Raw genomic sequence first — 40,772 nt, 5'->3', positions numbered from 1 at the left:
AACAGCGCCATCACGCCACCGATGACGAAGAACGCGAACGACGTCGCCAGGTACAGCGTGCCGATCGTCTTGTGGTCCGTGGTCGTCAGCCACTTCAGGTGCCTCATGCCCCGCCTGTGTCCGGGCCCCGCCCGCACGTCACACTCCAGGGACGCGACGAGCGTCACGGGAACCGGGTGTGACGATCGGGAAAGTGCCGGACACGAACGGGACATGAGCAACGACGAGATCTTCGCCGCTGCCTACCGCGAGCACTACTGGGCGGTCAGCCGCTATGTCGCACGGCGACTGGACGGGCGGGCCGGTGAGGTGGAGGAAGTGGTGGCGGAGGTGTTCACGGTCGCCTGGCGGCGCCGGGCCGACCTGCCGGACGCCCCGCTGCCGTGGCTGTACGGAGTGGCGCGCAACTGCCTGGCCAACACGGTACGCGGGCACGGACGCCGCCGGCGGCTCGTCGACCGGCTCGGCAACGACGACACCGCGCACGGCCGGCACATCGCGGCGGGCCCCGAGGCCGACACCCCCGGCGGCTGGGTGCACGAGGCCCTCGCCCGGCTGTCCCCGGCCGACCAGGAGGTGCTGCGCCTCGCGGCCTGGGAGGACCTCGGCGTCGACGAGATCGCCGTCGCCCTCGGCTGCGGCAGCCGGGCCGCGGCCATGCGGCTGCACCGGGCGCGGCGCCGCCTCAGAGCGGAGATCGACCGTCTGCGGCCCGAGCCCGCCTTCACCGAGCACACCCGCGTGACCGCCCCGGAGGAACACGGCCATGGCTGACGAACTCGACCTGCTGCGCAGTGCCGATCCGGTGCCTTCCCACGGCCACCGCTTCGGCGACGGTCCCCTGGACCGCCGCGCCGAGCACCGGCTCGAGCGGTTGCTGAGCGGCGCCGACGAACCGCCCACGGTGCGTACGGGGCAGGAGCGGCCACGGCTCCTCGACGGTCCCCGGCTCGCCGACCGTTTCCGGACCTCGGACCGTCTCCGGCCTTCCGACCGCTTCCGGCTTTCCGACCGCCTCCGCCTCTGGCTTTCCGGCCGTCTCCGGCTTCCCGGCCGTGCGGGAGTCTTGGGCCGTCTCCGGCTCTTCGACCGTCTCCAACTCTCCGGCGGGTCCGGTCGCGCACCGGCGGGACACGGACGGCTCCGTCTCGTCTGGGGCCTGGTCGCCACGGCCCTCGTCACCGCCCTGACCCTCACGCTCGTGCTGAACGGGCCGAGCACCCCGCCCGCCCTCGCCGCGCCACGCCCGCTGGTGATCGACACCGGCTCCGCGCCCGTACCCCTCGACCGGCTGGCCGAGCGCGCGGCCGCCGCGGCCGGAACCCCCGACGCACCCCGTCTGCGCAAGGGCACCCATGTGCGCTCCTGGAGCCTCGGCATGTCGGACGACGGACCGCCCGTCACCCTGCCCGAGGAGCGCCTCGTACGCTGGCGACCCGACGGCAGCCACACCGAACTCGTCGTGGCGACCGACCCGCGGCACCCCGCCCGCCCGGTCCTGTCCGACGCGGACGGCACGCCGCGACTCGTCGGCGACGGACGCGTCCTGCTCGACCGGACCTACCCGCCGAGCTGGAGCGACGCCCCGCCCCAGTCACCCCCGCCGCGCCGGACGGACCGGCTGCGCGCCTATCTGGCGGAGGCGCAGTACACGGCCGCGCCGCTGACCACACCCCAACTGCTGGACGCCGTGGCGACGCTGCTCGACCACTGGACCCTCGGCGCCCGGGAGAGCGCGGCACTCGCCCGGCTCCTCGCCGACGCCGAGGGCCTGCGGCCGGCCGGCCGCGTCACCGACCGGCTGGGCCGGCGCGGCCAGGCCTACGTGACCGACACGCCCGGCGTCCGCCACATGCTGATCATGGACCCGGCCACCGGCGCCGTCCTCGGCCTCGAAAGCACCCTCACCGCTCCCGACCCCGAGTACGGCGTCGACAAGGGCGCGGTCCTGTCCTACAGCGCCTGGACGCGCTGATCACACGTCCAGCAGGCGTGCCCGCGACATGGTGCGCCGCCGGGCGGGTGCGGGCTCCGCCCAGGCGCACGGCGTCGGCTTCCGCGGGGTCGCTCCCCGGTGGTGCTCCACCTCGGCGCCGGTCACGGCCCCCGCGGCCGTCCCGACCGGGCCCGGCCGGCCGGTGCCCACTCGTCCCAGGTCGGCCGGTGCCTACTCGTCCCAGGCCTGCACCAGGGTCTGCTCGGCGATCTTGCCGTCCCGCAGGGAGAGCATGGACTCGGACAGCACGCGCACGCCGTCGGCGTACTCGCAGCTCTCGCTGTAGGCGGCCGCGTCGCCCTCGACCACGCAGCGCTCCAGCCGGTGCGACATGTCGCGGCTGTAGACGTCCTCCAGCATCCGGCCGATCTCGTCCCGGCCGTGCAGGACCTTGGGGTGGCTCGGCTGGGTCGTGCGGTCCACGATCCGCAGCTCGGCGTCGTCGGCGTAGAGGGAGAGCAGGACGTCCGGGTCCCCCTCCAGGCCACGGCGGAGTGTCTCCCGGTCGAAGGCGGGGTCTGCGGCGGTTCCCATGGTGACCTCCTCCGAAGGGTCTTCCCTCCCGAGCCTCCTCCCGCCCGGCGGCCCCGGCAAGTGCGGGGACGCTGGGCCTGACGGGTGAGCGGGGCCGCCCGCCCGTGTCCGGCGGGGCCCGCGCGCGTTGCCCCATACATGATCTCAACACGACGTATCGTCGCCGCCGTTGGTCTCGCCGCCGGCGTCACCGGCCTCGCCGCGCCGATGGCGCAGGCGGCCGACGCCGGGGCGAAGAGCCCGCTCAGCCCGATGGCCACGCTCGACTCGCTGACCGTGAGCGACATCCCCGCCGAGCACAAGGACGAGATCCCGCGGCCCTCCTCGCAGTTGGCCGGGCTCAACCGCCTCAACGACCTCGACCAGCTGAACCAGGTCGTCGGCCTGGTCTCCCCGGTCTTCGGCTTCCTCCCCAACGTGCGCTGACGGCCACCCCCCGGCAGGTGAGGGCCGCCCGGATCCCGGGCGGCCCTCACCCCTGCCCGGGCTCAGTCCCCGGCGGCCAGGAACTGCGTCGCCGCCAGCTCCGCGTAGAGCGGGTCCGCCGTCACCAGCTCGCGGTGCGTGCCCACGGCCCGGACCCGGCCCGCGTCCATCACCACGATCCGGTCGGCCATCGTCACCGTGGACAGCCGGTGCGCCACGACCAGCACCGTCGTCGTCCGGGCCACGTCCGCGACGGTGTCGCGCAGCGCCGCCTCGTTCACCGCGTCCAGCTGCGAGGTCGCCTCGTCGAGCAGCAGCAGCCGCGGCCGGCGCAGCAGGGCCCGGGCGATGGCCACGCGCTGGCGCTCACCGCCCGACAGCTTGGTGCCCCGGTGCCCGACGAGCGTGTCGAGACCGTCCGGCAGCCGGGCGACCAGCCCGTCGAGCCGGGTCGTCTTCAGCACCCGGGCGACGGCCTCCTCGTCCGCGTCCGGCCGGCCCAGCAGCAGGTTGTCCCGCAGGGAGCCCGACAGGACCGGCGCGTCCTGCTCCACGTAGCCGATGGCGGCGCGCAGCCGCGGCAGCTCCCAGTCGGCCAGGTCCCGGCCGTCGAGCCTGATCACCCCGGAGTCGGGTTCGTAGAACCGCTCGATCAGCGAGAACACGGTGGTCTTGCCCGCGCCGGAGGGACCCACGAACGCGGTCATGCCCCGCGCGGGCACGGTGAACGTCACGCCGTGGTGGACGTAGGGCAGATCGTCGGCGTAGCGGAAGCGCACGTCGTCGAAGGCGACGGAGGCGGGCTCGGCGCCGGGGGAGGGCGGCGGCGCCGGAGCGGCGGCCGGCTCGGCGGGCAGGCGCAGCGCCTCCTGGATGCGGGTGAGGGCCGCGGCGCCCGTCTGGTACTGCGTGACGGCGCCGACGACCTGCTGTATCGGCGACATCAGATAGAACACGTACAGCAGGAACGCCACCAGGGTGCCCACGTCGACGGCGCCGGTCGCCACGCGCGCCCCGCCCACCGCGAGCACGGTGATGAAGGCGATCTGCATGGCCAGCCCGGCCGTGTTGCCCGCCGCGGCCGACCACTTGGCGGCGCGCACGCTCTGCCGCCAGGACTCCCGCGCCGCCTCGTGCAGCGTGACCTCCTCGCGGTGCTCGGCACCGGAGGCCTTCACCGTGCGCAGCGCGCCGAGGATCCGCTCCAGCGAGGCGCCCATGACGCCCACCGCGTCCTGCGCCCGCCGGCTCGCCCGGTTGATGCGCGGCACGATCACGCCGAGGACGACCCCCGCGCCGAGGATCACCGCCAGGGTCACGCCCAGCAGCACCGCGTCCACCAGGCCCATCATCACCACCGTCGCGACCAGCGTCAGCCCGCCCGTGCCCAGGCCGACGAGGGAGTCGGTGGTGACCGCGCGCAGCAGGGTGGTGTCGGAGGTGATGCGGGCCATCAGGTCCCCGGGCTCGCTGCGGTCCACCGCCGGGATCCGCAGCCGCAGCAGATACGACGACAGGGCCTGCCGCGCGCCGAGAACCACCGACTCGGCGGTCCGCTGCAGCACGTACGAACCCAGCGCTCCCAGCGCCGCGTTGGCCACCACCAGCGCCGACATGGCCAGCAGCGCGCCCGTGATGGCACGGTCGTGTGCCAGGTCGTCGATCAGGCCGCGCGCCACGAGCGGCAGCAGCAGCCCGGTCGCCCCGGTGACCAGGGAGAGCACGGCGCCGGCCGCCAGCGTCCTGCGGTGCGGCCGTACGTAGCCGAGGAGCAGCCGCCAGGGAGGGGTGGCGGTCCCGGTCTCTGCGATGCTCACGTCGCTCCTTCGGCGTCGGGCGGGGCGTTCAGGCTACGTCGGCGGCGGGCGGCGCGGCCTGCGCTTTCACGGAGACGCGGGTGGCCGATCCGTGCCCGTTACCGATCAGTCGCGCGTAGGGTCGGAAGGGACGCACCTCCGGCCGACGAAGGAGTCAGCGCATGGCGCAGGAAGTACGCGGTGTGATCGCACCCGGCAAGGACGAGCCGGTGCGGATCGAGACCATCGTGGTGCCCGATCCGGGCCCGGGCGAGGCGGTCGTGCGCGTCCAGGCCTGCGGCGTGTGCCACACCGACCTGCACTACAAGCAGGGCGGCATCAACGACGACTTCCCGTTCCTGCTCGGGCACGAGGCCGCGGGCGTGGTGGAGGCGGTGGGCGACGGCGTGAGCGACGTCGCGCCCGGTGACTTCGTGATCCTCAACTGGCGTGCGGTGTGCGGGAAGTGCCGCGCCTGTCTGCGCGGACGGCCCTGGTACTGCTTCGACACGCACAACGCGCGGCAGCGGATGACGTTGACCGACGGCACCGAGCTGTCGCCGGCCCTCGGCATCGGCGCCTTCGCCGAGAAGACCCTGGTCGCGGCCGGGCAGTGCACCAAGGTCGACCCGGCCGTGGCCCCGCAGGTGGCCGGGCTGCTGGGCTGCGGTGTGATGGCCGGCATCGGCGCCGCCATCAACACCGGCAACGTCGGCCGGGGCGACTCGGTGGCCGTCATCGGCTGCGGTGGGGTCGGCGACGCGGCGATCGCCGGCTCGCACCTGGCCGGAGCGGGGACGATCATCGCCGTCGACATCGACGACCGCAAGCTGGAGACCGCCCGCTCCATGGGCGCCACCCACACGGTCAACTCCCGTGAGACCGACCCCGTCGAGGCCATCCGCGAACTCACCGGCGGGTTCGGCGCCGACGTCGTCATCGAGGCGGTCGGCCGCCCCGAGACCTACAAGCAGGCCTTCTACGCCCGCGACCTCGCCGGCACGGTCGTCCTGGTCGGCGTGCCCACCCCCGAGATGAAGCTCGAACTGCCCCTGCTGGACGTGTTCGGCCGCGGCGGCGCCCTGAAGTCCTCCTGGTACGGCGACTGCCTGCCCTCCCGGGACTTCCCCATGCTGATCGACCTGCATCTGCAAGGGCGCCTGGACCTCGGCGCGTTCGTCACCGAGACGATCGGACTGGACGAGGTGGAGAAGGCGTTCGAGCGGATGCACCACGGTGACGTGCTGCGCTCGGTGGTGGTGCTCTGATGGCGACGCGCGTCGAACACCTCGTCACCAGCGGGCAGTTCACCCTCGACGGCGGCACCTGGGACGTCGACAACAACGTCTGGATCGTCGGCGACGACCACGAGGCGATCGTGATCGACGCCGCCCACGACGTCGACGCCATCGCCGAGGCCGTCGGCGACCGCCGCCTGACCGCGATCGTGTGCACGCACGCCCACAACGACCACATCGACGCCGCCCCGGCCCTCGCCGAGCGCACCGGCGCCACGATCTGGCTGCACCACGACGACCTGCCGCTGTGGAAGCAGACCCACCCCGGCCGCGAGCCCGACGCCTGGCTGGTCGACGGCCAGGTCATCGAGGCCGGCGGCGCCGACCTGCGGGTGATCCACACCCCGGGGCACGCGCCCGGCGCGGTGTGCCTGTACGACCCCGCCCTCGGCACCGTCTTCACCGGCGACACCCTGTTCCAGGGCGGCCCGGGCGCCACCGGCCGGTCCTTCTCGCACTTCCCCACGATCATCGACTCGATCCGCGACCGGCTGCTCACCCTGCCGCCCGAGACCGTCGTCCGCACCGGCCACGGCGACTCCACCACCATCGGCGCGGAGGCCCCGCAGCTGGAGGAGTGGATCGCCCGGGGCCACTGATCGCGTGTCGCCGTAAAAGGCGACAGAAGATGTCCGGCTTACCCGGCACCCTGAGACCGGCACACAGTCGAGGGCACGGGAGGCCGGACATGTCAGCTCCGCTCAAGGGCAAGGTCGCACTGGTCGCCGGGGCGACCCGGGGCGCCGGACGGGGGATCGCCGTCGAACTCGGCGCGGCCGGCGCCACGGTCTACGTCACCGGCCGCACCACCCGCGAGCGCCGCTCCGAGTACGACCGGCCGGAGACCATCGAGGACACCGCCGACCTGGTCACCGAGGCCGGCGGACGGGGCATCGCCGTCCCCACCGACCATCTCGACCCGGCGCAGGTCCGCGCCCTGGTCGACCGCGTCGCGGACGAGCAGGGCCGCCTCGACGTCCTCGTCAACGACATCTGGGGCGGCGAGAAGCTCTTCGAGTGGGACGCCACACTGTGGGAGCACGACCTGGACAAGGGCCTGCGCCTGCTCCGCCTCGCCGTCGAGACGCACGCGATCACCAGCCACCACGCCCTGCCCCTGCTGCTGCGCAACCCCGGCGGCCTGGTCGTCGAGATGACCGACGGCACCGCCGACTACAACCGCGAGCACTACCGCGTGAACTTCTTCTACGACCTGGCCAAGAGCGCCGTCCTGCGCATGGCCTTCGCCCTCGGCCACGAACTGGGGCCGCGCGGCGCCACCGCCGTCGCCCTCACCCCCGGCTGGCTGCGCTCGGAGCTGATGCTCGACATCTACGGGGTGCGCGAGGACAACTGGCGCGACGCCCTGGAGCGCGTCCCCCACTTCGCCATCTCGGAGACCCCGCGCTACGTGGGCCGGGCGGTGACCGCGCTGGCCGCCGACCCGGACGTGGCCCGCTTCAACGGCACGTCCCTCTCCAGCGGCGGCCTGGCCCAGGTGTACGGCTTCACCGACCTCGACGGCAGCCGCCCGGACGCCTGGCGCTACGTGGAGGAGGTCCAGGACAAGGGCCGGCCGGCGGACACCACCGGCTACCGGTGACACGCGCCGCCGTGGACGAGCCCGGGTGCTGAATGCCGGAATTGATGCTGTTCGACCGTCATGACCCGGTGGGGAATGTCACTGTTCCGTCCCGGCGCCGTCCGGTGCACAACCGCAGGGGGTGCCCGTCCGTCTAGCTGGCAGACATCGCAGACCACTTTCGCGAAAGGGCTGACCAGCCATGGGGGACGTACGCAGACGGGGTGCCGTGGCACTCGGGCTCACCGCACTGGTGGCGCCGCTCACGCTCGCGCTCGGCGCCACGCCGGCCGCGGCCGCGAGCTGCACCACGCAGACCGGCCCGTTCCAGAAGCAGGTGGAGAAGTTCCTGGGCCGACCGGTCGACGGCAAGCAGTCCGCCGCCGACTGCAAGGCCATCAAGGCCTTCCAGACCACGCACGGCATCACCCCGAACATCGGCTACGCCGGATCCGTCACCTGGGGCGTGATGGACCTGATGCAGAAGCAGAAGGCCGTCGGGAAGAACCCCAACAAGGACGGCAAGTGCCCGGTGAACAAGGGCCGGATCGCCTGTGTGAACCTGACGCTCCAGCTGAGCTGGATCCAGGACGGCAAGAAGCTCGTCTACGGTCCCGTCCCGGTCCGCACCGGCCGCAACGGCGACGAGACCCGCACCGGCCTGAAGAAGATCTACTGGCGCAACATCGACCACGTCTCCTCCATCTACGACGTGCCGATGCCCTACGCCCAGTTCTTCGACGGCGGCCAGGCCTTCCACCAGGCGAACGTCAGCATGTGGAACCCGCCGGGCTCGCGCGGCTGCGTCAACATGACCAAGACCGACGCCAAGAAGTACTGGTCCATGCTGAAGAAGGGCGACGACGTCTTCGTCTACGGCCGCAAGCCGGGCACCTGACACCGGGCGCCACCCTGCCGCGCCGACTCGTGCGCGATGAGGCCCGGCAGGGTGTGACGGGCCGCCACCCGCGCGTTCCCCGGGCGCGCGGCGCGGCCGGGCCGCCCGTCGAGGAGCTGGTGGCGGGATCGGCGGGAGCGTGAACCAGCTCACGTTTACCGGGAGATGGACGTGATCAGCGACACTGTCCGGTATGGCCGCTTACCTCACGATTACTCACATCGTCTTCACCTGAGGCGACGTATGCTTCACAGCATGTCCACCACTGTTGAACCTTCTTCCGAGCGATCGGCTGACGAGGTCAACGAGGAGATCCGGGCCCTGTGGCGCCGATCGGGCGGGACACTGAGCGTCGAGCAGCGCGAGGAGTACCAGCGCCTCGTCCTGGAGTGGGCCTCCGCGGCCCTGCAGTCGGCGCCGGCGGCCTGACCCGTCCGGTCCCGCGGACGCGCCGGACCCTCGTCCCGGGGCACCCCCGACCCGACGGGTGCCCATCTCACCCTCTCCTCGGCCCTCGCCTCACCCCCATGTTGCCGAGTAGTACTGCCGGTACGCCTTGCGGTCCTGCTCCGCGCGGATCCAGCGGGTCGCCACCAGAGCCACCAGGCTGCCCGCGATGACCAGCAGGCCCGGGCCCACGTTGCGCGGGTCGGTCAGCCGGCTCAGCAGGGACGACACGTCCGCGCCCGACACCGGCACCGAGGAGCCGGGAGAGGCCGCGGCGGCGCCCTGCGAGGCCGACGGCGCGGGCGCCGGTCCGCTCCCGGCGCCGTCCTGCGCGGCCACGATCAGCTTCACCCCCAGCTCGCTCAGCGCCTTCGTCACCGGCTGGAAGAACGTCGTCCCGCCCGCCACGCAGTCCCCGCTGCCGCCCGACGTCAGGCCGAGCGCGACACCGTCGGCGAACATCGGGCCGCCGCTGTCCCCGGGTTCGGCGCACACGTCGGTCTCGATGAGGCCGGTGACCGTGCCCTCGGGGTAGTTGACCGTCGCGTCGAGGGCGGTCACCTCCCCCTGCCGCAGCCCGCTCGTGCTGCCGCTGCGGAAGATCCGCTGCCCCACCTGCGGATCGGCCAGGCCCGTGATCCGCACCCCCTTGCCGTTGCCGACCGACACCACGTCCGCGCCCTGCCCCGCGCGCCCGCTGTCGTACTTCACCAGAGAGTAGTCGTCGCCCGGGAAGCTCCCCCGCAGCGAGGTGCCGACCTGCCGGCGACCGCGGTCGTCGGCGAACCAGACGGAACCGTCGGGCCCGCAGTGCCCCGCCGTGAGGATGTAGTCGTTCGTGCCGTCGGTGACGTTGAAGCCCGCCGAGCAGCGCCCCGCGGTCGACAGGATCGGCTGCGCCCCGTTGAGCCGCGTCGTGAACGTGCCCTCGGTGCGCTCCATCCGGACGAAGCCGCCGATGCGCTCCGCGACCCCGGTCAGCCGGGACCAGTCCGCGGCCGAGACGGTGCTGTCGCCGCGCACCACGACCTGGTTGCTCCGGTAGTCCAGCGCCCAGGCGGTCCCGGCGACCCGGGGCGCCGAACGCAGCGTCCGCGTCGCCGCCTTGAGGTCCTGCATGCTGTGACTGACCATCTTGGGCCGGGCCCCGGCCCGTTCGACCTCCGCGGCGGCCTTCTCGTCGGTGACGGCGACGACCGGACGTCCGGCCGCGTCCACCCAACTGCCCGCCGTGCGGGAGGCGCCGAGGCGGGAGACCAGGTCGCTGCCCGTGCCGCCGGCCGGCTTGGCCGCGTAGGGGACGCCGATGGACGGCACCGGAGGCTCGCTCGCCACGGCGCGTGTGACCATCGCTCCTCCGAGGAGGAGTCCGCCGACGGCCGCCAGCCGTGTCACTCGCCGGACGACCCGTCGTCGTGCGTGCCTCATGCATGGCTCCCGAACCCGAACAGCGCGGTGCGAACACCGCGGGGCCCTGCGTCAGTTGAGCGCCCTTCCTCCCATACGGGGCCGAGCCGCGCGGTGTTCACCGCGCGCGTGATCTCTTCGGCCGTCAGCCGGCCGGCGGGGCGGCGAGCAGGGCGCGGCTGCGCGCGTCACCCCACACCGAGTCCGGGTCGACGTAGGGCCGCAGCAGGGCGGTGAGCGCCGGGTCCCCGCGTCCGTTCAGCTCGTCGGAGGCGATCTTGCGGGCGATGCCGGCGAGGAAGTCGGCGACCTGCACCCGCGCGTCGTCCCGGGCGACGACCAGCCGCACCCCGGCGAGGGCCACCCCGGAGCGGTGGGCCGCCTCCTCGATCCAGGCGATGCGGTCCGGGGTGAGCATGTTCTGCCGGTCGTGGACCAGCCGGACCGGCCGCCCGTCCCCGCTCCACAGGGCGGCCGTCCGCACGATCGCCGGGAGCAGCGGGTTGAGCACCGGGATCAGCGGCGGCCCCGCCAGGAACTCCGCCCGGTAGGCCACCGCGCGGGCCCGGGTGGCGGCGAGCCGGCCGAGGAGCCGGGCCGCCTCCGTGCCGGGGTGCGCGCGGCGCAGCGCCTCGACCGTGCCGTAGAAGGCCTCCACGGGGTCGCCGTTGTCGCGGACCCGCAGCAGCCGGTTGGCCGCCTCCAGGAAGGACCGCCGGCCCTCCTCCCCGAAGGTGTCGTGCCCCGCGCGATACAGGGCCGGGGCCTCGGCCGGGCCGTCCAGCAGCAGCCCGGCGGCCCGCTCCACCACGACGTACGACTTCTCCACCAGGTGCACCCGCGCCCGCCCGTGGATCGGCCCCGCCGGCGCGAGCAGCCACTCCAGCACCGCCCGGTGCTTCTCCCGCAGCAGATGGTTGGCCTTGTACTCCTCCGCCGGCGAGCGGATCCGGTCCCGGATCTCCCGTACGGCCGCCGCGGCCGACGCCACGGAGAGCGACACGCTGCCGTGCGCGAACACGTCCGTGTTCCCGCCCGTGAGGTTCTCGCCGTCCGACCCGGACTCGTCGCAGGCGATCTCCAGAACGGGGCCCCACACCCCGTCAGGCTCCTCGCTCTCACGATCGCCGCTCACCCGCAGCCCCCTATCGTGGTCCCATGACCAGGATCCCGCACGAGACGTCCGGTGAACCGAACCCCCTGCGCGTCCTCACCCTCGACCAGCTCCGCCGCCGCACCAGCATGAAGTGGCGCACCCACCCCGAGGACGTGCTGCCGCTGTGGGTGGCCGAGATGGACGTGCCGCTCGCCGAGCCCGTCGTCCGTGCCGTCACCGAGGCACTGCGGCTCGGCGACACCGGATACCCCGCCGGCACCGCCTACGCGCAGGCCCTCGCCGCGTTCGCGGGCAAGCGGTGGAACTGGGAGGGGCTCGCCGTCGAGCGCACCGCGGTCGTGCCCGACGTCATGCTGGGCGTGGTCGAGATGCTGAAGCTGGTCACCGGCCACGGGGACGCGGTGGTCGTCAACCCGCCGGTGTACCCGCCGTTCTACGACTTCGTCACGCACCTGGACCGGCGGATCGTCCAGGCCCCGCTCGGTGCCGACGGGCGGGTGGACCTCGATGTCCTCGAGGAGGCTTTCCGGCAGGCCGTCGCGGCCGGCGGACGGGCCGCCTACCTGCTGTGCAGTCCCCACAACCCGACCGGCACCGTGCACACGGCCGCGGAACTGGCGGCCGTCGCCGCGCTCGCCGAGCGGTACGGCGTGCGGGTCGTCGCCGACGAGATCCACGCCCCGCTCGTGGTGGCCGGCCCGGGCTTCGTGCCGTATCTGAGCGTGCCGGGTGCCGAACGCGGCCTGTCGTTGATGTCGGCCTCGAAGGCGTGGAACCTGGCCGGGCTCAAGGCCGCCCTGGCGATCGCCGGGCCCGGGGCCGCCGCCGATCTGGCCCGGATGCCGGAGGAGGTCGGGCACGGTCCGAGCCACGTCGCCGTCATCGCGCACACCGCCGCCCTGCGCGACGGCGCCGCCTGGCTGGACGCCCTGCTGGCCGGCCTCGACGCCAACCGGCGGCTGCTCGCCGGGCTGCTGGCCGAGCACCTGCCCGGGATCCGCTACCGTCCGGGCGACGCCACCTACCTGGCCTGGCTCGACTGCCGCGGCCTGGACCTCGGCGACGACCCCGCGGACGTCTTCCTGCGCCGCGGCCGCGTCGCCCTCACCGCCGGCCCGCCCTTCGGCACCGGCGGCGCCGGGCACGCCCGCCTCAACCTGGCGACCTCGCCCGAGGTGATCACCGAGGCGGTGCACAGAATGGCCTCCGCGCGGCCCTGAGCCGGGGGCACGCCCGTAGACTGCCCACCATGGACGACAGGGCACTGGACGCACTGAGCGCGGGCAAGTACCTGCTGGTCACCAGTTACCGCAAGAACGGGACGCCGGTCGCCACCCCCGTCTGGGTGGTGCGCGACGGGGACGCGCTCGGCGTCTGGACGGTGGCCGACTCCTGGAAGGTCAAGCGGATCCGCAACCGCCCCGACGTCCTGGTCGGCCCCTGTGACCTGCGCGGCAACCCGACCGGCGGCCAGGTGCCCGCCACGGCGGAGATCTGCGATCCGGCCACCACCGCGCGCTACCGCAAGCTCATCGCCCGCAAGTACGGCCTGACGGGCCGGCTCACCCTGCTCGGCAGCCGGCTGCGCCGGGGCGTGGACGGCACGGTCGGGCTGCGGATCGTGCTCGCCCCCTGAGACTCGACACGGACTCTCGCGCGGCCCGGACGCACCCACCGGCCGTCACCTGACCGCGCGCTGCGACCACCGCAGCTCCATGTGAGGAAAGGTCAGCTCCAGGCTCGGTACGGCTCGTCCAGCAGCTGGAACACCGGCTCGCCCCGGACCGGGTCCTTGGCCGTGGACAGCCGCACCCGGTCCCCGCTGTGGATCCCGATGGGCGGGCCCATCACCCGGCCGCGCACGACGAACCCCTCGGACATCTCGATCAGGGACACGTTGCGCGCGGCGGGCGTGTTGCGGTGCACGACGGTGGAGTGGCGCACCGTGCCCGTGCCGACGCTGCGCTCGGTGCGCAGATCCGAACCCCGGCAGACCGGGCACAGCAGCCGGTGGTACATGGCCGTGCCGCACCAGGTGCAGCGCTGGAAGAGAATGGCGTCGGCGTCCGCGCTCCTGGTGTCGAGCAGACCCGTCGCGGAGCCGGCGGCCTGCTGAGTGACGCTTCCTGAGTGGTGGTACACGCTGGTCAACTCCCTGCACTCGGCCGGAATTGCGTGGGCGCGGTCACCCGCGCACACGCGTGCGCGGTTCGCCGTGCCACCGTGCACGCAGCACAGGGTATGGCACTGAGTGCCACTCGTAAAGGCACTCCGTACCCTCAATGTGGGGCCTCAGGGCCGCCCCATCACCGACTCGATCTCCTGCACCACCCGCCACAGCGGGGCCCCGCGCCGCGACACGACGACCACCACGTCCTCGGGCCGCTCCTCGGCCGGCGGCACCGGCTCCCCGCCGAAGGCGGACTGCACGTAGGCCAGCGCGTGGTCCACCGCGGCGCTCGCCTCGCCCTGCCCGTCCGAACGCAGCCAGGACCGCAGCGCGTTGTTGTGCGCCGCGACCACCGCCGCCGCGATCACGTCGGCCCGCAGGGTGCCGTCCCGGCGGGCCGCGAACCGCCGGCGCAGATACGCGGCGAGGGCCCGCTCGTAGCGCCACACCACCGACAGCTCGTAGGCGCGCAGCCCGGGGACCTGCCTGGTCAGGCGGTAGCGCTGCACGGAGAATTTGGGGTTCTCGGCGTACATCCGCAGCACCAGCCGGGCCGCGTCGCAGACCCGCCGCACGGGTTCGTCGTCGTCCGCGCCCGCGGCCAGGAAGGCCGTCATGTCGGCCAGGCACCGCTCGTGGTCCGGGAAGACCACGTCCTCCTTGGAGGGGAAGTAGCGGAAGAAGGAGCGTCGCCCGACCCCGGCGAGCGCGACGATGTCGTCGACGGTGGTCTGCTCGTACCCCCGCTCCAGGAACAACCGGAACGCCGCCGCCACCAGGGCGTCCCGCATGGGCGGCTTTCCGTTCCCCGGATCGGCCTTCTCGGAGCTCATGCGTCGGAACGTAGCACTCGCGGGGCCCGTAATGGCACTCGGTGCAGCCTCACGGAGGTACTGAGTGCTTTCCGCTCCCGGCCGGCCGGCGGTTGAGCTTCCGGCGCGGCGGCCGCGTATGGAGGGGAGAGGACGATCCCCGGCGACGGGTGCCCTGAGGCCCGGACCGAAGGAGAGCAGCGTGTCGACACCGTCCGAGCCCCGGCCGCCGCACGGCGGACCGCCCCTGGAACCCATCCGCGTCCTGCGCCCGCGCCGCACCGACGCACTGGCGGAACTGATGCGGGAGTACCACGCGGAGACCGGCCGCGCGGCGGACGGCGGCCCCGCGCCGGACGGTGACACGTCGTCCGACTACGAGTCCGTCACCCTGCCGCGTTCGCCGGCCGGCCTGAAGCGCCCGCCGCACGGGTCGGCCGGCCGGGGAGCCGGGTCGCGTTCGCCGGCCGGCCCGGGAACCCGGACACGTCGGCCGGCCGTCCCCGAGGGGCCGGCGCGTGCACAGGCCGGCTCCGAGGCCCGCACGGAGGAACTGCCGGCCGTCGCCCCGGCCCACGGTGGTGTCCGTGCCGGGCCTGGCGGGGCCGGGCTGCGCCGTGCCGCCGTCGCGGTGGCCGTCGTCGCGGCGGCGGTACTGGGCTTCGGCGGCGCGCTCCTGCTCGGGGACGGCGGCGGCACCGCGGACGACGCGGCCCCGGCACCCCGGCCCCCCGGCTCCGCCGCGCCGGTGCCTGGCACCGTCGCGCCCAGCCCCGCTCCGCCCACCGCCGCCGTCGACCCGGACGGCCGCGGCACGCTCCGCGAGGGGGCCGCCGGCCCCGAGGTGGCCGAACTCCAGGCGCGGCTGCTGCGCATCCCGGACGTCTACCGGGACGGCTCCACCAGCGGCCGCTACGACTCCACCCTGACCGCGGCGGTCGCCCGCTTCCAGCTCTGGTACGGCATCCGCGGCGACGAGACCGGCGTCTACGGCGACGACACCCGCGCGGCGCTGGAGTCCCGCACGGCACCGGTCGCCGGCTGACCTGTGCCGCTCTGCGCGGACGACACCCCGGGGCGGTCGGCCGCGTGGCGCGGCGGTGATGCGACGATGGCGGCATGGACGCGTTCATCGACCGGCTGAACCCCGACATGTACGTGGTCACGGCCGTCGCGGGGGATCAACGGGCGGGCTGCCTGGTCGGGTTCGCCTCGCAGTGCTCGATGAAGCCGGTGCGGTTCGTGGTGTGGCTGTCGGAGCTCAATCACACCTTCCGCGTGGCCCGCGACGCCGAGGTCCTCGCCGTGCACCTGCTCACCCGCGAACAGCACGCCCTGGCCGAGCTGTTCGGCGGCAGCACCGGCGACGAGACGGACAAGTTCGAGGGCGTGCGGCTGCGCGAGGCGTACGGCGGGGCGCTGGTCCTGGAGGACGCCCCGGCCTGGTTCGTCGGCCGGATCCTCACCCGCGCGGGCGGCGGCGACCACGTCGGCTTCGTGCTGGACCCGGTCGAGTGGGGCGGACGGAAGCCGTCCGAGGAGACCGGCGAGGAGCCCTTGCTGCGGCTGTCCGACGCCCTCACGATCGATCCCGGTCACCCGGTCGACTGACCTCGCGTCCCCCGGGTCGAACACCGGGCAACGTCCCGGGAAAGCGGCGCCGCGGCGCGTCCGCACGGCGTCACCCTGGGCCGGGGCGGCGGGCGAGCCGCCCGGACCGCCGCGAACCGAAGGCACCGCCCTTGAACGCCTCCCGCATCCCCGGCCTGGTGCTGCCCACCCTGTTCCTGCTGGCCGTGGTCGTGGGCCTGTGGTGGTACTGGCGGCACCGCGGCGACTCATGAGCGCGGGCGACGGGCCCCCTCTCGTCCGGGCTGGGTGCTCCTCGTCCGGCGGCGGGCCCCACGCGTCCGGCGGCCGGCCTGCCGTTACGGGAGCGCCGGGACCCGGACGTCGACGACGCACACGTCGTCCCGCCGCTCGTCCGGCAGCATCCGCGCGAGCAGCGGCCCGAGCGACACGGGCCCCTCGGCCTGGGACGCGGCGACGGCCTCGGCGAGGCGTTCCATGCCCCGGTCGATGCTCTCCGGCGGGTGCTCGACCAGGCCGTCGGTGAACAGGATGAGCCGGTCACCCGGTTCGAGACGGCACTCCGCCTCCTCGAAGACCGGCGTGCCGGTCGCCCCGATGAGCATGCCGCGCGGGCGCTGGAGATACCGCGCCTCGCCGTCGCGCAGCAGCAGGGGCGGCGGGTGCCCGGCCTGGGCCCAGACCAGGCGGCGGTGGCGAGGGCTGTAGCGGGCCAGCACCATCGTCGCCGTGGCGTACGTGTCCCGCGAGTGCAGCAGCAGCGTGTTCAGCCGGGCCAGCGCGCCGGTCAGCGACGAGCCCGTGATGACCATGCCCTTGGCGGTGAAGCGGAGCTGGGCCATCGTGGCGACGGCGTCCACGCCGTGCCCCGCGACGTCGCCGACCACCAGCAGCGCGTCCCCCTCGGGCAGTTCGATGGCGCTGAACCAGTCCCCGCCGACGTGCACGCCCGACTGGGCGGGCAGGTAGGCGACTTCGACGCGCAGCCCGGCCAGGTGCACCGGCCGGTTGGCCAGCGGCAGCAGTGCGTGCTGCAGCCGGGAGGCCAGGGTCCGCTCGGCCTGGAGCACGTCGTGCTGGGTGAGGATCGCCCGCTCGCTCTCCACCAGGGCGAGTTCCGCCCGCCGCCGGGCGGTCATGTCCTGCACGAAGCCGTGCACCTCGACGGGCCGGCCGTGCATGTCGGTCACCGCCTCGGCCGCGAGCCGCAGATGCCGGATGCCGCCGCCGGTCCTGATCCGGAACGGCACGTCGAACGCCCGGCCCTGCGCGACGAGTTCGCCGACGGCACGGGTCAGCGCGGGCGCGTCCTCCGGCAGCGCCAGCTCGGGCACCTCGGTCAGCCCGACCGGACCGCGCGCGGGGTCCCGGCCGAGGAGGGCGAACACCTGGGTCGACCAGGAGGCCTCCCGGCCGCTCAGGTTCCAGCTCGCCCAGCCGAGGTTGCCCAGCCGCTGCAGATCCGCGAGCCGCTGCTCCTGCCGGTCGGAGGAGCCGTGCCGGATCCAGGAGACGACCAGGCTGCCGCCCAGCGGCGCCACCCGCACGGTGTAGGTGAACAGCTCGGGGACGCCCGCCACGACCTCCTCGTGCGCGAACGGCTCGCCCTCGTACTGCTCCCCGGTGGCCAGCACGTGCAGGCAGCCGCGCCACAGCGGCTGGGCCGCCAGGGCCGAGCGGAACTCCAGCAGCCGCCGCCCGGCCGGATTCTCGCCCGGCCGGTCCAGCAGATCGCCCACCTGGGCGGTCGCGGCCTCGACCCGGAAGTCCTCGGTCTCGCCCGACGCGGCCCGCAGCGGCGTGAGCAGCATCGCCGCGATCGGCAGCGCCTCGAACAGCGCCTGCACCGCGTCCGTGGCGGCGTCGGGGGAGCGCTCGACGGGGGTGTCGAAGGTGCGTAGCCGGCCGGCGCACAACCCGGTGAGCCCGCGCAGGTGGGCGCGGTCGCGCGGGGTGAACGCACCGGCGCGGGCGCGCAGCACGCCGATGCAGACCTCGGCGGCGCCCGCGGTCGGCACCGGCAGCCAGGCCCGCGAGCGCCACCGCTCGGGAGGGTCGCCGATGAGCAGGTACTGCCGCGTGTCCGAGGCGAGGTCCTCCAGCCAGCGCGGTTCGCGCGCCCGCAGCGCGTCCAGCGCGGCGATCCCGCTGAGCGGCGGCACCCGGCCCCACTGCGCGGCCAGACCGTCGTCGACGCCGGCGTGCCCGATGAGTTCGAGGCCGCCGTCGGGCCTGCGGGCGTAGATCAGGACCGCGTCCGCGCCCATGTCCGGTGCGAGGTGCTCCAGCAGGCAGCGGGCGAGGTCCTGCGGTGTCGTCACCCGAACGAGGGCCTGTCCGAGGCGGCCCAGCGCGGCGGCGACGTCGTCCGGGGCGGACACCTCCTCCAGGAGGGGCAGCTCGGTGTCCGGAGTGTCCGTCCCGGCGGTCCCGGCCGCCCCGCCCGGGCCGGACGCCGTGGGCCCGAGCTTGCCGAGGGTGATCCAGCACTCCTCCAGCAGGGTGTGCCGGCCCGCCTTGGCCCGCTGGAGCAGCCGCTCGCCCGCCGCGTCGGCGGAACACCCGGTCAGGGCCATCACCGCGCCCTTGGCCCGTTCGACGACAGCCGAGGTCGCCGCCTGATCGCGCAGCCGGTCCATCTCGGCGCGCTGCCGGGCGACGATCCTGGCCAGTTCGGCCAGATCCGGTGCGCCACCGGGCTCGGCCGGTGTCACGGGCTCGCTCACGGGTCGAGCATGGCACATCCGGCCCGATTCGAAGAGCGCCTTGTGGGCAGCGAGTGCTCCCGCACCACACGCCCCACCGGTCACAGCTCCGGCCCGGGGCGCCTCGGCGGCACCGGCGGCAGCACCAGCGAGAACACGCCGGCCCGCGGCGCAGCGGTCGGCCGGTGGAGTGCGGCGTCATCAGCCACTGCACGAGCAGGGGGCGGACAGGCGCCGAGGGCGGTCGTAGGGGCCGTCGTCGAGCGGGGCGGCGTCTGCGCGGCGGCGCCGGGCAGGCCGGACCGGGCCTGGGCGGCGCCCCGGCGTTCGCCGCTTTGGTGGCGTCCCCCCCCCCGTGTCGGCAACGCCGGCGTCGCGTCGCGAGCGCGGTGAGCCGGTTGCGTCCGCCGTCACGACGGGCGGTTGGCCTCCACCAGGGCCTGGGTGACGGCCCGGACGCTGCGCGCGATGTGCTGCAACTGCATGACCTCGGCCGCGTACAGCTTGATGGTGTGCTCGATGACGCCCTCGTGCAGACCGAGTCCGGGCAGGTCGGCGCGGGCGGTCTGCAGGGCGGTGCGGGCGATCCGGAGTTCGTTCTGGACCTGGATGTGGGCGTGCCGGGCGAGGAGCACCGGGTGACGGACGAACACGGGGTAACCGGCGTAGCGCGCGGGGACCAGCTCGCGCAGCCACTTGGCCGCCGAGCGCTCCCAGTCGTAGCTCCCGGGGGTCTTGACCTGGCAGGGCCAGTCCGGGCTGATGCGCGTGGACGTCAGGGGCATGATCATCGCTTCCGGGTGTGCGGCGTCGTGAGGGTGGACGACGGGTCGGGGCGGCCCCGGCCTAGGGGATGACCGGGGCCGCCACGAACACCCGGGACACCGGAGCGGGTAGGACCCGGCCTCCACGGGTGCGGAACGGATCCGGAGCAGCCGGGTCGCGATCCGTGAGCAGTATTTATATATGCCAACCGGTTTGCAAGGAGCATGAAAACATTCATGCGCGCTTTGTTGTGGCCGGTGCGCCGGTGTGCCGGAGTGGGTGCGGCTCAGTCGCGGAGGAAGAACTGGTGCTGGTCGGCGACCTGCTCGTACTCCTCGAGCCGCGCCTGCGTCCGCTCCGGGTCCGCGTCCGTCATGGCCTGGAGCAGCGCCGAGCACACCACGCCCGGAGCCGCGTAGGAGTCGAAGACCAGGCGTGAGCCGGTGCCGGTGGCGAAGACGACGTCGGCCTCGTCGGCGAGCGGCCCGAGGGCCAGGTCGGTGATCAGGGCGACCTTGAGCCCGGCGCCCCGCGCGACCCGCAGCGCCGTCAGGGTCTCCTGGGCGTGCCGCGGCATGGAGAACGCCAGCACCCACGTGCCGCCCGCCTCACGGGACTGCAGCAGGGCGTCGTAGGCGACGCTGCCGCCCCGCGTCACCACCCGCACGTCCGGGTGGATCCGCCGCGCCGCATAGGCGAAGTACTCGGCGAGCGAGACCGAGATGCGCAGGCCGAGGACCGTCAGGGGGGCCGACGACGACAGCTCCCGGCCGATGTCGATGACCAGGTGCGGGTCGGCGAAGTCGCGCCGCAGGTTCTCCAGGTTCTCGATCTCGGCGTCGACCGCCGCCTGCAGTTCGTTGCCCCGGTGCTCCTCCGGGGGGCCGCCCGCGAGGGTGCCGAGCGCGATCGACTGGAGCTTCTCGCGCAGCGCCGGGTAACCGCTGAAGCCGACCGCCGAGGCGAACCGGGTCACCGACGGCTGGCTCACCCCGACCCGGTCCGCGAGGTCCGTGATCGACAGGAACGCCGCCTCGGTGATGTGCTCGATGAGGTACTGCGCGATGCGCCGCTGGCCCGGGGACAGCCGCGGCCGGTCGAAGAGCGACCTGAGCTGGGCGGACGGGGAGACCTCCGCCTCCGCGACCGCCTTCCCCGAGGTGATCGCGGATGCCTGTGCGCGTGCCTGCTGCGGCGATGGCACCGGTGCGCCTCCTTCGTCTCCCACGGAGGTTCAACATAGCTCACCCCCCGTGATGACCAGGGCTTCTCGGCGGGAGCACATGAGCTGCCCGCGGCAGGGATACCCGGAGGCCGGGCGGGAACCCGCCGCCTGACGAGATCTTGAGAGGAGTCACCGCCATGACCACCCCCGAGGAGAACCGGCCCAAGACGGACACCACCGACGAGGTCCTGGAGCAGCACGACGACAACGCCTCCCGGACGCCCGGCGCGACCGGCCGCACGATGCGCGAGGCCCTGGAGGAGGCCGAGGTGCGCCCCGACGACTTCGACGAGCGGTGACCCCCGCCGGCCCCGCATCCGAACCGACGACGTTTCCGGCAGGTGAGACCGCATGGGCGCGCTGAGTGCGCTGGAACAGGCTCTGGAGAACCGATGGGAGGCGCTGTGGGCGCGGGTTCTCGACAAGGAACCGGTGGAGGTCCTCGACGCCCTGCGACGCGAGTGCGACGCCAACGCGGTCGTGTGCGGTGAGGGCCGGGTCATGGTCCCCAACGCCTACGACGTCGAACTGCCCGACGACGTCCACGAGCACCTGGCCCGCTCCGGCACCGACGTGGGAGAGGCCCTCACCGACAGCCTGTCCCGGCACGCCGAGCGCCGGGGCTACGAGTGGGCGGGCCCGCTGGCGGTCCATGTGGCGCGCTGTCCCGAGGTCCCCAACGGCCGCTACCGGGTGGCCAGCAGGGTGATGCCCCACGTGAGCGCCGACGGCTTCTTCCGCGCGGCCCACTGAACGGCCCTCAACGGCGATAGATCGTGATCGAGTGCCCGACACGGTCCACGGGGCGGCTGGTGCCGATCAACTCGGCCAGCCGTCCCGTCGCCTTGGCGGCCGCCGAGTCCGACACCACCAGCAGCCCTCGCACGCCGGCCACCGGCACCCGGCGCGGATCGGCGCTCTCGATGCCGTAGAAGCCCGGCACTCCGCCGCCCTTGTACACGAGCCACACGCGCTCACCCGGATACCGCTCCCGCAGCCGGTCCGCGAGCCGCCCCAGGTCCTGCCCCCAGTCCACGTTCGAGTCGTGCAGCCACTCCCGCGTCCTGCCCGGTCCCCCGAACGCCTCGTTGGAGTACGGCAGATAGAAGGGGAACGCCCGCACCGAACTCACCGCGACGCACGTCACGAGCACGGCCACGCCCGCGGTCACCCACCGTCGCCGCACCACCTGCACGCACCCCGCCGCCACGGCGAGGAACAGCGGCAGGAAGACGACGTACCGGACCCCCAGGTCCCGCGCCCCCGGCAGGAGCGCCGCGAACAGCGCGACGGGAGCGGCCAGTACATAGGGGGCGGCGGGCCGCAGCCGCCGGGAGGCGACCACGGCCACCACGCCCCCGGCCCACAGGGCGGTCGTCCCGAGCGGCGTCTTCACCAGCAGCGCGGCCGGCAGGTAGTACCAGCGCGACCCGTCGTACACGCGGCCGAAGAGAAAACCCTGCCACCGCCGGTTCTCCAGCCCGAACTGCAGGCGCATGCCGTCCCGGTAGGCCTCGGGGAAGGGGAGGAACCGGACCAGCTGCCCCCGCAGCCCGTGCACCACGGGCACGTGCTGCTCCGGTGCCCAGCGCAGCCGGGGATCGACGGCCAGGTAGGCGGCCCACACGACGGCGACCGCGGCCAGGACCACCACGCCCGCGGCGGCCGCCGCCCGCACCGCGCGCCGGCCCCCCGCCACCACCGACAGCGCGGCCAGGGCCGTCATCACCGGCACAGCGGGCAGCGTGCTCATCCTCGTGGCCAGCGCGGCGCCCAGCGCCACCCCGGCGAGCGGCACGTACGGCAGGGGCCGCCGGCGGGCCCGCCACGCCAGCCACGCCGACGTCAGCACGAACCCGGCGGCCGGCACGTCGAGCGTGGCGAGCGAGCCGTGCGCGATGACGTCGGGGGAGAAGCAGTACAGCGCCAGCGCCGCGAACCCCGCGACGGTTCCGGCGAGTTCACGGGCGAAGGCGAAGACGACCAGCCCGAACAGCAGGGTCAGGGCGATCACCGGGAGGCGGGCCCACAGCATCAGCCGCCAGGGGTCGTTGCCCGACGCGTAGAGCAGATGCCGCCCCAGGCCACCCTGGTCGCCGGCGAAGTCCCGGTCCACGTGCGGACCGGCGAGGACCACCCCGGTACCGATGAGCAGCTTGCCGAGCGGCGGATGCTCGGGGTTGTGCCGCAGCCGGTGCTCGTACACGTACTCGGCGGCGGCGCCGACGTACACCGGTTCGTCGATCGTGGGAGTCTGCCGGAGGGCTGTCGTCACCATCGCGCAGGCCATCTGCGCGAGCAGCACCGCCACCAGCAGCCGCACCGGCCACCGTCCGCCGGGCCGTCGTACCGCCCCCGCGGCGGGCGGGAGCGGCACCGGCCGGACGACGGCGGGGGCGAGCAGGTCCCTCATGGACCCACTGTGCATCAGCCCCCGCCGCGCGCGGTGTCACCGCCGCACGAGTCGCACCGACAGTCCGTCAGCCCCGTGTACCGGCACGGCCCGCAGCGTCGCCGAGTCCAGCTCCACCCGGTCGAACCGGCCGCGCAGCCCCGGGGCGGACAGCACCGGGACCGTCGTGCCCACGGCCGGCGGCCGCTCGGCGTCGAGCCGCAGCGCCAGCACACCGCCGCGCAGCAGGGCCCGCCGGCCCACCGTGAGGGCCGGACCGCGCCGCGCGCGCAGCGTCAGCTCCAGCGTCGACCCGCCGTCCTGCACGTAGCAGCCGCGCACCCGCACGGTCTCGCCGACGCGCAGCGTGCCGCCCGCGACCCGGACGTCACCGCGGCCCAGGGCGTCCGGGGTGGCGGCGACGAGCGTGCCGGCCTCGACGGTCGTCCCGCCGCGGTGGCGGTTGTGACCGGTCAGGGTGAGCGTCCCCGTGCCGCGCTTGGTGAGACCGCCCTCGCCCCCGATGTCGTTGCGCCAGCTGTCGGCCGCGTGGAACCCGCCGGCCGCCGCGTCCAGGGTGACGGTCACGTCCCGGTCGAAGGCGCCGTAGCCGTCCGCCGCCGCGAACAGGTCGAGCCGTCCCCACTGTTCGAAGCCGTCCAGCAGCACGTACCCGGAGGGCAGCGCGGTCGTGCGCAGGACCTCGCGCCGCTGGTCCGCGCTCAGGTAGGGCAGCCGCGTCTCCAGCAGCACCTCCGCGCCCTTGGGCACGGTGAGCGGGGCCTCGGGCCCGCGCCGGGGCAGGACGTACGTCAATCTGGGCGCGACCGCCCGGGCGTTGGCCGCGCGGTCGGCGTAGGGGTCGGCGGCGTCGGAGTGGGCGTAGTCGTACAGCGTGTCCGCCGTCGTGCCGGTCCGCCGTGTGAAGCAGACGAGGGCCTGCGCGCGGGCCGCCGTCTTCAGCTCCGCGTTCGCCGGATCGGCCAGGGCCGCGGCGGCCAGCGCGGTGGCCATGATCCGGCCGCCGATCACGTCGACCGTGGAGTGCATGCCCGCCACGATCCGGGTGTGGCTCAGCTCGAACGCGCGCGTCACCAGCTCCTGGAAGCGCTCCGGCACCGCGTAGGCGAAGGCGAGAGCGGCCAGGTGGAAGGCGTTGGTGTGGCCGCTGGGGAAGCCGCCGTCCTCCTGCGCGTTCTCGGAGCGCTGGCGCAGCAGCTGCGGGGCGACCACCACCTCCGAGTCGTACACCGGGTAGCCGAGCGCGTCCTTCCGCCCGGTGTCGACGACCTCGCTGTCCTCGTTCATGCGCCAGGGGCGCGGGTACTGGAAGGCGAACTTGGCCGGGTTGCCGGAGGCGAACGGGCCGCGCACGGTGTCGACCAGCCGTGCGACGAGGCCCAGCTCCGAGTCGTGGGAGCCGGCGCCGAGCGCCGATCCGGCCGGGGCGCCGGCCGGCAGGGTGTCGCTGATCTTGCCGGGGGGCATGCCGTCCGGTGCCTCGGTGATCGACGTGACGGCCCTGGCGCCCGCCGTGTACGGCCCGGCGAGCGGACCGAGGCCGGCGATCATGGCGTAGCTCTGGTGCCGCCGGTCGTAGAGGAACGCCTCCTTGGCCTGTGCCTCGGTGCGGGAGCGGGTGAGGCGGGCGCAGTAGCGCATGTTGGCGCGCAGCACCTCGCGGTCCAGGACCCGGCCGGTGTCCCAGGCGTCGCCGGTCTTCCACACCTCGGCCATGCCGCCGAGGATCCGGACGACCGCGTTGGTCCCGGGGGTCTGGTGGGCGACGACGTTCGACGTGTAGTCGTCGACGAACGCGGGCAGGCCCGTGGCCGCCTTCGCGTTCGCCGCGGCCTGCCAGGTGACCAGTGCCGGTGCGGCGAGCAGCCCCGCCGAGGCGCCCAGGGAGGTCTTGAGGAAACCCCGCCGGTCGACGGCGGCGGTGCGGTGCCCGGCTGATGACGGCATGGTGCGCCTCTCTCTTGTGCGACGGAAGCGTTCCGCGACGGAAAGCCCGGCCGTGCGGCCGGCGAGCGGTGGGAGTGCGGTGCGCAGTGCGGTGCGCTGTGCGGTGCGGGTGCCTTCGGCGGCTTCTGCGGCACGGGGTGCGTAGGAGCGAAGACCTGCGGCCGGACCGTGACCCGGTGCGGAGGAAGCGGCCACGGGCCGTGGGGCGGTCGGCCGGCCGGCTCACAGCAGCGAACGGGCCAGCGTGAGCGCGCCCTGCACCGGCGGCACCCGCAGGCGGTGCGGACGGGCCGTGGGCAGGGATGTCGCGAGGGCGGCGGTGAACGCCTCGTACAGCGCCGGCTGGGCGAGCACCGTGCCGCCCGCCACCACGACGTCGTCCACGCTGACGCCGCGCGCGGCGAGGCGGACGACCAGGGCCGCGAGGGCCCGGCCGCCGTCGGCGATCACGGCCCGGGCGAGCGGCGAGCCCGCCGCGGCCGCCGTGAACACGACGGGACAGTGGCGGCCCCACTCGGCCGAGACGTCCGTGGCGGCTTCCAGCGCCGCGCCGAGCGCGGGCACCTCGGCCACACCGAACGCCGCGACCAGGCCCTCGGCCAGCGCGTCGGGCTCCTCGCCCCGGTCGTGCGCCGCCCAGACGGCCCGGGCCGCCTCCCGGACGAGCCCGGCCGCGCCGCCCTCGTCGCCGAGCACCGCGCCCCAGCCGCCGACCTGTACCGCACGGCCCTCGGGGGAGCGCCCCACCGCGACCGAACCGGTGCCGGCGACCAGACCGACGCCCCGGTCCAGCCCGGCGGCGGGCACGAGCAGCTCGGCGTCCCCCACGACCAGCGCGGGCACCCCCAGCCGTTCCTCCAGCGCCGCCCGGATGCCCGCGCACTGGCGGGGCGTCTCACAGGCGTGCCCGCCCACGGCGACCGCGGACGGCCGGGCGCGGGCGGGCAGGGCGTCGTGGACGAGCGCGGCCAGCCAGTCCGCCGCGGCCGGGGCGTCGTGCGGGCGCCAGCCCGCACTGCTGCGGACACGGTCCACGACGGTGGTGCCGCCGGAGAGGGCACGCAGCTGCGTCTTGGTGCCGCCCACGTCGATGCCGACCGCGTAAGGCGTCGAGTCCTGCACGGGTCCTCTTTCGTCATCGCGCGGTCATGCCGAGCGGCAGGCGAACCACTCGTCGGACCACGGCAGTTGAAGAGGTAGGGAAGCCCCGGGACGGGCTTCTACGGGGCACGGCAGGCGAGTACCGTGAAGTTCGTTAGGAAGTTAACTAACGAAGTAGGGTGCGTCAAGAGGCACGGAATTCCCGGTGCCGCGCCACCCTTGCCGCCGCCCTGCCCGGCCGCAGCACGACCTGGGGAGACCATGCACCTGAGCGACAGTGCCCGTGTGGTGTTCGACGTACTGGCCGGGACGGGCACGGCCACCCGCCCGCAGCTGGCAGCCGGTGCCGGCCTTTCCAAGCCGACCGTCTCCGCCGCGGTCGCCGAGCTGGAGGCCGCCGGGCTCGCCGCCCACTCGGGGCGGGCCTCCGGCTCCACCGGCCGCAGCGCCGCCGTCTACCGGCTCGGCCCGGCCGCCGGTGCCGTGCTCGCCGTCGACCTCGGGCCCGCCGAGACCCGGGTGCGCGGCTGCGCCCTGGACGGCACCCTGCTCGCCGACGGCACCGGGTCCCGGCCCGAGGCGGCCGCCACCGTCCGCGAGGTCCTCGACGCGCTGCCCGCCGGGGCCCCGCTGCGCGCCGTCGTCGTCGCGGTCGGCGACGTCCCCACGCGCGACGGGGAGGGCGCCGGGGAGCGCCCCGCGACCGCCAAGGCCGGTCCCGTCTTCGACGCGATGGCCGTCGCGCTGCCCGAGGGCGTGCCGGTCCACCTGGAGAACAACGTCAACTGCGCCGCCCTCGCCGAACTGCACGAGGGCGCCGCCGTCGGCCGTGACACCTTCGGCTACCTGCGCATCGGCGTCGGCATCGGTCTCGCCGTCGTCATCGGCGGCCGGGTGCTGCGCGGCGCGAACGGCGCCGCCGGTGAGGTGGCCCGCCTGCCCTACCCCTGGGACGACGACCGCGCCCCGCGCCACGAGGGCCTGGAGCAGCGCATGGGCTCGCGCACCCTGCTGCGCCGGGCCGCCGAGGCCTGGCGGGACGGTGACGGGCCCCGCCCGCGCACCGCGGACCGGCTGCTCGCCCTCTCCGCGCAGGGGCACGCCACGGCCCGCGCCGTGGTCGACGCGCACGCCGCCGACGTGGGCCGGCTCGCCGCCGCCGTCGCCGCCGTACTGGATCCCGGGCTGATCGTGCTGGGCGGGGGCACCGGCGCGGATCCGCAGCTGCTGCCCCGGGTGCGGGCCGAGCTGGCCCGGCTGAGCTGGCCGACGGAGGTGGTCAGCAGCGTGGTGGGGGACACCGGAACCGTGGCGGGCGCGAGCAGGCTGGCCGTGGCCCATGGAATTCAAACCGTGACCGGAGCCGTGCGGGCGAAGCATTGACGGCTGCGGCATCGGTCTGCCAATGTCCGGACAAGCGCTTTCTAAGTCGGCCGGGACGCCGACTCCGGGTAAGCCTCCCGCTCGTACGCGAAGTACGGCAGCCGCACGAGGGCGAGCTTGTGCGACGCCGGCCGTCATGGCCGGGGACCCCACCCGTGAAGGCGACGTGGCCGGGCGAGGCCGCGCCCCCGGGAAGCCACATTCGAAATTTCCAGCAGACTGCACCCGTGCCGCCTCGGCTGGCGCCGTGCTTCTTCCGCTACGAGAAAAGGGATCGAAGATGATCAGTGTGGGTGTGCGGCGCTCCCGCCGGCTCGGCCGCGGCGGCATCCGCCGCGTGGTTCCCCTCGCCGCCGTGGCCACGGCAGGGGCACTGCTGCTCTCCGCCTGCGGGTCGGGGTCCGGCTCGGGCGGCGACGAGAAGTCGCTGACGTTCTGGATCTCTACGGTCCCCGGACAGGACGCGGGCTGGAAGAAGATGGTGGCGCAGTACAAGAAGGAAGCCGGCGTCTCCGTCAAGCTCGTCAACATCCCCTACGACGGCTACCCGGCGAAGCTGCACAACGCCGCGCAGGCGAACTCCCTGCCCGACGTGGCGGCCGTGCCGGCGCTGGACCCGATCTGGGCGAACAAGCTGATCGACCTCACGTCCATCGCCGACAACAAGAGCTACAACATCAACAAGAACTTCATCGCCAAGGACTCGTCCGGGAAGGTGCTGTCCATTCCCTCGGACATCACCGCGTCCGGCCTGTTCATCAACAAGTCGCTGTTCGACAAGGCCGGCGTCGACTACCCGGCCTCGCCGGAGAAGACCTGGACCTGGACGGACTTCATCAAGGCCGCGGACAAGGTCCGGGACAAGACCGGCGCCAAGTACTCCCTCACCTTCGACCAGTCGCCCTCCCGGCTGCGCGCCATGGTCTACGAACTCGGCGGCAAGTACGTCCACGCGGACTCCTCGGGCACGTTCTCCGTGGACGCCGCGACCCGGAAGGCCGTGAAGCGGTTCGTCGGCCTGAACGACGACAGGACCATGCCCAAGTCGGTGTGGACCAGCGGCGCCGACCCGTCCGCCATGTTCCAGAGCGGTGACGTGGTCGCCTACTGGTCCGGCGTGTGGCAGGTGCCCGCCTTCGCCGAGAGCATCAAGAAGTTCGAGTGGGCGAGCGTCCCGACCCCCGCCGAGCCGGTGCAGGCCAGCGACGTCAACAGCGGCGGCATGATGGTCGGCTTCGACAACAACGAGGCCGCGGCCGGCGCCGCGCAGAAGTTCATCTCCTGGCTGTACGAGCCGGACCACTACCGCGCGCTGTGCGAGGCGTCCGGGTTCCTGCCCGTCGAGAGCGGCCTGAACCCGAAGTACCCCTTCACCTCCGAGGCGGCCCAGGCGGCGTTCAAGCTCTACAACGAGTCGATCCCGCTGTACGAGCCGATCTCGGGCTACTTCAACACCGCGCAGACGAACTGGGTGCTGAAGGGCAAGAGCCTCACCGAGGACCCGACCAAGACGGAGCTCGGCAAGGCGATCAACGGCCAGCAGTCGGTCGACAAGGCCCTGGACAACATCGTGGCCGGCTACAACCAGCAGGTCGGCGGCGGATCGTGAGCCGCGGGCCGGGCGGGCCGCAGATCAGCCCGCCCGGCCCCGCGCGCCCGCCGCTGCCGGGCTCATGGCGTGAGCCCACCGGAACCCCTTCCCCCAGCACGGAGACAGGAAGATGACCAAACGCGCCTCGGACGTGTCCGCGAGCCCGCCCAGGAGACGCAGTCGCCACACCCTCGCGCCGCTCGTCCTCATCGCGGCCAACGTCGTACTCTTCGCGCTGTTCTTCGTCTGGCCCGCGGTGATCGGGCTCGTCTACTCCTTCACGAACTACACCGGCGTCGGCGCGTTCCGGTTCGTCGGGCTGGACAACTACGCCGAACTCATCGGCGACTCCGCCTTCTACGACGCGCTGACCAGGACGCTGCTGTACACCGTGCTCTTCGTCCCGCTGAACTTCGTGCTGTCGCTGCTGATCGCCAACACGCTGGTGAGCAAGCACGCCAAGGGAGTCTCCGTCGCCCGCGTCTTCTTCTTCATCCCCTGGCTGCTGTCGCCCATCGTCGTGGGTGTCCTGTGGCGGTGGCTGTTCGGCGAGAACTTCGGACTGGTCAACTACCTCATCGAGAAGTCCGGCGGCAGCGCCGTTCCCTGGCAGTCGAACGCCGACCTGTCGCTGCTGGTGGTCGTGGTGGCGGCGTCCTGGGCCTGGACGGGCTTCTCCATGCTGCTGTTCATCGCGGCGATCAAGAACGTGCCGGCGTCGTACTACGAGGCGGCCGCGCTCGACGGCGCCGGTCCGTGGCGCCAGTTCGTCAGCATCACCCTGCCGAGCATCGCGCCCACGTCCTTCATCGTCATCCTGCTCAACACGATCCACGCGATGAAGGAGTATCCGCTGTTCGCCTCCCTCAACAACGGCGGACCCGGGACGTCGAACAACCTGCTTGTGCAGTACATCTACCAGACCGGCTTCAAGTCGGGCCAGATCGGCTACGCGAGCGCCGCGTCGTTCGTGCTCATGCTCATCCTGATGGCCGTCGCGGTCGTCCAGCTGATCGTCAACCGGCGGGTGGAGAACCGATGACAACCACAGACATGCCACGCCCGGTCGACGCCGGGCCCGCGCGGGCCGTTCCCGGGAAGCGGCGTCGTGACCGCACCGGCGGCGGGTTCCGGCGCGCGGTGCCCGCCACGACCCTGCTGTGGGTCCTGGCGGCCCTGTACGGGGTGCCGGTGCTGTGGTTCGTCCTCAGCTCCTTCAAACCGGCGGGAGACCTGTTCTCCCTCCCGCTGACGCTGTTCCCGCACGACCCCACCGTGTCCGGGTACAAGGCGGCCTGGGAGAGCGCCAACTTCTCCCAGTACTTCATCAACACCACCGTCGTGTGCCTGGTCGCGACGATCCTCACGGTGGGGGTGAGCTGCTGCACCGGCTACGCGCTGGCCAAGTACGACAACAAGTGGCTCAAGGCGTTCTTCGTCTGCATCCTGGCCACCACGATGCTGCCGTCCGAGGTCATGCTCGCCCCGCAGTTCCTGGTCGTCCGCGACCTCGGCCTGTACAACTCGCTCGCCGGCATCATCCTCCCGGCCGTGCTCACCGCGACCGGCTGCTTCATGTTCCGCCAGTTCTTCCTGACCGTGCCCGACGAACTCGTCGAGGCGGCCCGCATCGACGGCGCGCGGGAGCTGTCGATCTTCCTGCGGATCATGGTGCCGATCTCCCGGCCCATCATGCTGACGCTCGCGATCCTGTCGTTCCAGTGGCGCTGGAACGACTACATCTGGCCGCTGCTGATGCTCAACGACCCCGACAAGTTCACCGTGCAGATCGGCATCCAGAGCCTCGTCGGGGCACAGAACATCAACTGGTCGGTGCTGCTGGGCGGATCGGTCATCTCCATGGTTCCGCTGATCGTCGTCTTCCTGGTGTTCCAGCGGTACGTCATGAACGCCGACATCAACGCCGGACTGAAGGACTGAGGGACCGATCGTGCCGAGCCCAGTCGACCACGAGTTCGTCCGCGCGGTGGCCGCCGCCGCCGACCGGCTCGCCGCCCCGCTGGCGGCCCGCCCCGGCGAGGAAGCCGCCGGTGTGCCCCACCGCGCCCTGGCGCACCGGGTGAAGACCCTGCTCGCGGCGTACCGTTCACCGCACTCGGCACTGCACGGCAGCGAGCGGGCCCTCGCCGCCGCCACGACCCACCTCGGCGCCCTGCGGGCCGCGCAGACCACCACCGGCCTCTTCGCCGGCGGCGACAACGTGCAGTCGCCGCCCGACTCCGCGTTCACCGTCAACGACGTGTGCGACGCGCACGTCCTCGCCGCGGGCGGCGGACCGGAACTGCGGGACGTCGCGGCCGCGCTCGCGGAGATCGCCGGAGCCGCCCGCGACAGTCTCCTGACCGGTGGGGTGCACACCCCGAACCACCGCTGGGAGCTGAGCGCGGCCCTGGCCCGCCTGCACCGGTCGTTCCCCGACGGCCGGCTGCTCGACCGCGTCGAGGAGTGGCTCGCCGAGGGCGTCGACATCGACGCCGAGGGCCTGTACTCGGAACGCAGCGCCAACTACGCGGCCCACGTGTCCAACCCGTCGCTGCTGGTGCTGGCCGACGTCCTCGGCCGGGCCGACCTGCTGGACGCCGTCGCCCGCAACCTCGCCACCACCCTGGACCTCATCAGGCCGGACGGCACGGTGGAGACCGTCCTGTCGCGGCGGCAGGACCAGAACCACCCGTTCCCGCTCGCGCCCTACCTGCCGCACTACCGCCTGCTGGCGATCCGCACCGGACGGGGCGACTTCAGCCGGGCGGCGCGGCAGGCGGCCGCCGGCGGCATCGACGACCCCGGGCTGCTCGCCGAGACCCTCCTCACCCCGGACCTGTGCCGCGTCCTGCCGGCACCCGAGCCGGAGGCGCTGCCCCGCGCCCGCTACCTCACCACCGCGCGCCTGGCCGCACGAGCCTCGGCCACGGCGCACACCGTGGTGTACGGCGGCTCCGACGTGCCCGAGCACCGGCGCATCCGCTCCGGCCTCGCCTGCAACCCCACCTTCCTGCGCCTGTTCGCCGGTGACGCGGTCCTCGACGCGGTCCGCCTCGCGCGGGGCTTCTTCGACCTGGGCCCGTTCCGCGCCGCCGGCGTGCAGCGCCTCGGCGACAGCCGCTACCGGCTCACCGAGACCCTCTCGGCCGCCTACTACCAGCCGCTCGCCCCGGGCCGCAGACACCACGACGGCGCCTACCGCATGGCGGACGAGGGCCGCTTCTCGGCCGCCATGGCCTTCCCGGACCGGCCCCGGGACGAGGTCTCCCACACCACCGGTATCGAGGTGGACCTGCGGGAGGACGGGGCCGACCTGCGGATCGACATCAGCGGACCCCGCGTGCCCTGGTGCCTGGAACTCACCTTCCGCCCGGGAGGCGTGCCGGAGGGCGCCGTGCCGATCGGCGACGGGCGCTGGTGCCTGACGTCCGGGCCGATGACCTACCGGGCCGGTGCCGACGAGATCCGCGTCGAGGCCGGTGTGGAGGCGGGTGAACCGCTGGCCGGGCCGGACCGCGGCGACGTGCTGCGCTACGACCCGGGGCAGGACTACACCGTGGTGGGCGGCACCGACGCCACGCGCGGGAACCGCGTCTACCTCGGCGGACTGGGCCCGCACACCCTGACCGTCGCCCTGCGCGCCCGCCGGACCGGCCAGGACTGACCGCTCGCACGCGGGGAGGGGATCAGGCCGAGTCCGTCCGGATCACCAGGTCGGCCCGGTCCCGGGTGGCCGCGACCAGCTCGGCGTTGGGCTGGTCCGAGCGGGCCACCCACTCCTGCGCCTCGCGGCGGGACTTGCCGAACCGCTCGTGCCGGGCGACCAGGCGGCGGACCCGCTCGGGCTCGGGCAGCTCGCAGAACCACACCTCGTCCAGCAGGGGGCGGACACGGGCCCAGGCGCCGGTGTCCAGCAGGAGGTAGTTGCCCTCGGTGACGACCAGACGGGCCGTCGGCGGCACCGGGATCGCGCCGGCGAGCGGCTGCTCCAGGACGCGTTCGAAGCCGGGCGCGTAGACCGTGTCACCGGCGTACGCCTCCTCGCGCAGGCGCGCCAGCAGGGCCGCGTAGCCGGCCGCGTCGAACGTGCCGGGAGCGCCCTTGCGGTCCCGCAGCCCGAGGCGCTCCAGTTCGGCGTCGGCGAGATGGAAGCCGTCCATGGGAACGTAGGAGACCCAGGGCTCGCCGGAGCCGTTCAATTCCCGGACCAGGCGCTCGGCGAGCGTCGACTTGCCCGCGCCGGGGCTGCCGGCGATGCCCAGGAGCGCGCGCCGGCCCCCTCGCGGGAGGGCGCGGGCGCGCCGGACGAGTGCGTCGAAGGTGTACGGCACGGGGAAGAGTGTGTCACCCGGGTCCCGGTGGCCGCGCGGAGAGGCCCGCACTCCTTGCGCGTGTGGCGTGCGCCACTCCATGGAATCCCGCCGGGAAGGGAACCGATCCTCTATGACGCAGCTCGGTCTTCCCGACGACATCCAGGCCTGCCTCTTCGACCTCGACGGAGTCGTCACCAAGACGGCCGTCGTGCACGCGGCCGCCTGGAAGGAGATGTTCGACGCCTTCCTGCGCGCCCGTGACGGCGCGGACTTCCGGCCGTTCACCGAGGCCGACTACGACGAGTACGTCGACGGCCGGCCGCGCGCCGACGGCGTGCGCAGCTTCCTGGCCTCCCGCGGCATCGACCTGCCCGACGGCGATCCGGACGACCCACCCGGCGCGAAGACGGTGCACGGCCTCGGCAACCGCAAGAACGACCTGGTTCTGGCCAAGATCCGCACCGACGGCGTCGAGGCGTACGAGGGCACGCTGCGTTACCTGGAGGCCGTCCGCGCCCGCGGCCTGCGCACCGCGATCGTCTCCTCCAGCGCCAACTGCCGGGACGTGCTGCGCTCGATCGGCGCCGAGCACTACTTCGACGTGCGCATCGACGGCGTCGTCGCCGCCGAGCGCAAGCTGCCCGGCAAGCCGCACCCCGACACGTTCCTCGCCGCCGCCGAGGACCTCGGCGTCCGCCCGGCCCAGGCCGCCGTGTTCGAGGACGCGCTGGCCGGCATGGACGCGGGCCGCGCCGGCCGCTTCGGCTGTGTCGTCGGCGTCGACCGCGTCGGGCAGACCGACGCGCTGTACGCGCACGGCGCCGACCTCGTGGTGCGGGACCTCGCCGAACTGGGAGGCACCGCGTGATAACCCAGCGGGCGTACGGCGTCGAACCCTGGGCCGTGCGCGAGAGCGAGCTCAACCTGGACGTGCTGGCCCAGAGCGAGTCCGTGTTCGCGTTGTCCAACGGCCACGTCGGCTGGCGCGGCAACCTCGACGAGGGCGAACCCCACGGCCTGCCCGGCTCCTACCTCAACGGCGTCCACGAACTGCACCCGCTGCCGTACGCCGAGGCCGGCTACGGCTACCCCGAGTCGGGGCAGACCGCGATCAACGTCACCAACGGCAAGGTGCTGCGCCTGCTCGTCGACGACGAGCCGTTCGACCTGCGCTACGGGCGGCTCGTCACGCACGAGCGGACCCTCGATCTGCGCCGGGGCGTCCTGGAGCGGGTCTGCGAGTGGACCTCCCCGGCCGGCTCGACCGTGCGGGTGCGCTCCACCCGGCTGGTCTCCCTCACCCAGCGGGCGATCGCCGCCGTGGCGTACGAGGTCGAGCCCGTCGACAGCCGCACCCGCGTGGTCGTCCAGTCCGAACTCGTCGCCAACGAGAGCCTGCCCGAGCCGGACGGCGACCCGCGCGCGGCCCGGGCGCTGAAGTCGCCGCTGGAGCCGGAGGAGGACCTCGCCTCGGGCAGCAGGCTGCGCCTGGTCCACCGCACCCGCCGCAGCGGCCTGCGGGTCGCGGTCGCCGCCGACCACACCGTGACGGGTCCCGAGCGGACCACCACCAGCAGCGAGAGCAACGTCGACGTGGCCCGGCTGACCGTCACCTCCGTGCTGGAGCCGGGGGAGCGGCTGCGGGTGGAGAAGCTGGTCGCGCACGGCTGGTCCGGCACGCGGTCCCGGCCCGCGATGAGCGACCAGGTCGAGGCGGCCCTGGCGGCGGCCGGACACAGCGGCTGGGACGGGCTGCTGGCGGAGCAGAAGGCGTACCTGGACGACTTCTGGGCGCGCGCCGACGTCGAGGTCGACGGGGACGAGGAGATCCAGCAGGCCGTCCGCTTCGCCCTCTTCCACGTGCTGCAGGCCGGCGCCCGCGCCGAGCAGCGCGCCATCCCCGCCAAGGGGCTCACCGGCTCCGGCTACGACGGCCACGCCTTCTGGGACACCGAGGTGTTCGTGCTGCCCGTGCTGACCTACACCGAGCCGAAAGCCGCCGCCGAGGCGCTGCGCTGGCGCCTGGACACGCTGCCCGCCGCCCGCGAGCGCGCGGCCCAACTCGGCCTGCGCGGCGCCGCGTTCCCCTGGCGCACCATCGAGGGCTCGGAGGGCTCCGCCTACTGGCCGGCCGGCACGGCGGCCTTCCACGTCAACGCCGACATCGCGGACGCCGTGGTGCGCTATGTGGCCGCCACCGGCGACGAGACCTTCGAACGCGAGGTCGGCGTCGAACTGCTCGTGGAGACGGCCCGGTTGTGGCGCTCCCTCGGCCACCACGACGACCGGGGCGTCTTCCACATCGACGGCGTCACCGGACCGGACGAGTACAGCGCGATCGCCGACGACAACACGTACACCAACCTCATGGCCCGGGCGAACCTGCTGGCCGCCGCCGACGCCTGCAAGCGCCACCCCGACGAGGCCGCCCGGCTCGGCGCCGACGAGGAGGAGACGGCCGCCTGGCGGGACGCCGCCGAAGCGATGCACATCCCCTACAACGAGGAACTCGGGGTCCACGAACAGCACGCCGGCTTCACCCGCTACCAGCGCTGGGACTTCGCCCGCACCCGGCCCGACCAGTACCCGCTGATGCTGCACTTCCCCTACTTCGACCTGTACCGCAAGCAGGTCGTCAAGCAGGCGGACCTCGTGCTGGCGATGTACGTGTGCGGCAGCTTCTTCGAGGAGGCCACCGACCACCACGCCGAGGAGCAGATCGCCCGCAACTTCGCCTACTACGAGCCGCTGACCGTGCGGGACTCCTCCCTGTCCGCCTGCGTCCAGGCGGTCATAGCCGCCCGGACCGGCCATCTCGACCTGGCCTGCGCCTACACGGCCGAGGCCGCGCTGATGGACCTGGGGGACCTGGAGCACAACACCCGCGACGGGCTGCACATCGCCTCGCTGGCCGGGACGTGGATGGCGCTGGTGGCCGGGTTCGGCGGCATGCGGTGCACCGACGGCGGCCTGCGGTTCGCCCCGCGGCTGCCCGAGAGGTACCGCCGGCTGGCCTTCACCCTCCGCTTCCTCGGCCGGTCCCTGCGCGTGGAACTGACCGCCGGCCAGGCCACCTACACCCTGCGCTCCGGACCGCCCCTGACCATCCGCCACCACGGCACCGAACTGACCGTGAGCGAGGACGCCCCGGTGAGCCGGCCGGTCCCGCCGCCACCCCGGCGCCCGGCCCCCGAGCAGCCCCCGCACCGGGCCCCGCACACCCGCTGACCGCCCCCGGCGCGTCAGGCACTCGGCCGTATTCCGCCCTGCACCCCCTCGGCCGGCGAGTTAGCTTGTCCGTGTTTGCCGACTTCACGGGGTAAGGGGCGGAACATGGCCGACGGCGCGAACGCCATCCTGGCGCGCAGGCGACGGCCCGACCGGACGCCGGCGGCGGACCCGGCCGGCGGCGGGCGCGGCGACCGGGCGCTCGCCGCACTCGCCGCCGTCTTCACCCTCGCGCAGCTCGCCCTCGTACGGCCCGTGCTGGGCCTGGGCTGGGACGAGATCGTCTACGTCAGCCAGGTCACCTCCCACACCCCGGCGGCCTTCTTCAGCGCGCCGCGCTCCCGGGGCGTGTCCCTGCTGGTCGCGCCCGTCGCCTCCTGGTCGGAATCCGTCCCGCTGCTGCGCGTCTACCTCGCCGTGCTGTCGGGCCTCGCCCTCTTCCTGGCCCTGCGCGCCTGGCGCGGCCTGTTCCCGGCCCGGGTCCTGGTCACCGGCGGCGCCCTCTTCGCCACCCTGTGGATGACCCTCTTCTACGGCCCGCAGGCCATGCCCAACTACTGGGTCGCCATCGGCGCCCTGATCAGCGTGGGCTGCTTCCTGCGCGCCCGGCGGGAACGTTCCGCCCGGGCCGCGCTGTGGGGCGTGGCCGCGGGCGGCGTGCTCATGGCGTTGATGCGGCCCGGTGACGCGCTCTGGGTCGCCCTGCCCCTGCTGGCCCTCGCCCTGGCCCGGCGCCACTGGCGCCTGCTGCTCGCGTCGGCGGCGGGGCTCGCGGCGGGTGCCCTGCCGTGGGTGATCGAGGCCTGGCTCGGCCACGGCGGTCTGGCGCAGCGGCTCTCGGACGCCTCCCGCATCCAGGGCGGGCTCGGCTGGCAGTTCGCCGTCGACGACCAGCTGCGCAGCCTGGGCGGACGCGCCCTGTGCCGGCCGTGCACCGGTTCCGTGCCCCACCCGGTGGTCACCGTCTGGTGGTTCGCGCTGCCCGTCCTGGCCGGGCTCGGACTGGCCGTCGCGGCCCGCGCCCGCCGCCTGGAACGGACCCTGGTCCCCCTGGCCTGCGCCGCCACGGCCGCCGTGCCCTACCTGTTCATGATCGGCTACGCCGCCCCCCGCTTCCTCCAGCCCGCCTACGCCCTGCTGGCGATCCCCGTCGCGGACGCCCTGTGGCACCTGGTCAGGAAGCCGGGCGGCACCTGGCGACCGGTCGTCGCCGCCCTGGTCGCGCTCGGCCTGGCCGGGCACCTGGCCGTACAACTCGCCGTCCTGCACGGCGCCGTGTCCCGCAACACCGACAGCCGCCGCGACTGGGACCGCACGGCCGGCGCCCTGCACCGCCTCGGCGTCCGCCCGCCCTGCCTGCTCACCGGCCACGAGGCGATCCCCATCGGCTACTACACCGGCTGCTCCTCCGGCGCGACCTCCGGGCACAACGAGAACACCACCGTGCCGGAGATTCTGCGCACCGCCGGCCGGCTCCCGGTCGCCCACCTCGCACCCGCCGGCGGCACCCCGCCGGCGTACGCCCGCACCTGGCCCGTCCACCGCGTGTCGGACCTGGACGTCCGCGTGGCACCACGTCCCTGACGCCCCACGCGCGTTTCCCGTCCACCAGCTGCAGGCAGGGGTCGTTCGTCACCGCGGGCTCCCCGCCCTTCACGGAGTTCCCGGCGGCCCACCGCCCCGGTCTGCCCGGCACCCGCCGCGTCCTTCCGACCGACGACCGCACCGCCGGCAGCTCAGCCGCGAGATGGTCGAGCGGCGGTACACCCGGCCGGACGGTCCGAACGCCGCGGTGTGGCACCGGCCGGGGCGCGGCTGGTCGTGATCGTCGCCCCGCAGCACCGTGCCGTCGGCACCCGGACCTTCGGCGTCGGCATCGGCGTCACCGCGTACACGCTCGGCATGCGGCACGCCTTCGACGCCGACCACATCGCCGCCATCGACAACACCACCCGCAAGCTGATGGGCGAGGGGCAGCGGCCGCTGTCGGTCGGCTTCTGGTTCTCCCTCGGCCACTCCAGCGTCGTCTTCGCCCTGGCCTTCCTGCTCGGCCTCGGCGTGAAGACCCTGGCGGGACCGGTCCGCGACGGTGGATCGGCGCTCCACGACGTCACCGGCCTGATCGGCACGACCGTCTCGGGCGTGTTCCCCTACCTCATCGCGGCCGTAAACTCCTCGCCGGGCGGCTCGGCCTGCACGGCCCGTTCTGGCACTGGATCTCCGGCCTCGACCTCAACGTCCTCGGCTACGCCGTCGTCGCCCTGTTCTTCGCCACCTGGGCGCTCGGGCGCATCGAGGAGAGGTGGTCCGCGTCTCCTGGTGCGCCGGCCGGGCGGAGCGGGGAACCAGCCGTTCGCCGAGGTTAGAGCCCGCGTTACGGGAAACGCGGAACGGACAGCCGAGACGAACGAGTCGACGCAGTGCGACAGGGAGGCAGGAGTGATGGGCACGGAACCGATGCGCCCCGAACCGATGGCGGACGACGCGTACCAGCCCACCGGGACCAACGAGGAGCAGGAGGACGCCGCGCCGCTGGACCTGCAGGACGCCCTCGACGAGCGGACGTACGACGACACCCTCGACGAGGGCTACTCCCCGCCGGAGAAGCCCCTCGGTGTCACCAAGCACGGAATCACCGCCGCCGAGCAGCACGAGGGCGAGACGCTCGACCAGCGGCTGTCCCAGGAGGTCCCGGACGTGTCCGCCGAGCCCCTCGGGGACGGCGTGGGCGACAGTCCCGACAGCGACGGCGAACCGGTGGACCCCGAGGCGGGCACCGTCCGGGCCGGCCGTCTGGTCGCCCCGGACGAGGGCGCCCACCCGGACACCACGAAGGAGACCGTCGCCACGGACGTGGGCATCGACGGCGGCGCGGCGGGCGCGGAGGAGGCCGCCATGCACGTGGTGGAGGACGACACCGTCCTGCCGGAGGACGACGGCAGGCCGTGAACCGCCGGCGTCCGCCCGGTTCGCCCGATCACAGCCGAGGCCACCGTGTCCGGCGCGCGAGCGCCGAGCACGGTGGCCTCACCCGCGCTAGGCCGTGTCCGTAAAGTCCCGCCTGCCCCGCGACGCCTGGCACGCACTCTCGCCGCACCGAGCGAAGCCCCAAGTACGTCCAGTACGCGGGACTCCGCCCGGCGCGCCGAGAGCACGCACCAGACGCCGCAGGGCCCGCCCTCCGGGCGGACGACGGGACTTTACGGACACGACCTAGGGCAGCAGCTTCTCCAGCGCGGACGGTCCCTCCGCCGCCAGCTTGCGCCTGGCCCATTCCAGGTTGCGCGGCGTGAGGTCCTTGCCCGAGGCCAGGACGAGATCCTCCGGCGACACGTCGGTGCCGGTGCGGGCGTGGAGCAGGCGGTCCGGGGTGGTGCTGTCCTCGGGCGGCCGGGACGCGGAAGGCTGTGACGTCGACATGTTCTCTGCTCCTAGGGTCCGGATCGCTGGTGCGGCCCCGGTGCTGAAAAACGGGCCCGTTATCACCATTCACCGCGGGAGCGCGGCGTGCATCCGGAGAGCACGGCCGCGGCCCCCGAGGACCCCCCGCACCCCCCGGCACCCCGTTCGGACGCCCCCGGATGTCGCGCCGCCGATTTCCGGGTCAGGGTGAAGACACGTGTTCCCGCGACTGACAGGAGCTTTTCCATGCGCACACGTGTGACCGCCGCTGCCGGCCTGGCCTGCGCCGCTCTGTTCGCCTTCGCCGGTACGGCGAGCGCCGACGACGGCACCGTCGGTATCACGAAGGACAGCGGTGGCTTCCTCTCCGGCAACGTCATCCAGATCCCGGTCAACATCAACGCCAACGTCTGCGGCAACACGATCAACGTGGTCGGGCTGCTCAACCCGGCGTTCGGCAACGAGTGCACGATCAAGGACTGACGTACCGGTCGGACGTCTTGCCGGCGGGGGGGCGCCCCCCCCGGGGGGGGCCCCCCCCCCCCGGGCGGGGGGGGGGGGCGGGGGCCCGGGCCCCCCCCCCCCCCCCCGCCGGGGCCGGCCCGCCGGGGGGGGGGGCGGCC

At 73.8% G+C, this 40,772-nt stretch carries 38 protein-coding genes and 2 pseudogenes; 25 read left to right on the top strand and 15 right to left on the bottom strand.

Annotated elements, in window-relative coordinates:
- Positions 1-215: pseudogene (locus tag ACIGAN_RS06210) on the bottom strand (hypothetical protein); the annotation flags it as partial.
- Between ACIGAN_RS06210 and ACIGAN_RS06205 the strand changes: the two are divergent.
- Complete coding sequence (locus ACIGAN_RS06205) at positions 214-774, top strand: RNA polymerase sigma factor (protein ID WP_365098743.1); 561 nt, start codon at positions 214-216, stop codon at positions 772-774. The pseudogene ACIGAN_RS06210 and the gene ACIGAN_RS06205 overlap by 2 nt on opposite strands.
- Positions 767-1,975 carry a CU044_5270 family protein gene (locus tag ACIGAN_RS06200; RefSeq protein ID WP_399855310.1) on the top strand — a complete coding sequence of 403 codons (1,209 nt, stop codon included), beginning with the start codon at positions 767-769 and terminating at the stop codon, positions 1,973-1,975. Before ACIGAN_RS06205 ends, ACIGAN_RS06200 begins: the two co-directional genes overlap by 8 nt.
- A 192-nt stretch (positions 1,976-2,167) precedes the next feature.
- Here the strand turns inward: ACIGAN_RS06200 and ACIGAN_RS06195 are convergent, their stop codons facing one another.
- Positions 2,168-2,530: a nuclear transport factor 2 family protein gene (locus ACIGAN_RS06195; RefSeq protein ID WP_365098741.1), complete on the bottom strand. Its 363-nt coding sequence runs from the start codon at positions 2,528-2,530 to the stop codon at positions 2,168-2,170.
- Positions 2,531-2,668: 138 nt separating this feature from the next.
- Here ACIGAN_RS06195 and ACIGAN_RS06190 point away from each other — a divergent pair, with 138 nt between their 5' ends.
- On the top strand, positions 2,669-2,956 hold the full coding sequence (locus tag ACIGAN_RS06190; RefSeq protein WP_365098740.1) for a hypothetical protein: 288 nt from the start codon (positions 2,669-2,671) through the stop codon (positions 2,954-2,956).
- A gap of 62 nt (positions 2,957-3,018) precedes the next feature.
- On the opposite strand, the gene ACIGAN_RS06185 is transcribed toward ACIGAN_RS06190, so the two are convergent.
- Positions 3,019-4,773, bottom strand: a complete 1,755-nt coding sequence (locus ACIGAN_RS06185; RefSeq protein ID WP_399855307.1) for an ABC transporter ATP-binding protein — start codon at positions 4,771-4,773, stop codon at positions 3,019-3,021.
- 161 nt (positions 4,774-4,934) lie between these two features.
- Here ACIGAN_RS06185 and ACIGAN_RS06180 point away from each other — a divergent pair, with 161 nt between their 5' ends.
- The 5 genes from ACIGAN_RS06180 (at position 4,935) to ACIGAN_RS06160 (ending at position 8,959) form a co-directional block, all read left to right on the top strand.
- Positions 4,935-6,020, top strand: a complete 1,086-nt coding sequence (locus ACIGAN_RS06180) for an S-(hydroxymethyl)mycothiol dehydrogenase (RefSeq protein WP_399855305.1) — start codon at positions 4,935-4,937, stop codon at positions 6,018-6,020.
- The gene (locus ACIGAN_RS06175) at positions 6,020-6,649 is read left to right on the top strand and encodes an MBL fold metallo-hydrolase (protein WP_399855302.1); all 630 of its coding nucleotides are present in this window, start codon (positions 6,020-6,022) and stop codon (positions 6,647-6,649) included. Before ACIGAN_RS06180 ends, ACIGAN_RS06175 begins: the two co-directional genes overlap by 1 nt.
- Positions 6,650-6,738: 89 nt before the next feature.
- On the top strand, positions 6,739-7,653 hold the full coding sequence (locus ACIGAN_RS06170) for an SDR family oxidoreductase (protein ID WP_399855299.1): 915 nt from the start codon (positions 6,739-6,741) through the stop codon (positions 7,651-7,653).
- A gap of 181 nt (positions 7,654-7,834) precedes the next feature.
- Positions 7,835-8,530, top strand: coding sequence for a L,D-transpeptidase family protein (locus ACIGAN_RS06165; protein WP_399855296.1), 696 nt, complete (start codon positions 7,835-7,837; stop codon positions 8,528-8,530).
- A 243-nt stretch (positions 8,531-8,773) separates the two neighbouring features.
- The gene (locus ACIGAN_RS06160) at positions 8,774-8,959 is read left to right on the top strand and encodes a hypothetical protein (protein WP_365098734.1); all 186 of its coding nucleotides are present in this window, start codon (positions 8,774-8,776) and stop codon (positions 8,957-8,959) included.
- A 90-nt stretch (positions 8,960-9,049) separates the two neighbouring features.
- On the opposite strand, the gene ACIGAN_RS06155 is transcribed toward ACIGAN_RS06160, so the two are convergent.
- Both ACIGAN_RS06155 and ACIGAN_RS06150 read right to left on the bottom strand, forming a co-directional pair.
- Positions 9,050-10,405, bottom strand: coding sequence for a S1 family peptidase (locus ACIGAN_RS06155; RefSeq protein WP_399855293.1), 1,356 nt, complete (start codon positions 10,403-10,405; stop codon positions 9,050-9,052).
- A 124-nt stretch (positions 10,406-10,529) separates the two neighbouring features.
- Positions 10,530-11,519 carry a hypothetical protein gene (locus tag ACIGAN_RS06150; RefSeq protein WP_399855290.1) on the bottom strand — a complete coding sequence of 330 codons (990 nt, stop codon included), beginning with the start codon at positions 11,517-11,519 and terminating at the stop codon, positions 10,530-10,532.
- Positions 11,520-11,542: 23 nt separating this feature from the next.
- On the opposite strand from ACIGAN_RS06150, the gene ACIGAN_RS06145 reads away from it, so the two are divergent.
- Positions 11,543-12,721 (top strand): MalY/PatB family protein, encoded by a 1,179-nt coding sequence (locus tag ACIGAN_RS06145; protein WP_399855287.1) that lies wholly within the window; start codon positions 11,543-11,545, stop codon positions 12,719-12,721.
- 29 nt (positions 12,722-12,750) lie between these two features.
- Positions 12,751-13,137 (top strand): PPOX class F420-dependent oxidoreductase, encoded by a 387-nt coding sequence (locus tag ACIGAN_RS06140; protein ID WP_365743948.1) that lies wholly within the window; start codon positions 12,751-12,753, stop codon positions 13,135-13,137.
- Positions 13,138-13,229: 92 nt separating this feature from the next.
- On the opposite strand, the gene ACIGAN_RS06135 is transcribed toward ACIGAN_RS06140, so the two are convergent.
- The gene (locus tag ACIGAN_RS06135; protein ID WP_365098729.1) at positions 13,230-13,643 is read right to left on the bottom strand and encodes a Zn-ribbon domain-containing OB-fold protein; all 414 of its coding nucleotides are present in this window, start codon (positions 13,641-13,643) and stop codon (positions 13,230-13,232) included.
- Positions 13,644-13,793: 150 nt separating this feature from the next.
- A complete protein-coding gene (locus ACIGAN_RS06130) occupies positions 13,794-14,504 on the bottom strand; it encodes a TetR family transcriptional regulator (protein WP_399855283.1) in 711 nt (236 codons plus the stop codon).
- 181 nt (positions 14,505-14,685) lie between these two features.
- Here ACIGAN_RS06130 and ACIGAN_RS06125 point away from each other — a divergent pair, with 181 nt between their 5' ends.
- The gene (locus tag ACIGAN_RS06125; RefSeq protein ID WP_399855281.1) at positions 14,686-15,528 is read left to right on the top strand and encodes a peptidoglycan-binding protein; all 843 of its coding nucleotides are present in this window, start codon (positions 14,686-14,688) and stop codon (positions 15,526-15,528) included.
- 74 nt (positions 15,529-15,602) lie between these two features.
- A complete protein-coding gene (locus ACIGAN_RS06120) occupies positions 15,603-16,094 on the top strand; it encodes a flavin reductase family protein (RefSeq protein ID WP_399855280.1) in 492 nt (163 codons plus the stop codon).
- 317 nt (positions 16,095-16,411) lie between these two features.
- Here ACIGAN_RS06120 and ACIGAN_RS06115 read toward each other — a convergent pair whose 3' ends face one another.
- The 3 genes from ACIGAN_RS06115 to ACIGAN_RS06105 all read right to left on the bottom strand — a co-directional run bounded on the left by ACIGAN_RS06115 (position 16,412) and on the right by ACIGAN_RS06105 (position 20,747).
- Complete coding sequence (locus ACIGAN_RS06115) at positions 16,412-18,817, bottom strand: SpoIIE family protein phosphatase (RefSeq protein ID WP_399855278.1); 2,406 nt, start codon at positions 18,815-18,817, stop codon at positions 16,412-16,414.
- 371 nt (positions 18,818-19,188) lie between these two features.
- Positions 19,189-19,569: a hypothetical protein gene (locus ACIGAN_RS06110; RefSeq protein WP_365098725.1), complete on the bottom strand. Its 381-nt coding sequence runs from the start codon at positions 19,567-19,569 to the stop codon at positions 19,189-19,191.
- 260 nt (positions 19,570-19,829) lie between these two features.
- The gene (locus ACIGAN_RS06105) at positions 19,830-20,747 is read right to left on the bottom strand and encodes a MurR/RpiR family transcriptional regulator (RefSeq protein WP_365098724.1); all 918 of its coding nucleotides are present in this window, start codon (positions 20,745-20,747) and stop codon (positions 19,830-19,832) included.
- A 158-nt stretch (positions 20,748-20,905) separates the two neighbouring features.
- Here ACIGAN_RS06105 and ACIGAN_RS06100 point away from each other — a divergent pair, with 158 nt between their 5' ends.
- Together ACIGAN_RS06100 and ACIGAN_RS06095 are read left to right on the top strand one after the other, a co-directional pair.
- Positions 20,906-21,067, top strand: coding sequence for a hypothetical protein (locus ACIGAN_RS06100; RefSeq protein ID WP_365098723.1), 162 nt, complete (start codon positions 20,906-20,908; stop codon positions 21,065-21,067).
- Between the two features lie 52 nt (positions 21,068-21,119).
- A complete protein-coding gene (locus ACIGAN_RS06095; RefSeq protein ID WP_365098722.1) occupies positions 21,120-21,521 on the top strand; it encodes a DUF3662 domain-containing protein in 402 nt (133 codons plus the stop codon).
- Positions 21,522-21,528: 7 nt separating this feature from the next.
- Here ACIGAN_RS06095 and ACIGAN_RS06090 read toward each other — a convergent pair whose 3' ends face one another.
- From ACIGAN_RS06090 to ACIGAN_RS06080, 3 genes are all read right to left on the bottom strand, one after another.
- Positions 21,529-23,196 carry a glycosyltransferase family 39 protein gene (locus ACIGAN_RS06090; RefSeq protein ID WP_399855273.1) on the bottom strand — a complete coding sequence of 556 codons (1,668 nt, stop codon included), beginning with the start codon at positions 23,194-23,196 and terminating at the stop codon, positions 21,529-21,531.
- Positions 23,197-23,217: 21 nt separating this feature from the next.
- The gene (locus ACIGAN_RS06085; RefSeq protein WP_399855270.1) at positions 23,218-25,128 is read right to left on the bottom strand and encodes a phosphatase PAP2 family protein; all 1,911 of its coding nucleotides are present in this window, start codon (positions 25,126-25,128) and stop codon (positions 23,218-23,220) included.
- Between the two features lie 222 nt (positions 25,129-25,350).
- Entirely contained in the window at positions 25,351-26,250 is a 900-nt protein-coding gene (locus tag ACIGAN_RS06080) for an N-acetylglucosamine kinase (protein ID WP_399855268.1), read from the bottom strand.
- A 240-nt stretch (positions 26,251-26,490) separates the two neighbouring features.
- Here ACIGAN_RS06080 and ACIGAN_RS06075 point away from each other — a divergent pair, with 240 nt between their 5' ends.
- From ACIGAN_RS06075 to ACIGAN_RS06055, 5 genes are all read left to right on the top strand, one after another.
- Complete coding sequence (locus ACIGAN_RS06075) at positions 26,491-27,612, top strand: ROK family protein (RefSeq protein ID WP_399855267.1); 1,122 nt, start codon at positions 26,491-26,493, stop codon at positions 27,610-27,612.
- Between the two features lie 280 nt (positions 27,613-27,892).
- Entirely contained in the window at positions 27,893-29,221 is a 1,329-nt protein-coding gene (locus tag ACIGAN_RS06070) for an ABC transporter substrate-binding protein (protein WP_399855264.1), read from the top strand.
- A 112-nt stretch (positions 29,222-29,333) separates the two neighbouring features.
- Positions 29,334-30,245, top strand: coding sequence for a carbohydrate ABC transporter permease (locus ACIGAN_RS06065; RefSeq protein ID WP_399855262.1), 912 nt, complete (start codon positions 29,334-29,336; stop codon positions 30,243-30,245).
- A complete protein-coding gene (locus tag ACIGAN_RS06060) occupies positions 30,242-31,144 on the top strand; it encodes a carbohydrate ABC transporter permease (RefSeq protein ID WP_365743925.1) in 903 nt (300 codons plus the stop codon). Before ACIGAN_RS06065 ends, ACIGAN_RS06060 begins: the two co-directional genes overlap by 4 nt.
- 10 nt (positions 31,145-31,154) lie before the next feature.
- Positions 31,155-32,870 carry a hypothetical protein gene (locus ACIGAN_RS06055; RefSeq protein ID WP_399855259.1) on the top strand — a complete coding sequence of 572 codons (1,716 nt, stop codon included), beginning with the start codon at positions 31,155-31,157 and terminating at the stop codon, positions 32,868-32,870.
- A 22-nt stretch (positions 32,871-32,892) separates the two neighbouring features.
- On the opposite strand, the gene ACIGAN_RS06050 is transcribed toward ACIGAN_RS06055, so the two are convergent.
- Positions 32,893-33,537 (bottom strand): nucleoside/nucleotide kinase family protein, encoded by a 645-nt coding sequence (locus ACIGAN_RS06050; protein ID WP_399855257.1) that lies wholly within the window; start codon positions 33,535-33,537, stop codon positions 32,893-32,895.
- Between the two features lie 112 nt (positions 33,538-33,649).
- Here ACIGAN_RS06050 and ACIGAN_RS06045 point away from each other — a divergent pair, with 112 nt between their 5' ends.
- From ACIGAN_RS06045 to ACIGAN_RS06025, 5 genes and pseudogenes are all read left to right on the top strand, one after another.
- Positions 33,650-34,387, top strand: a complete 738-nt coding sequence (locus ACIGAN_RS06045; protein ID WP_399855255.1) for a beta-phosphoglucomutase family hydrolase — start codon at positions 33,650-33,652, stop codon at positions 34,385-34,387.
- On the top strand, positions 34,384-36,747 hold the full coding sequence (locus tag ACIGAN_RS06040; protein ID WP_399855253.1) for a glycoside hydrolase family 65 protein: 2,364 nt from the start codon (positions 34,384-34,386) through the stop codon (positions 36,745-36,747). Before ACIGAN_RS06045 ends, ACIGAN_RS06040 begins: the two co-directional genes overlap by 4 nt.
- Before the next feature lie 105 nt (positions 36,748-36,852).
- A complete protein-coding gene (locus ACIGAN_RS06035; protein ID WP_399855251.1) occupies positions 36,853-38,331 on the top strand; it encodes a hypothetical protein in 1,479 nt (492 codons plus the stop codon).
- Positions 38,332-38,649: 318 nt separating this feature from the next.
- Positions 38,650-38,859 (top strand): annotated as a pseudogene (locus ACIGAN_RS06030) (HoxN/HupN/NixA family nickel/cobalt transporter); the annotation flags it as partial.
- Between the two features lie 345 nt (positions 38,860-39,204).
- A complete protein-coding gene (locus ACIGAN_RS06025; protein ID WP_399855346.1) occupies positions 39,205-39,696 on the top strand; it encodes a DUF5709 domain-containing protein in 492 nt (163 codons plus the stop codon).
- A 264-nt stretch (positions 39,697-39,960) separates the two neighbouring features.
- Here the strand turns inward: ACIGAN_RS06025 and ACIGAN_RS06020 are convergent, their stop codons facing one another.
- Positions 39,961-40,167, bottom strand: coding sequence for a hypothetical protein (locus ACIGAN_RS06020; protein WP_399855248.1), 207 nt, complete (start codon positions 40,165-40,167; stop codon positions 39,961-39,963).
- A 228-nt stretch (positions 40,168-40,395) separates the two neighbouring features.
- On the opposite strand from ACIGAN_RS06020, the gene ACIGAN_RS06015 reads away from it, so the two are divergent.
- A complete protein-coding gene (locus ACIGAN_RS06015) occupies positions 40,396-40,632 on the top strand; it encodes a chaplin (RefSeq protein WP_365098709.1) in 237 nt (78 codons plus the stop codon).
- Positions 40,633-40,772: the final 140 nt, after the last annotated feature.

Source organism: Streptomyces sp. NPDC085931 (assembly GCF_044540565.1).
Classification (GTDB): domain Bacteria; phylum Actinomycetota; class Actinomycetes; order Streptomycetales; family Streptomycetaceae; genus Streptomyces.
This window is presented reverse-complemented; position numbering and strand designations above follow the sequence as displayed.

Excerpts from the sequence above, each read along its gene's own strand:
- ACIGAN_RS06060 (WP_365743925.1), top strand. The coding sequence starts at position 30,242 with ATGACAACCACAGACATGCCACGCCCGGTCGACGCCGGGCCCGCGCGG.
- ACIGAN_RS06065 (WP_399855262.1), top strand. The coding sequence starts at position 29,334 with ATGACCAAACGCGCCTCGGACGTGTCCGCGAGCCCGCCCAGGAGACGC.
- ACIGAN_RS06170 (WP_399855299.1), top strand. The coding sequence starts at position 6,739 with ATGTCAGCTCCGCTCAAGGGCAAGGTCGCACTGGTCGCCGGGGCGACC.
- ACIGAN_RS06025 (WP_399855346.1), top strand. The coding sequence starts at position 39,205 with ATGCGCCCCGAACCGATGGCGGACGACGCGTACCAGCCCACCGGGACC.
- ACIGAN_RS06195 (WP_365098741.1), bottom strand. The coding sequence starts at position 2,530 with ATGGGAACCGCCGCAGACCCCGCCTTCGACCGGGAGACACTCCGCCGT.
- ACIGAN_RS06110 (WP_365098725.1), bottom strand. The coding sequence starts at position 19,569 with ATGATCATGCCCCTGACGTCCACGCGCATCAGCCCGGACTGGCCCTGC.
- ACIGAN_RS06035 (WP_399855251.1), top strand. The coding sequence starts at position 36,853 with ATGGCCGACGGCGCGAACGCCATCCTGGCGCGCAGGCGACGGCCCGAC.
- ACIGAN_RS06090 (WP_399855273.1), bottom strand. The coding sequence starts at position 23,196 with ATGCACAGTGGGTCCATGAGGGACCTGCTCGCCCCCGCCGTCGTCCGG.
- ACIGAN_RS06085 (WP_399855270.1), bottom strand. The coding sequence starts at position 25,128 with ATGCCGTCATCAGCCGGGCACCGCACCGCCGCCGTCGACCGGCGGGGT.
- ACIGAN_RS06165 (WP_399855296.1), top strand. The coding sequence starts at position 7,835 with ATGGGGGACGTACGCAGACGGGGTGCCGTGGCACTCGGGCTCACCGCA.
- ACIGAN_RS06145 (WP_399855287.1), top strand. The coding sequence starts at position 11,543 with ATGACCAGGATCCCGCACGAGACGTCCGGTGAACCGAACCCCCTGCGC.
- ACIGAN_RS06175 (WP_399855302.1), top strand. The coding sequence starts at position 6,020 with ATGGCGACGCGCGTCGAACACCTCGTCACCAGCGGGCAGTTCACCCTC.
- ACIGAN_RS06190 (WP_365098740.1), top strand. The coding sequence starts at position 2,669 with ATGATCTCAACACGACGTATCGTCGCCGCCGTTGGTCTCGCCGCCGGC.
- ACIGAN_RS06045 (WP_399855255.1), top strand. The coding sequence starts at position 33,650 with ATGACGCAGCTCGGTCTTCCCGACGACATCCAGGCCTGCCTCTTCGAC.
- ACIGAN_RS06180 (WP_399855305.1), top strand. The coding sequence starts at position 4,935 with ATGGCGCAGGAAGTACGCGGTGTGATCGCACCCGGCAAGGACGAGCCG.
- ACIGAN_RS06140 (WP_365743948.1), top strand. The coding sequence starts at position 12,751 with ATGGACGACAGGGCACTGGACGCACTGAGCGCGGGCAAGTACCTGCTG.
- ACIGAN_RS06015 (WP_365098709.1), top strand. The coding sequence starts at position 40,396 with ATGCGCACACGTGTGACCGCCGCTGCCGGCCTGGCCTGCGCCGCTCTG.
- ACIGAN_RS06205 (WP_365098743.1), top strand. The coding sequence starts at position 214 with ATGAGCAACGACGAGATCTTCGCCGCTGCCTACCGCGAGCACTACTGG.
- ACIGAN_RS06095 (WP_365098722.1), top strand. The coding sequence starts at position 21,120 with ATGGGCGCGCTGAGTGCGCTGGAACAGGCTCTGGAGAACCGATGGGAG.
- ACIGAN_RS06100 (WP_365098723.1), top strand. The coding sequence starts at position 20,906 with ATGACCACCCCCGAGGAGAACCGGCCCAAGACGGACACCACCGACGAG.
- ACIGAN_RS06070 (WP_399855264.1), top strand. The coding sequence starts at position 27,893 with ATGATCAGTGTGGGTGTGCGGCGCTCCCGCCGGCTCGGCCGCGGCGGC.
- ACIGAN_RS06020 (WP_399855248.1), bottom strand. The coding sequence starts at position 40,167 with ATGTCGACGTCACAGCCTTCCGCGTCCCGGCCGCCCGAGGACAGCACC.
- ACIGAN_RS06160 (WP_365098734.1), top strand. The coding sequence starts at position 8,774 with ATGCTTCACAGCATGTCCACCACTGTTGAACCTTCTTCCGAGCGATCG.
- ACIGAN_RS06120 (WP_399855280.1), top strand. The coding sequence starts at position 15,603 with ATGGACGCGTTCATCGACCGGCTGAACCCCGACATGTACGTGGTCACG.
- ACIGAN_RS06155 (WP_399855293.1), bottom strand. The coding sequence starts at position 10,405 with ATGAGGCACGCACGACGACGGGTCGTCCGGCGAGTGACACGGCTGGCG.
- ACIGAN_RS06075 (WP_399855267.1), top strand. The coding sequence starts at position 26,491 with ATGCACCTGAGCGACAGTGCCCGTGTGGTGTTCGACGTACTGGCCGGG.
- ACIGAN_RS06115 (WP_399855278.1), bottom strand. The coding sequence starts at position 18,817 with ATGTGCCATGCTCGACCCGTGAGCGAGCCCGTGACACCGGCCGAGCCC.
- ACIGAN_RS06200 (WP_399855310.1), top strand. The coding sequence starts at position 767 with ATGGCTGACGAACTCGACCTGCTGCGCAGTGCCGATCCGGTGCCTTCC.
- ACIGAN_RS06130 (WP_399855283.1), bottom strand. The coding sequence starts at position 14,504 with ATGAGCTCCGAGAAGGCCGATCCGGGGAACGGAAAGCCGCCCATGCGG.